This window comes from Micrococcus sp. EWR3.9.1, assembly GCF_052615555.1.
The window spans coordinates 1-56,437 of the sequence record NZ_JBQXFD010000014.1; the positions used below are offsets into that span (position 1 = coordinate 1).

Annotated in this window: 50 protein-coding genes and 1 tRNA gene (1 of these 51 cut by a window edge); 25 read left to right on the forward strand and 26 right to left on the reverse strand. The window is 73.6% G+C overall.

The genetic code is table 11. The features are described 5' to 3' along the window. The first annotated feature begins 180 nt into the window (after positions 1 to 180). On the forward strand, positions 181 to 1,359 hold the full coding sequence (locus tag ACUJ8O_RS08980; protein ID WP_122054846.1) for a diacylglycerol/lipid kinase family protein: 1,179 nt from the start codon (positions 181 to 183) through the stop codon (positions 1,357 to 1,359). A 217-nt stretch (positions 1,360 to 1,576) separates the two neighbouring features. Here the strand turns inward: ACUJ8O_RS08980 and pheA are convergent, their stop codons facing one another. Both pheA and ACUJ8O_RS08990 read right to left on the reverse strand, forming a co-directional pair. Continuing rightward, the gene (gene pheA, locus ACUJ8O_RS08985) at positions 1,577 to 2,527 is read right to left on the reverse strand and encodes a prephenate dehydratase (protein WP_010079683.1); all 951 of its coding nucleotides are present in this window, start codon (positions 2,525 to 2,527) and stop codon (positions 1,577 to 1,579) included. Beyond that, the gene (locus ACUJ8O_RS08990; RefSeq protein ID WP_002858251.1) at positions 2,524 to 2,850 is read right to left on the reverse strand and encodes a rhodanese-like domain-containing protein; all 327 of its coding nucleotides are present in this window, start codon (positions 2,848 to 2,850) and stop codon (positions 2,524 to 2,526) included. Before ACUJ8O_RS08990 ends, pheA begins: the two co-directional genes overlap by 4 nt. An 83-nt stretch (positions 2,851 to 2,933) precedes the next feature. Here ACUJ8O_RS08990 and ACUJ8O_RS08995 point away from each other — a divergent pair, with 83 nt between their 5' ends. Next, the gene (locus ACUJ8O_RS08995) at positions 2,934 to 4,442 is read left to right on the forward strand and encodes an amidase (RefSeq protein WP_095347444.1); all 1,509 of its coding nucleotides are present in this window, start codon (positions 2,934 to 2,936) and stop codon (positions 4,440 to 4,442) included. A 9-nt stretch (positions 4,443 to 4,451) separates the two neighbouring features. On the opposite strand, the gene ACUJ8O_RS09000 is transcribed toward ACUJ8O_RS08995, so the two are convergent. The 3 genes from ACUJ8O_RS09000 to ACUJ8O_RS09010 form a co-directional block, all read right to left on the reverse strand. Beyond that, positions 4,452 to 5,021: a DUF4190 domain-containing protein gene (locus ACUJ8O_RS09000; RefSeq protein ID WP_095347443.1), complete on the reverse strand. Its 570-nt coding sequence runs from the start codon at positions 5,019 to 5,021 to the stop codon at positions 4,452 to 4,454. Positions 5,022 to 5,119: 98 nt separating this feature from the next. Then, on the reverse strand, positions 5,120 to 7,243 hold the full coding sequence (locus tag ACUJ8O_RS09005) for a PIG-L family deacetylase (protein ID WP_095347446.1): 2,124 nt from the start codon (positions 7,241 to 7,243) through the stop codon (positions 5,120 to 5,122). Next, complete coding sequence (locus tag ACUJ8O_RS09010; RefSeq protein WP_336643945.1) at positions 7,240 to 8,358, reverse strand: acyl-CoA hydrolase; 1,119 nt, start codon at positions 8,356 to 8,358, stop codon at positions 7,240 to 7,242. Before ACUJ8O_RS09010 ends, ACUJ8O_RS09005 begins: the two co-directional genes overlap by 4 nt. Before the next feature lie 161 nt (positions 8,359 to 8,519). On the opposite strand from ACUJ8O_RS09010, the gene ACUJ8O_RS09015 reads away from it, so the two are divergent. The 3 genes from ACUJ8O_RS09015 to ACUJ8O_RS09025 all read left to right on the forward strand — a co-directional run bounded on the left by ACUJ8O_RS09015 (position 8,520) and on the right by ACUJ8O_RS09025 (position 12,444). Then, on the forward strand, positions 8,520 to 8,948 hold the full coding sequence (locus tag ACUJ8O_RS09015) for a Fur family transcriptional regulator (RefSeq protein WP_061867217.1): 429 nt from the start codon (positions 8,520 to 8,522) through the stop codon (positions 8,946 to 8,948). Positions 8,949 to 9,015: 67 nt separating this feature from the next. Beyond that, the gene (gene pgm, locus ACUJ8O_RS09020; protein ID WP_445373323.1) at positions 9,016 to 10,734 is read left to right on the forward strand and encodes a phosphoglucomutase (alpha-D-glucose-1,6-bisphosphate-dependent); all 1,719 of its coding nucleotides are present in this window, start codon (positions 9,016 to 9,018) and stop codon (positions 10,732 to 10,734) included. Positions 10,735 to 10,938: 204 nt separating this feature from the next. Further along, on the forward strand, positions 10,939 to 12,444 hold the full coding sequence (locus tag ACUJ8O_RS09025; RefSeq protein WP_445373324.1) for an aldehyde dehydrogenase family protein: 1,506 nt from the start codon (positions 10,939 to 10,941) through the stop codon (positions 12,442 to 12,444). A gap of 135 nt (positions 12,445 to 12,579) precedes the next feature. Here the strand turns inward: ACUJ8O_RS09025 and ACUJ8O_RS09030 are convergent, their stop codons facing one another. Together ACUJ8O_RS09030 and ACUJ8O_RS09035 are read right to left on the reverse strand one after the other, a co-directional pair. Beyond that, positions 12,580 to 13,419 carry a glycerophosphodiester phosphodiesterase gene (locus ACUJ8O_RS09030; RefSeq protein ID WP_095347440.1) on the reverse strand — a complete coding sequence of 280 codons (840 nt, stop codon included), beginning with the start codon at positions 13,417 to 13,419 and terminating at the stop codon, positions 12,580 to 12,582. Positions 13,420 to 13,550: 131 nt separating this feature from the next. Next, positions 13,551 to 14,009 carry an Lrp/AsnC family transcriptional regulator gene (locus ACUJ8O_RS09035; RefSeq protein ID WP_044659859.1) on the reverse strand — a complete coding sequence of 153 codons (459 nt, stop codon included), beginning with the start codon at positions 14,007 to 14,009 and terminating at the stop codon, positions 13,551 to 13,553. Positions 14,010 to 14,132: 123 nt separating this feature from the next. On the opposite strand from ACUJ8O_RS09035, the gene ACUJ8O_RS09040 reads away from it, so the two are divergent. The 6 genes from ACUJ8O_RS09040 (at position 14,133) to ACUJ8O_RS09065 (ending at position 20,618) form a co-directional block, all read left to right on the forward strand. Next, on the forward strand, positions 14,133 to 15,563 hold the full coding sequence (locus ACUJ8O_RS09040; protein WP_095347439.1) for a DUF6421 family protein: 1,431 nt from the start codon (positions 14,133 to 14,135) through the stop codon (positions 15,561 to 15,563). A gap of 3 nt (positions 15,564 to 15,566) precedes the next feature. Then, entirely contained in the window at positions 15,567 to 16,241 is a 675-nt protein-coding gene (locus ACUJ8O_RS09045) for an SDR family NAD(P)-dependent oxidoreductase (RefSeq protein ID WP_036337160.1), read from the forward strand. Between the two features lie 5 nt (positions 16,242 to 16,246). Continuing rightward, positions 16,247 to 17,320, forward strand: coding sequence for a threonine aldolase family protein (locus ACUJ8O_RS09050; RefSeq protein ID WP_036337158.1), 1,074 nt, complete (start codon positions 16,247 to 16,249; stop codon positions 17,318 to 17,320). 100 nt (positions 17,321 to 17,420) lie between these two features. Further along, entirely contained in the window at positions 17,421 to 18,923 is a 1,503-nt protein-coding gene (locus ACUJ8O_RS09055) for an amino acid permease (protein WP_036337157.1), read from the forward strand. A gap of 21 nt (positions 18,924 to 18,944) precedes the next feature. After that, positions 18,945 to 20,036 carry a hypothetical protein gene (locus ACUJ8O_RS09060; RefSeq protein WP_095347438.1) on the forward strand — a complete coding sequence of 364 codons (1,092 nt, stop codon included), beginning with the start codon at positions 18,945 to 18,947 and terminating at the stop codon, positions 20,034 to 20,036. A gap of 33 nt (positions 20,037 to 20,069) precedes the next feature. Continuing rightward, positions 20,070 to 20,618, forward strand: coding sequence for an NYN domain-containing protein (locus ACUJ8O_RS09065; RefSeq protein WP_371506824.1), 549 nt, complete (start codon positions 20,070 to 20,072; stop codon positions 20,616 to 20,618). Positions 20,619 to 20,640: 22 nt separating this feature from the next. On the opposite strand, the gene ACUJ8O_RS09070 is transcribed toward ACUJ8O_RS09065, so the two are convergent. Next, entirely contained in the window at positions 20,641 to 21,489 is an 849-nt protein-coding gene (locus ACUJ8O_RS09070; protein WP_371506826.1) for an HAD-IIB family hydrolase, read from the reverse strand. 73 nt (positions 21,490 to 21,562) lie between these two features. On the opposite strand from ACUJ8O_RS09070, the gene ACUJ8O_RS09075 reads away from it, so the two are divergent. Beyond that, positions 21,563 to 22,639 (forward strand): malate dehydrogenase, encoded by a 1,077-nt coding sequence (locus ACUJ8O_RS09075; RefSeq protein ID WP_445373325.1) that lies wholly within the window; start codon positions 21,563 to 21,565, stop codon positions 22,637 to 22,639. A gap of 103 nt (positions 22,640 to 22,742) precedes the next feature. Here ACUJ8O_RS09075 and ACUJ8O_RS09080 read toward each other — a convergent pair whose 3' ends face one another. Beyond that, the gene (locus ACUJ8O_RS09080; RefSeq protein WP_010079702.1) at positions 22,743 to 23,663 is read right to left on the reverse strand and encodes a carbohydrate kinase family protein; all 921 of its coding nucleotides are present in this window, start codon (positions 23,661 to 23,663) and stop codon (positions 22,743 to 22,745) included. A 126-nt stretch (positions 23,664 to 23,789) separates the two neighbouring features. On the opposite strand from ACUJ8O_RS09080, the gene ACUJ8O_RS09085 reads away from it, so the two are divergent. Continuing rightward, positions 23,790 to 25,127, forward strand: a complete 1,338-nt coding sequence (locus tag ACUJ8O_RS09085; protein WP_445373326.1) for a uracil-xanthine permease family protein — start codon at positions 23,790 to 23,792, stop codon at positions 25,125 to 25,127. 138 nt (positions 25,128 to 25,265) lie between these two features. Here ACUJ8O_RS09085 and ACUJ8O_RS09090 read toward each other — a convergent pair whose 3' ends face one another. The 5 genes from ACUJ8O_RS09090 to ACUJ8O_RS09110 form a co-directional block, all read right to left on the reverse strand. After that, entirely contained in the window at positions 25,266 to 26,657 is a 1,392-nt protein-coding gene (locus ACUJ8O_RS09090) for an aspartate aminotransferase family protein (RefSeq protein WP_445373327.1), read from the reverse strand. Between the two features lie 121 nt (positions 26,658 to 26,778). After that, positions 26,779 to 27,684 (reverse strand): hypothetical protein, encoded by a 906-nt coding sequence (locus ACUJ8O_RS09095; protein WP_095347433.1) that lies wholly within the window; start codon positions 27,682 to 27,684, stop codon positions 26,779 to 26,781. Positions 27,685 to 27,767: 83 nt separating this feature from the next. Continuing rightward, on the reverse strand, positions 27,768 to 28,493 hold the full coding sequence (locus tag ACUJ8O_RS09100; protein WP_036316518.1) for a dienelactone hydrolase family protein: 726 nt from the start codon (positions 28,491 to 28,493) through the stop codon (positions 27,768 to 27,770). Positions 28,494 to 28,565: 72 nt separating this feature from the next. Then, positions 28,566 to 29,117, reverse strand: coding sequence for a YceI family protein (locus ACUJ8O_RS09105; protein ID WP_010079707.1), 552 nt, complete (start codon positions 29,115 to 29,117; stop codon positions 28,566 to 28,568). A 295-nt stretch (positions 29,118 to 29,412) separates the two neighbouring features. After that, positions 29,413 to 30,693, reverse strand: a complete 1,281-nt coding sequence (locus ACUJ8O_RS09110) for a Glu/Leu/Phe/Val family dehydrogenase (RefSeq protein ID WP_010079708.1) — start codon at positions 30,691 to 30,693, stop codon at positions 29,413 to 29,415. Positions 30,694 to 31,037: 344 nt separating this feature from the next. Between ACUJ8O_RS09110 and ACUJ8O_RS09115 the strand changes: the two genes are divergently transcribed. Continuing rightward, a complete protein-coding gene (locus tag ACUJ8O_RS09115) occupies positions 31,038 to 32,003 on the forward strand; it encodes an HpcH/HpaI aldolase/citrate lyase family protein (protein WP_095347431.1) in 966 nt (321 codons plus the stop codon). A gap of 111 nt (positions 32,004 to 32,114) precedes the next feature. Here the strand turns inward: ACUJ8O_RS09115 and tctA are convergent, their stop codons facing one another. The 3 genes from tctA to ACUJ8O_RS09130 are packed head-to-tail and all read right to left on the reverse strand — an operon-like array spanning position 32,115 to position 35,186. Continuing rightward, on the reverse strand, positions 32,115 to 33,620 hold the full coding sequence (gene tctA, locus ACUJ8O_RS09120) for a tripartite tricarboxylate transporter permease TctA (protein ID WP_158184116.1): 1,506 nt from the start codon (positions 33,618 to 33,620) through the stop codon (positions 32,115 to 32,117). Position 33,621: 1 nt separating this feature from the next. Then, complete coding sequence (locus ACUJ8O_RS09125; RefSeq protein WP_044659842.1) at positions 33,622 to 34,182, reverse strand: tripartite tricarboxylate transporter TctB family protein; 561 nt, start codon at positions 34,180 to 34,182, stop codon at positions 33,622 to 33,624. Further along, a complete protein-coding gene (locus ACUJ8O_RS09130) occupies positions 34,179 to 35,186 on the reverse strand; it encodes a tripartite tricarboxylate transporter substrate binding protein (RefSeq protein WP_095347429.1) in 1,008 nt (335 codons plus the stop codon). Before ACUJ8O_RS09130 ends, ACUJ8O_RS09125 begins: the two co-directional genes overlap by 4 nt. Positions 35,187 to 35,362: 176 nt before the next feature. On the opposite strand from ACUJ8O_RS09130, the gene ACUJ8O_RS09135 reads away from it, so the two are divergent. Next, the gene (locus ACUJ8O_RS09135; protein ID WP_017489351.1) at positions 35,363 to 35,713 is read left to right on the forward strand and encodes a universal stress protein; all 351 of its coding nucleotides are present in this window, start codon (positions 35,363 to 35,365) and stop codon (positions 35,711 to 35,713) included. A 174-nt stretch (positions 35,714 to 35,887) separates the two neighbouring features. On the opposite strand, the gene ACUJ8O_RS09140 is transcribed toward ACUJ8O_RS09135, so the two are convergent. After that, positions 35,888 to 35,971 (reverse strand) — tRNA-Leu (locus tag ACUJ8O_RS09140). Positions 35,972 to 36,221: 250 nt separating this feature from the next. Here ACUJ8O_RS09140 and ACUJ8O_RS09145 point away from each other — a divergent pair. Genes ACUJ8O_RS09145 through pknB form a run of 7 tightly spaced genes read left to right on the forward strand, consistent with a single transcriptional unit; the run spans position 36,222 to position 46,617 of the window. Further along, positions 36,222 to 37,139 (forward strand): FhaA domain-containing protein, encoded by a 918-nt coding sequence (locus ACUJ8O_RS09145; RefSeq protein ID WP_078026171.1) that lies wholly within the window; start codon positions 36,222 to 36,224, stop codon positions 37,137 to 37,139. Further along, a complete protein-coding gene (locus ACUJ8O_RS09150) occupies positions 37,136 to 37,696 on the forward strand; it encodes an FHA domain-containing protein FhaB/FipA (RefSeq protein WP_010079714.1) in 561 nt (186 codons plus the stop codon). Before ACUJ8O_RS09145 ends, ACUJ8O_RS09150 begins: the two co-directional genes overlap by 4 nt. 3 nt (positions 37,697 to 37,699) lie before the next feature. Then, positions 37,700 to 39,415, forward strand: a complete 1,716-nt coding sequence (locus ACUJ8O_RS09155; protein WP_012750687.1) for a PP2C family protein-serine/threonine phosphatase — start codon at positions 37,700 to 37,702, stop codon at positions 39,413 to 39,415. Further along, a complete protein-coding gene (locus ACUJ8O_RS09160; protein WP_012750686.1) occupies positions 39,412 to 40,836 on the forward strand; it encodes an FtsW/RodA/SpoVE family cell cycle protein in 1,425 nt (474 codons plus the stop codon). Before ACUJ8O_RS09155 ends, ACUJ8O_RS09160 begins: the two co-directional genes overlap by 4 nt. Further along, entirely contained in the window at positions 40,833 to 42,278 is a 1,446-nt protein-coding gene (locus ACUJ8O_RS09165; protein ID WP_095347428.1) for a peptidoglycan D,D-transpeptidase FtsI family protein, read from the forward strand. Before ACUJ8O_RS09160 ends, ACUJ8O_RS09165 begins: the two co-directional genes overlap by 4 nt. Beyond that, positions 42,275 to 44,317, forward strand: coding sequence for a protein kinase domain-containing protein (locus ACUJ8O_RS09170; protein WP_371506797.1), 2,043 nt, complete (start codon positions 42,275 to 42,277; stop codon positions 44,315 to 44,317). Before ACUJ8O_RS09165 ends, ACUJ8O_RS09170 begins: the two co-directional genes overlap by 4 nt. Before the next feature lie 32 nt (positions 44,318 to 44,349). Beyond that, positions 44,350 to 46,617 carry a Stk1 family PASTA domain-containing Ser/Thr kinase gene (gene pknB, locus ACUJ8O_RS09175; protein ID WP_445373328.1) on the forward strand — a complete coding sequence of 756 codons (2,268 nt, stop codon included), beginning with the start codon at positions 44,350 to 44,352 and terminating at the stop codon, positions 46,615 to 46,617. Between the two features lie 45 nt (positions 46,618 to 46,662). On the opposite strand, the gene ACUJ8O_RS09180 is transcribed toward pknB, so the two are convergent. Next, positions 46,663 to 47,316: a glutamine amidotransferase-related protein gene (locus tag ACUJ8O_RS09180; protein WP_170747707.1), complete on the reverse strand. Its 654-nt coding sequence runs from the start codon at positions 47,314 to 47,316 to the stop codon at positions 46,663 to 46,665. Between the two features lie 156 nt (positions 47,317 to 47,472). Between ACUJ8O_RS09180 and ACUJ8O_RS09185 the strand changes: the two genes are divergently transcribed. Beyond that, entirely contained in the window at positions 47,473 to 47,778 is a 306-nt protein-coding gene (locus ACUJ8O_RS09185; RefSeq protein ID WP_020624438.1) for a cell division protein CrgA, read from the forward strand. Between the two features lie 167 nt (positions 47,779 to 47,945). Here ACUJ8O_RS09185 and ACUJ8O_RS09190 read toward each other — a convergent pair whose 3' ends face one another. Together ACUJ8O_RS09190 and ACUJ8O_RS09195 are read right to left on the reverse strand one after the other, a co-directional pair. After that, entirely contained in the window at positions 47,946 to 48,890 is a 945-nt protein-coding gene (locus ACUJ8O_RS09190) for a rhomboid family intramembrane serine protease (RefSeq protein ID WP_233263230.1), read from the reverse strand. A gap of 11 nt (positions 48,891 to 48,901) precedes the next feature. Continuing rightward, positions 48,902 to 49,432, reverse strand: a complete 531-nt coding sequence (locus ACUJ8O_RS09195) for a peptidylprolyl isomerase (RefSeq protein WP_049161430.1) — start codon at positions 49,430 to 49,432, stop codon at positions 48,902 to 48,904. Between the two features lie 185 nt (positions 49,433 to 49,617). On the opposite strand from ACUJ8O_RS09195, the gene ACUJ8O_RS09200 reads away from it, so the two are divergent. Together ACUJ8O_RS09200 and ACUJ8O_RS09205 are read left to right on the forward strand one after the other, a co-directional pair. After that, on the forward strand, positions 49,618 to 50,853 hold the full coding sequence (locus tag ACUJ8O_RS09200; protein WP_095347625.1) for a hypothetical protein: 1,236 nt from the start codon (positions 49,618 to 49,620) through the stop codon (positions 50,851 to 50,853). Between the two features lie 152 nt (positions 50,854 to 51,005). After that, the gene (locus ACUJ8O_RS09205; protein ID WP_036337286.1) at positions 51,006 to 51,653 is read left to right on the forward strand and encodes an MBL fold metallo-hydrolase; all 648 of its coding nucleotides are present in this window, start codon (positions 51,006 to 51,008) and stop codon (positions 51,651 to 51,653) included. A gap of 36 nt (positions 51,654 to 51,689) precedes the next feature. Here the strand turns inward: ACUJ8O_RS09205 and ACUJ8O_RS09210 are convergent, their stop codons facing one another. From ACUJ8O_RS09210 to ACUJ8O_RS09230, 5 genes are all read right to left on the reverse strand, one after another. Then, positions 51,690 to 51,917 carry an amphi-Trp domain-containing protein gene (locus ACUJ8O_RS09210; protein WP_049161426.1) on the reverse strand — a complete coding sequence of 76 codons (228 nt, stop codon included), beginning with the start codon at positions 51,915 to 51,917 and terminating at the stop codon, positions 51,690 to 51,692. 77 nt (positions 51,918 to 51,994) lie between these two features. Beyond that, positions 51,995 to 52,783: a queuosine precursor transporter gene (locus ACUJ8O_RS09215; protein ID WP_036337288.1), complete on the reverse strand. Its 789-nt coding sequence runs from the start codon at positions 52,781 to 52,783 to the stop codon at positions 51,995 to 51,997. Between the two features lie 269 nt (positions 52,784 to 53,052). Further along, a complete protein-coding gene (locus ACUJ8O_RS09220; protein WP_095347626.1) occupies positions 53,053 to 53,580 on the reverse strand; it encodes a general stress protein in 528 nt (175 codons plus the stop codon). Positions 53,581 to 54,136: 556 nt separating this feature from the next. Beyond that, positions 54,137 to 55,021 (reverse strand): alpha/beta fold hydrolase, encoded by an 885-nt coding sequence (locus tag ACUJ8O_RS09225; RefSeq protein ID WP_095347627.1) that lies wholly within the window; start codon positions 55,019 to 55,021, stop codon positions 54,137 to 54,139. Between the two features lie 76 nt (positions 55,022 to 55,097). Further along, positions 55,098 to 56,437 carry the 3' portion of an FAD-dependent oxidoreductase gene (locus ACUJ8O_RS09230; RefSeq protein WP_445373329.1) on the reverse strand. The gene runs 373 nt beyond the window's last position, so 1,340 of the gene's 1,713 nt are visible here — the last part of the coding sequence; its start codon lies off the right edge, out of view; the stop codon is at positions 55,098 to 55,100.

Here is a 56,437-nt window from a genome sequence, read left to right on the forward strand (position 1 = left end):
GGTGGGAGTCAGGGATGCATTAGCGTGGATCATGAGCGGGTCTCTTCTGGCAGGTGGGTTGTTGAGGAACTTCCATCCTGCCGGGCGGGGCCCGCTCGTCTCATCTCAGCCCGTACCCCGTGGCAAGAACCTCATGACCCACAACACCTAGCGGGCGGGGCCGACGCCTAGACTCGGGGCATGACTCCCGAGTGGTGGATGGCGCTGGCCGCCCTGGTGCTCCTGGCCCTGCTGGTCGTCGTCGTGGTGGTGCTGGCGGCGCGCCAGGTCCGCCTCGGCGTGCAGCACAAGCGGATGCGTCTCCGGGTGGACGCCCTCGACGCGCGGGTGGGCGGCGTGCAGCGCCGGCTGGAGAAGGTGCCCGGGATCGGCACGGGCCGCCACGAGGTCGCGCTGGTGCTGAACCCCATCAAGACGAACGCGGGCCAGGTGCGGCGCGAGCTCGAGCGGCTCGCGGAGGCGGAGGGCCTCGGCGAGGTGCTCGTGCTCGAGACCCAGGAGGACGATCCCGGCACCGCGATGGCGCGGCAGGCCCTCGGCGCCGGCGCCCGGCTCGTGATCGCCGCGGGCGGCGACGGCACGGTCCGCACCGTGGCCGAGCAGCTGGCCGGCACCGACGTCGCCCTCGGCGTGGTGCCGCTGGGCACCGGGAACCTGCTGGCCCGGAACCTGGACCTGCCGATCAACGACGTCGAGCAATGCCTGCGGATCGCCGTGGGGGGCCGGCAGCGACGCATCGACACCGTGGACGTCCGCTTCACGCACGAGGACGGGCGCGTCACCCGGCAGACCTTCACCGTGATCGGTGGCGCCGGCTACGACGCGGACATCATGGGCGACACCAAGGATGAGCTGAAGGATCTGGCCGGCTGGCTGGCCTACAGCGAGGCCGGCATACGGCACCTGCGCGGCAAGCGGCACGAGGTGACCGTGGCCCTCGACGGCGGTCAGCCCCGCCGGTTCAAGGTGCGCACCGTGATGGTGGCCAACTGCGGGATGCTCACGGGCGGCGTCGAGCTGCTGCCCCAGGCCAAGCTCGACGACGGCCTCCTCGACGTCATGGTCCTCTCGCCCCGGCACGCGCTCGACTGGGCGCGGATCGCCGTGAAGACCGTGACCCGGCACCGCAGCTCCGTCCCCGCGATGCACACGGAGCAGGCCCAGCGCGTGAAGGTCGAGTTCGCCGAGCCGATGCCCTCCCAGCTCGACGGCGACGCCACGGGGGTCATCACCGCCCTCGACGCCCGGGTGCGGCCGGACTCGCTCGTCGTGATGCTCGTGGCCGAGGACGACGCCTCCGTCCGCGACGACGGCGTCTCCGCCGCCGCCCCCGTCCCGGAACCGGCCCCGCACATCTGACCCCCCGTCCCCGCTTTCGTTCGGGAAACGGCGGCTTCCCCAGCGCTTTCGTTCGGGAAACGGCGGCTTCCCCACCACTTTCGTTCGGGAAACGGGCGCCGGGGCGACGCGCGGACGGGAAGCGCGACGACGGCCCGTCGTCGCGGTGATCGTCCCGTTTCGTCAACGAAAGTCTCTCGAGGCCGCCGTTTCCCGAACGAAAGTGGCCCCCCGGGCCTCAGCGGGAGCGGAGGGACTCCACCCAGGCGCGGCCGGAGCGATACGCGGCGTCCGTGAACTCGGCCGGCACCCTCGTGGGCACGGGCTCGGCCTGCGCGTACGAGCCCAGGAACCGCAGGTCGGGGTACTCCCGGTACAGGGCCGCGAGCGCATCACCCACGCGGGCCTCCGCCAGGTGCCCCTCGAGGTCGAGGGAGAAGAAGTACCGCCCGATGCCCTCGCCGGTCGGCCGGGACTCGATGCGGGAGAGGTTCACCCCGCGCGTGGTGAACTCGGCCAGGATCTGCCCGAGGGCGCCGGGCCGGTCCTCCGGCAGCGGCACCACCAGCGTGGTCTTGTCCGCTCCCGTGGGCGCGGGCAGGGCCGTCGGCCGGGAGAGCAGCACGAAGCGCGTCACGGCGCCCGGCACGTCCTCGATCCGCTCGGCGAGCACCGGCAACCCGGTCTGCTCGGCCACGAGCGGGGCGCACACGGCGGCGTCGAAGTCGCCCTGGGCCACGAGGCCGGCCCCGGCCGCCGTCGACGGGGCGGGCGTGAAATCCACACCCGGCAGCGCCGTCTCGGCCCAGCCGCGCACCTGCGCCCAGGCGTGGGGGTGCGTGGTCACGCGCCGCACGTCCTCGATCGCAACGCCGGGCCGGCCCACGAGCACGAAGCTGATGGGCACGTGCACCTCCGCGAGGATCTGCAGCGTCTCCCCGAGGGCGATCTCGTCCACGGTGGCGGAGACGCCGCCCTCCACCGAGTTCTCGATGGGCACGACGGCGCGGTCCACCTCCCCCCTGCGCAGCGCCGCCACGGCGCTCAGCACGGAACCCGCCGACACGAACTCGGCCTCGGCCGGGTCCGCCACCTTCCGCAGGGCGGCCTCGGTGAAGGTGCCGGCCGGGCCGAGGAAGGCGTAGCGCAGGCGCGACGGCGTCGCGTCAGCGGAGCCCGTCCCCGTCACTTGACGGTGGGCTCGGCGTCGCCGTCGGCCTCCATCGGCTTGCCGGCCTCGAGCCACGCGCCGGAGCCGCCGGCCACGTTGATGGCCGAGTAGCCGCGGCCGGTCATGAACTCGGCGGCGCGGGCGGAGCGGCCGCCGGTGCGGCAGATCAGGTAGTAGTCCGTGTCCGGGTCCAGCTCCTCGAGCCGGTCCGGCAGCTGGCCCAGCGGGATGTGCTGGGCGCCGGCGGCGCGGCCCAGGGCCCACTCGTCGTCCTCGCGGACGTCCAGGATGGTTGCATCGGCGGGGATCTCGTTCACATCGACGGTCTCGAAGGCGCTCATGGCTTCAGCGTAGCCACCCGCCCGGACGTCCCAGGAAGGCCCCGCCGTCCATGACCCGGGCCACGCCCGTTAGGCTCGGCCGCATGCAGACCTCCGACGCCGCACCCGCCGCCGACGACGACCGCACCCCCTCCGCCCCCGGCCCGGCCCGGCTCCTGGGCCGCTCGGCCGTGCGCCTGCGGGAGGACCTCGCCGCCGGGGAGCTGAGCGCCCGGGAGGTCACGGAGGCCGCCCTCGCCGCGGCCCAGGCCCACGCGGACCTCGGCGCCTTCGCCCTCCTCGACGCCGAGGGCGCCCGGACCCGTGCCGCCGAGCTGGACGCGGCCCACCCGCGCGTCGGGCCCCGGGCCGTGCCCGGTCCGCACACCTCCCCCGCCCCGGACGACGACGGCGCCCCCGCCTCCCTGCACGGCCTTCCGCTGGCGTACAAGGACCTGATCGACGTGCGCGGGATGCCCACGCGGTTCGGCTCCGCCCTGCTGGCCGACGCGCCGCCGGCCGCGCAGGACGACCCGCTCGCGCTCCGCCTGCGCGGGGCCGGCACCGTCACCCTCGGCAAGACGACCGTGCCCGAGTTCGGCCTGGACTCCTACTCAGAGAACCTCGTCACGGCGCCGGCCCGCAACCCCCTGGACCCCACCCGCACCGCGGGAGGCTCCTCGGGCGGGGCCGCGGCCGCCGTCGCCGCGGGGATCCTGCCGTTCGCCCCGGGCTCGGACGGGGGCGGGTCCATCCGGATCCCCGCCGCCGCGTGCGGGCTCGTGGGCCTCAAGCCCGGCCGCGGGGAGCTGCCGATGGACGAGCACGCGGACACGGTCCGCAACCTCACGGTGTCGGGCCCGCTGGCCCACACGGTCGAGGACGCCGCCCTGCTCTACGACGTGCTGCTCTCCCCCGAGGGCCTGCCCGGCCGGGTGCTGCCGGACCTGCGCCGCACCGTGGAGACCGCCCGGGCCGGGGGCGCCGTCGACGCCCGCCGGATCGGCGTCACCACGGCCTCGCCCTTCGCCTCCGACCTCGAGATCTCCCTGGCCCGGCCCGCCGTCACCGCCCTGACGAAGGCCGCCGCCGCCCTGGACGCGGGCGGCCACGCGGTCGAGGACCTCTCCCCCTACTACGGCGAGGACTATCACCGGGACTTCCGCACGGTGTGGACCGCAGGACTGCTCCGGGCGCCGCTGCCGGAGGACGCCGAGGCCCACGTGGGCGCGGTGGCCGCGCACTTCCTGCGCACGGCCCGGGCCGCAGGGCGCGCCGAGCTCGACGACGCCGCCCACCGGCTCGAGGAGTGGGCGCGCGGGGTGCGGGCGCAGTTCGCCGCCGTCGACGTGGTGATGACCCCGGTGCTGGCCACCGCGCCCCCGCCGGTCGGCCACTTCCTGGCGATGGAGCCCGAGGCCAACTACGAGGCGCAGTGCGCGTTCACGCCCTACACCTCGATGGTCAACGTGCTCGGCCTGCCCGCGGTCGCGGTGCCCGTGCTCCGGGACGAGCGGGGCCTGAACTGGTCCGTCCAGCTCATCGGCCGGCCCGGCACGTCCGCGCCCCTGCTCGCCCTGGCCGCGCATCTCGAACTGCTGCTGGCCGGCTGAGCCGGCCGGTCAGGTCGAGGTGTAGTCGCCCAGGGAGATCCCGGCGATCACCAGGATCACGAGGAACACGACGGCGAGCAGCAGCAGGGCGAGGGACACGTAGTTCATCACGAGGCCGGCGATCGCCATGCCGCGGCCGTGGGGCTCCCGCTTGAGGCCCAGGTGACCGAGGACCACGCCCACGATCGGCGGGAGGAGGAACGTGAACCCGCCCACCACGGAGATGATGCCGAGGATCATGGACGCCGCCGAGCGGCCGACGCCCTCGGTCTGGCCGGGCTGCAGCGGGGCTCCGAAGCCGTGGCCGGGCGTGCCCTGCCCGTAGCCGTAGGCGGGGACGGTGTTCGCGTCCTGGCCGTAGCCGTACGGCTGCCCGTAGGCGGGGCGGGTCTGCTCCTCCTGCTCGGCGTACGAGGGGGCCCGGTCCCAGGCGGCGCGGTCGGCGTCGCCGGCCGGGGCGTCGGGCCAGCCGGCGGCGGAGGAGCCGGTGCCGGAGGAGCCCGCACCGGCCTCGGACCCGTACCAGCTCGGCCGGGCGGCCTCACGGCGCGGGTCGTGGGAGGCGTGGGGGTCGGTCATGACGGTCCTTCCGGTTCGGGGCGTCGCGGTCCGGTGCCGAGTCTAGGCGGTGCCCCCCGGACCCGGCCCGGCCCCGCGCCCCTGCTCCCCGGCCGTCCTCACCCGGGCCGGCCCACCGCCTTGAGGTACCCGGAGAACCCGCCGGGGGTCCGCCCCTCCAGGCGAGATGAGGTGAGCACGCGGGTGGTGTCCGTGGCGATCACGCGCACCCGGCGGCCGTCACCGCCGTCCCGCTCCCCCGCCAGGGCCCGCACGGCCTCGGCCAGGCCGACGTCCTCGTGCTCGGCCACCGGCGGGAACCCGCCCACGGCCTCGTACAGCGACCACGGCAGCCCCAGGTTCGCCCCGTGCACGTGCGCGTGCCCCTCCTCGTGCCGGTAGCCGCGGAGCCAGGCCTGCCGCAGCGGCCCCTGGCGCACGTCCACCGTGCCCAGCACGAGCGCCTCGTCGCGGCCGGCGGCCACGGTCTGCGCCAGCAGCCAGTCGGCGGGGACGCGGCTGTCCGCGTCGGTGGAGGCGAGCCAGAGGCGCTCGGCGGGCACGTCGGGGAACAGCGCGCGGGCCCGGCGGGCGCCCTCGAGGCGGGCCCGCCCGACGCCGGCCTGCCCGGCGGTCGGCTCCCCCAGTTCGAGGACGTGGATGCGCGGGTCGGCGGCGCGGGCCTCGAGGGCGGCGGCCACCGTGGCGTCGTCGCAGCGGTCCGCGGCGACCACGACCGCGGCCGTGCCCTGCGCGTGGTGCTCCTCCCAGCGGTCCAGGGCGGCGGTGAGGGCCGCGAGCGCGGCCGGCAGCCGCTCCTGCTCGTCCTTGGCGGGCACCACGACGACGGCGTGGGTCGCGGCGGCGGCCCGCACGTGGAGGCTGAGCCGGAAGTCGTCCTCCACGAGCTCGGTGCGCAGCCGCCAGCGCGGGTCGGCGGCGACGCGCGCGTGCACGGCGTCCCCGTCCAGCGGCCAGCCCTCGATGGGGTGGCGCCAGTGGCACAGCAGCAGCTCGCCGCCGGGGGCGAGCGCGGCGTCGGCGTCGTCGATCAGCGCGTCGAGCTCCTCGGGCTGCAGGAAGTAGCCGATCTCGGAGGCGATCACGAGGTCCGCGCCGGCGACGTCGGCCGGCCAGTCCGCGGGCAGCACGGCTCGGCGCACCTCGGCGTGCGGCGCGCCGGCCAGCCGGGCGGCGGCGCGCTCGACGGCGGTGGATGACGCCTCGAGGCCGACCACGCGGTCCGCGCGCGCGGCCACGTCCGCGGTGAGCACGCCGATGGACGCGCCCGCCTCGACCACGGTCCCGTAGCGGGGCCGGGGCAGGGCGGCGAGGGTGAGCGCCCGCTTGCGGGCCTCGTACGACGAGCTGAGGTAGCGCCACGGGTCCTCCTGGGCCCGGTAGAGCCGGTCGAAGACGGCGGCGGCCCGGTGGGCGTCGGCGTCGTCGGGGCCGGAGACGCGGTGGGCCTCGAACGGGCGCTCGTGGTGGGCGAGCACGGCGGGGCCCAGGATCGCCTCGTCGCCGGGCGCGGCGGAGAGGGGCCGGACCTGGGAGGCGTGCGCGTCGAGGGCGGCACGGCGGGCGGCACGGTCGTCGTCGGTGAGCGGGAGCCGTCGGTAGCGGCGGGCGGGCAGGTCGGCCGGGTCGGCCCAGTGCCAGAACCAGATGGGGAAGGCGTAGAGCGGCAGGTCGCACTCGCCCGCGACCGAGCCGACGGCCCGGCCCACGGCCTCGTGGTCCGCGTGGCCGTCGCCCGGGTCGTGGGAGGCGAGCACGGCGGGGCCGGGGTGGGCGTCGAGGGCCGCGGCGACGGCGTCGCGCACGGCGTCCTCGTGCTCGGCCACGCCGGAGTCGGGCAGGGCCAGGGATGCCCAGGTCAGCCGGTCCCGCGCCGGGGAGCCGGGGCCTGCGGAGGCGGGCAGGCCGGCGGCGAGGGCGTCGAGGGCGTGCTCCATCTCGTCCCGGCGCAGCCGGACCAGGTCCGCGGGCGTGTGCGTGGGCGAGTGCGGGTGGGAGGCCTCGCCGGCGGTGGCGACCAGCACGTGCACGCGTGCCCCGTCGCGCAGGGCGGAGCGGATCAGGCCGGTGGCGGCGAGGGTCTCGTCGTCCGGGTGCGCCACGGCCACGAGCAGCAGCGTCTGCGCGTCCCAGACGGGCAGGCGCAGCTCCGGCAGCTCACCGACGCCGCCCTCGGCCCAGGCCGCCTCGGACGTGCCGTCGTCGGTGTGGGAGAAGCTCACCACGTCCAGCCGCCGTCGGTCTCGCCGGTCAGGAGCGCGGCGCCCAGCCGGGCGTCGTCGCGGTGTCCGTGGTGCTGGCGCAGGTAGACCTGCAGGTCGGCCACGGCGCGGGCGTGCGCGGCGCTGCCGGTGAGCGGGCCGGGGCCGGTGGCCTGCCCGACGACGTCCATCACCTCGGTGCACAGCTGCGCCACGGTGCCGCGGATCCGGTCGGCCTCGACCATGCCGCGGCCGTGGTCCAGGCGGCCGGCGTCCACGTCGTCGGCGGCACGGGCGAGCAGGGCGGCCATCGCATGGAGCAGCCGGTCGACGCGGCCGAGCGCGGCCTGGCCGATCTGGTCCGGGCCCGGTCCGCGGCCCTCGGCCTCGGCGGCCGCGCGGGCGGCGGTGGCGTTCCGCAGGGTGCGGGCGATGCCGACGGCGCCGCCGAACCACACCGCCGCCACGCCGATGCCGCCCCACGCGAAGCCGGGCCGGCGCAGGTACCACTCGGCGCCGCCGACGGCGTTGCCGGGGACGGCGTCGAAGGCCAGGCCCACCGTGCGGATCGGGGCGAGGCCGAGCGCGGGCCAGGCCGAGTCGGTCTCGGCCACGCCGGGGTGGGACAGGTCCACGAGCACGGCACGGCGGGTGCCGTCCGCCTCCCGGCCGGTGACGACGGCGGCCGCGCACCGGTCTGCGAGCGAGCACCACGGCTTCTCGCCGTCGAGCAGCCAGGCGGTGTCGGGGCCGTCCGGGGCGGGGCGGAGGGCCGGGGTGCGGCCGCCGGACTCGGAGGCGTAGACGCCGAGCAACCCGGCCGGGGCGGGGACGCCGGCCTGGGACAGGATTGAGAGCGCGTCCAGATGGGGCTCGAGCACGCGGGCGGCCGAGAGGTCCTGCGCGGCGACGGAGGCGAGCAGCTCCCACTGCTCCCGGGTGCGCCCCGCGCCGGTCAGCGGCAGGTCGAGCGGGGCGGCGTCGTCGTCGGACGCGGCGCCGGACGCCGCACGGAGCAGCTCGACCATCGCGTCGACGTCGCCGCCGCAGGCCGCGGCGGCCGCGAGGAGGGCCTGCTCGGCCGGGCGGTCCACGGCTCCACCCGGGACGAGACGGACGGGCTCGGGCTGGGCCATGGGTGGGGACCTCCTCGTCGACGGCGCCCGGGCCGGTGCGCCCCGGGGTCGAGGATTCACCGTAGTCAGCACGGGGACGGCGGGGAATGGCCGGTGCGCCGGGGGCGAAGCGGCCCGCTCTTTCTTGACATGTTCCAGAGAACCGGATGGGATCGACTGGCATGGAGACCACGACGCGGGACGAGGACGAGCGCACGCTGCTGCGCGGCGTCGGCCTGCGCGTGACCCGGCCCCGCCTCGCGGTGCTGACCGCCCTCGCCGACCACCCCCACGCGGACGCGTCCACCGTGCTGGCCGCCGTCCGTCGGGCCCTGCCCGGCACCTCGCACCAGGCCGTCTACGACTGCCTCCACGCGCTCACCGAGGCCGGGCTCGTGCGCTCCCTGCAGCCCGCCGGCTCCCCGGCCCGCTACGAGATCTGCACGGGCGACAACCACCACCACCTCGTGTGCCGCGGCTGCGGCACGGTCGTGGACGTGCCGTGCCGCACCGGCTCCGCACCGTGCCTCGACGCCCCCGAGGACCACGGCTTCGCGGTCGACGAGGCCGAGGTCTACTACTGGGGGCTGTGCGCCGGCTGCCGAGGGTGACCGCCGGCGTCGTCCCGCTGGGCCGCGCGTCTTCCCCCGTCCGCCCGCCCGTGCCAAGGTGTGGCACATGACCGAGAACACCGCCGCCCTGCCCCCCTCCGAGCGTCCCGGCACCCCCGCCCTGCCGCAGGACCTGATCGACGTCGACGCCCTCCTGGAGGCGTACCGCACCGGTCACCCGGACGTGACGGACCCGGCGCAGAAGGTCGTGTTCGGCACCTCCGGCCACCGCGGCTCCGCGTTCACGACCTCGTTCAACGACGACCACATCGCCGCCATCACGCAGGCCGTGGTCGAGTATCGCGCGCACCACGGGATCACGGGGCCGGTCCTCGTCGGCAAGGACACGCACGCCCTGTCCGGGCCCGCGCAGGACACCGCCGTCGAGGTGCTGCTCGGCAACGACGTCGAGGTGCTCGTCGACTCCCGCGGCGGCTACACGCCCACCCCCGCCGTGTCCCACGCGATCCTGCACCTGAACGCCGGGCGCGAGCTGTCGCCGTCGGGCTTCGCGGTGGACGGGGACAACGCCGGCCTCGTGGACGGCCTCGTGATCACCCCCTCGCACAACCCGCCCGCGGACGGCGGCTTCAAGTACAACCCGCCCCACGGCGGCCCCGCGGACACCGAGGCGACCACGTGGATCGCCGACCGCGCCAACGAGCTGCTCGCCGCCGGGCAGGCGGGCGTGCACCGGGTGGCGAGCGCCGACGTCGCCGGCCACGCGAAGCTGGGCGGCTTCGACTTCCTGGACCGGTACGTGTCCGATCTGCCGCAGGTGATCGACGTGGAGGCGATCCGCAAGGCGGGCGTGCGCATCGGTGCCGACCCCATGGGCGGGGCGTCCGTGGCGTACTGGGGCGAGATCGCCGACCGCCACGGGCTGGATCTGACCGTGGTGAACCCGGAGGTGGACCCGCGGTTCGGGTTCATGACGCTGGACTGGGACGGCAAGATCCGCATGGACTGCTCGTCGCCGAACGCGATGGCCTCGCTGATCGAGCGGATGACCCCGGACGCGGACGGGCACGCGCCCTTCGACGTCGCCACCGGCAACGACGCCGACGCGGACCGGCACGGGATCGTCACCCCCGACGGCGGGCTGATGAACCCGAACCACTACCTCGCCGTGGCCATCGACTACCTGTACCGCCACCGCCAGCAGTGGCCCCAGAGCGCGGGCGTGGGCAAGACCCTGGTGAGCTCGTCGATGATCGACCGCGTGGCCGGGGACCTGGGCCGCGAGCTCGTGGAGGTGCCGGTGGGCTTCAAGTGGTTCGTGCCGGGCCTGCTGACGGGCACCGGCGTGTTCGGCGGCGAGGAGTCCGCGGGCGCGTCCTTCGTGCAGTTCGACGGCAGCCCGTGGTCCACGGACAAGGACGGGCTGCTGCTGTGCCTGCTGGCCGCGGAGATCATCGCCGTGACGGGCCAGTCCCCGTCCGAGCGGTACCGCGACCTCGTCGCCCTGCACGGCGACCCGGCGTACGCGCGCATCGACGCCCCCGCGACCGCCGAGCAGAAGGCGAAGCTGAAGACCCTCTCCCCCGACGACGTCCCCGTGACCGAGCTGGCCGGCGAGACCATCCTCGCGACGCTGACCAACGCCCCGGGCAACGACGCCCCGATCGGCGGGCTCAAGGTGGTCACGCAGCACGCGTGGTTCGCGGCGCGGCCCTCCGGCACCGAGGACGTCTACAAGATCTACGCGGAGTCCTTCCGTGGCCCCGAGCACCTGACGCAGGTGCAGGCGGAGGCCCAGAAGCTGGTGGACGCGGTCATCGGCTGACACCCGCCCCCGTCCGCTTTCGTTCGGGAAACGGCGGCGTGTCGCACCGCTTTCGTTCGGGAAACGGCCGGGCGCGCGCGCCGTTTCCCGAACGAAAAGACCCTGGGGGCGCCCTCTTCCGAACGAAAGTGCGCGGGTCGCGCGGGGGACGACGACGGCGCCCCGCCCTGCCGTCGCACAGGGCGGCTCGGTAGCGTGGCCGACATGAGCACGCAGCCCCCCGGTCTGACCACCGACGCCCCCGACACCCCCGACGACGATCCGGTTCGCGAGCCGTTGCCCACCGAGGCCCTGCCGATCGCGCCGGCCGGGCCCCGACCCGAGGAGCCGCGGGCCGCCGTCGAGCGGCTGCGCGCCGCCGCCCGCTCCCGCGCCGCCCACCCGCGCGCGGTGCGGGTGCGCCAGCTCAAGGGCCTGAAGCGGATGCTGACCGAGCACGCGGACCGGTTCGTCGCGGCGCTCGGCACGGACCTGGGCAAGCCGGCCACCGAGGCCCTGATCACGGAGATCGTCTCGGTGCGCTCCGAGGTGGACCACGCGCTGCTGCACCTGACCGACTGGATGGAGCCGCGGCCCGTGAAGCTGCCGCTGGCCCTGCGGCCCGCGAGCGCGGAGGTCCGGCCGCGGCCCAAGGGTCTCGTGCTGGTCATCGGCGCGTGGAACTACCCGGTGCAGCTCGCGCTCGCCCCGGTCGTGGGTGCGCTGGCGGCCGGCAACACGGTGGTGCTCAGCCCGTCGGAGAAGGCCCCGGCCACGGCGGCGGCGCTGCGGGAGCTGGTGCCGCAGTACCTGGACTCCGCGCTGGTCTCCGTGGTGGCGGGCGGCAAGGAGTGCAACACCGCGCTGCTGGCGGAGCCGTGGGACCACATCCTCTACACCGGCGGGGAGCGCGTGGGCCGGATCGTCTACGAGGCGGCGGCGAAGACCCTCTCCCCCGTGACGCTCGAGCTGGGAGGCAAGTCGCCGGCGGTGGTGACGCCGTCGCGGAACACGGGCGCGATGGCCCGCCGCATCGCATGGGCGAAGTTCACCAACGCGGGCCAGACGTGCGTGGCCCCGGACTACGTGCTGGCCGTCGGCGAGGCCGCGCTGCGCCAGGTGACCGCCGAGATCCCCGCCGCCCTGCGCGAGTTCTACGGCGACGACCCCCGCGCGTCGAAGGACTACGGCCGGCTCATCTCCGCCGAGCACGCGGAGCGGCTGCGGGAGATGCTCCAGACGGACCTCGACGCCGGCGCCGAGCTGCTCGTCGGCGGCGACGTGGATGTGGCAGGACGGTACATGGCGCCGACCGTGGTGACGGGCGTGCGGCCCGACGGCGCGCTCATGCAGGAGGAGCTGTTCGGCCCGATCCTGCCCGTGCTGACCGTGGACACCTTCCAGGACGCCCTGGACTTCATCGCGGAGCGCCCGCACCCGCTGGCCGCCTACCTCTTCACGGACCGGCCGAGCTACCACCGCGCGTTCGACGACCAGGTGCAGGCCGGCGGCCTCGGCTACGACGTCGGCCTGCTGCACGCCGGCATCGCGACGCTGCCGTTCGGCGGGATCGGCGCGTCCGGGATGGGCGCGTACCACGGCATCCACGGGTTCGAGACGTTCTCCCACCTGCGCCCGTCCATCACGAAGTCGGACCAAGTGGACACGCTCAAGACCGCGTACCCGCCGTACGGGCGGATGAAGCGGGCGCTGCTGCCGAAGATGCTCTGAGGGGTGGTGCCGGTGCCCGGCTGGGCCCCGCTGCACCCCGCGCTTTCGAACGTGAGATGGGGCCTATCTCACGTTCGAAAGCGCCCATAGCCCCGATGTCACGTTCGAAAGTCGGCCGCGGGCCGCGGGCGGGGGTCAGCGCTGCGGCCAGAGTCCGCGGCGGGCGTAGACCTCGGCGAGGACGTCGGCGCGGTCGGTCATGATCCCGTCGACACCGAGGTCGAGCAGGCGCTCGATCTCCGCGGGCTCGTCCACGACCCACACGTGCACCGGCAGGCCCGCCGCGTGGCACCGCCGCACGAAGTCGGCGGTGGCCACGGGCACGCGGCCGTGCCGGACGGGCACCTGCACGCAGTCGACGTCGAGGGCGCACCGGCGCAGCCAGCGGGTCAGTCCCAGCGGGCCCAGCGTCACGAGCGCCGCGATGGCGGCCGCCCCGCCCGACGTCGCCACCCGCTCCGGCCCGTACGCCCGCTCGGGGTGGCCGAGGCGGGCGAGGGCGCGCCGGAAGAGGCGGCGCCGCGAGTCGTGGAACGAGGCGACGAGCACGCGGTCCCACGCGCCGTGCTCGGCGAGGATGCGGGCCAGGGCCGGGGCCGACGCGCGGTCCTTGAGGTCCACGTTGAGGCGCGCCTCGGGGAGCGCCGTGAGCAGTTCGGTGAAGCGCAGCAGCGGCTCCCCGCCGACCGTGACGTCCGCCAGCCGCTCCCACGTGTGGTCGTGCAGCCGGCCGCGGCCGGTGCTGACGCGGTCCAGGGTGTCGTCGTGGAAGACGACGAGCTCGCCGTCCGCCGTGGTGCGCACGTCCAGCTCGAGGTAGGTGAACCCGGCGGCGTGGGCGTCCACGAACGCGGCCAGGGAGTTCTCCCGGTCGACGGCGGCGCCCCGGTGCGCGAACCCCAGCGGGTGGCCGCGACGGGCGGGGACGGAGTCGGTGAGGTAGGCGGGGGCGGGACGGGGCGAGGTCGGACGCACGGGATCACCGTAGCGGGGACGGACGGCCGAGTGCCCGCTGCCGCAGCCGGGAACGCGAGAGGTCGGAATGAGCGTCAGATCCGCCCTCATTCCGACCTCTCGCGCGACAGGAGGGGCCGAAGCGCCCGCCCTCAGTCCTCCGCCGGCAGCTCCAGCATGGGGCGGTGCTCGTAGAAGGTCTGCAGCACCACGGTGGTCCGGGTGGACACGGACGCCGTCTGGCGGATCTCCGTCACGAGGGCCTCGAGTTCGCGCGGCGAGCCCACGCGCACGAAGAGCATGTACGCGGCGTCGCCGGCCACGGAATGGCACGCCTCGATCGCCGCGATGGACTCGAGGAGCTCGGGGGCGTCGTCGGGCTGACGCGGGTCCAGCGGGCTGATCTCGATGAAGGCGGAGAGCGGCTTGCCCACGGCCTCGGGGTCGAGCAACGCGCGGTAGCCCGTGATCACGCCCGTGCTCTCGAGCCGGCGCAGGCGCGCCTGCACCGCGGACGTCGACAGGCCGACCCGCTCGGAGAGCTGGGCGAGCGTGGCGCGCGGGTCATGGGAGACGGCGGCCGCGAGCCGCGTGTCGACAGGGTCGTCCATGCGCCGCACGCTATCAGCCGGCCCCGGCCGCCGGGTTGACAGCCCCGTGCCCTCATGGAACCCTTCCGGCAAGTGATCTGCGTCACCGGATATTTTCCGGCGATTCGACCCCAGGAGGGTTCCATGTCCACCACTCTGCAGCCCGCCCGGACCGACGTCGTCGTCCCGGAGACCCCGGCTGACGCGCGCACCGTCGAGACCCACCCGGCCTGGCTCCGCCTCAAGGCCGCCGCCACCGCCCTGCAGCCCCTGCAGGTCAAGGACGGCTCCATCCCGGACCCGGCGGACCACGCCGCCGCGCGTGAGCACGTGGAGACCATCGTCGCCGCCGTCGAGGAGCTCGCCCCGCTCTTCCCGCACGACGCCGCCTACCTCACCGCCCTGCCCCGCGACTTCGCCCGCTGGGCCGACGGCGGCTTCGCCGAGCCCGACTTCCTGGACTCCCTCGTCGCCTTCCAGCCGCAGGACCACCGTGTCGACGGCGTCCGGCACCTCGTGGTCTTCCCGATGTACACGCAGAACGGCTCCCCCGACCGGCACGTGGAGGCCCTCGTCGTCGAGACCATCTGGCCCGAGTTCATCGCCGCACTGGAAGCCGGCGACTACGGCAACCGCCTCTTCCTCTCCCTGCGCCTGATCGACTTCACCCCCGGCTACGACACGAACTCCGCCGTGCTCTTCCCCGAGACCGTGGCCATGCGCGAGATCCCCACCTTCACGTGGGGCGCCATCTTCCAGGACCGCGAGGCCGCCCGCTTCCGCCGGGTCGTCACCGCCGCCGCCGAGATCACCCAGCTCGAGCTCCCGGCCGAGCTCGCCGAACTGCTCTCCAGCCAGGAGCTCGCCGAGGGCACCTTCGTGATGTGGGATCTCATCCACGACCGCACGCACATGCGTGGCGACCTGCCCTTCGACCCGTTCATGATCAAGCAGCGCATGCCCTTCTTCCTCTACACGCTCGAGGAGATGCGCTGCGACATGACCGCCTTCCGCGAGTGCGTGGCGATCGAGCGCCGCCTCACGGCGCGCGCCGCCGCCGGCGAGCAGCTCACCGGGCTCGAGGAGCAGACCCGCCGCCACGCCGGGCTCGTCCAGCACGCGGTCCTGTTCGACCGGGTCTTCCGCTTCGCCCTCACGGGCTCCCGCGTCCGCAACTACGACGGCCTCGGCGGCCAGCTGCTCTTCGCCTGGCTGCACCGCAAGGACGTGATCCAGTGGCGCGACGTCGAGCTCAGCGTGGACTGGGACCGGCTCGCCGACGCCGTCGTCGAGCTGGGCGACGCCATCGACACGCTCTACTGGGAGTCCATCGACCGCCCCAAGACCGTGCACTGGCTCAAGGCCTACGAGCTCGTCGCCTCCGTGGTCACCCCGCACCCCGCCTCCGTGTGGGCGCAGGGCCTGCCCCGTGAGGTCCTCGCCGGCCCGCCCAAGGGCTACACCGACCTCGTGCTCGACGACGAGTTCCCGCTGTCCATGTTCTTCGAGGCCCTCGAGAAGAAGATGCGCGGCGTCATCGAGTCCACCGCCGGGATCCGCGGCACGGACGCCTGACCCGTGGCCGCCCTGACCGACCGCGCCGTCCTGATCGCGGGCGCCACGAGCGACTCGGGCCGGGCCGCCGCCCGCACGCTCCTCGACGCCGGCGCGCACGTCGTCGCGACCGGGCGCGACGCCGCGAAGCTCGCCCCCCTCGCCGGCCTCGGCGCCGAGACCGCGACCCTGGACCTCACGGACGAGACCGCCGTCCGCGGCCTCGTGGAGGACCTGCACGCCCGCGGCACCCGGATCGACGGCCTGCTCCACCTGGTGGGCGGCTGGCGCGGCGGCGGGGGCCTCGCCGGTCAGACCGAGGCGGACTACCGCGCCCTGGAGGCCTCGTTCACGGCGCTGCGGCACGTGAGCCGGGCCCTCGACGACGACCTGCGGGACTCGTCCGCCGGTCGCCTCGCGATCGCCTCGTCCACGGCGGTGGCCCGGCCGCTCGCCGGCGGCGCGAACTACGCCGCGGTGAAGGCGGCAAGCGAGGCATGGACCCGCGCGGTGGCGCAGGGCTGGGCCAAGGCCGCCCGGGACGCAGAGACCCCGCTGCGCTCGGCGGCCGTCGTGTTCCGTCTGAAGTCCCTCGCCGGGCTCGAGGAACGGCTGGCCGAGGAGTACGCGCGACTGTGGGAGGCTGAGGCGGGCGCGCTGAACGACGCCGTCCTCACGCTCCAGGAGAAGGGAACGTAACTGACATGCAGAGGATCCACGATCCGCAGGAGCGGGGCTTCGCCTCGGACAACTACTCCGGCGTCCACCCGGAGGTGCTCGCGGCGATCGCCGAGGCCAACGGGGGCCACCAGGTCGCCTACGGCGAGGACGTGTACACGGCCCGCCTCCAGGAGGTCGTGGCCCAGCACTTCGGCGAGGACGCCACCGTGTGGCCGATGTTCAACGGCACCGGGGCGAACGTCGTCGGGCTCCAGGCCATGCTGCCCCGCTGGGGCGCGGTGATCTGCGCGGACACCGCGCACATCCATGTGGACGAGGGCGGCGCGCCGGAGAAGTCCGCCGGCATCAAGCTGCTGCCCGTGGCCACCGACGACGGCAAGCTCACGCCCGAGCTGATCGCCGCCGAGGCCTGGGGCTGGGGCGACGAGCACCGCGCCCAGCCCCTGGTCGTGTACCTCACCCAGTCCACCGAGCTCGGCACGGTCTACACCCCGGACGAGGTCAAGGCCATCACGGACTACGCCCACGAGCACGGGATGCGCGTCTACATGGACGGGGCCCGCATCGCCAACGCCGCGGCCTCCCTGGGCCTGCCGCTGCGCGCCTTCACCACCGACGTCGGCGTGGACGTGCTCTCCCTCGGCGGCACCAAGAACGGGGCGCTGCTGGCCGAGGCCGTCGTCGTGCTCGACCCGGACGCCGCGGACGGCCTCGTGTACCTGCGCAAGAACCAGATGCAGCTGGCCTCGAAGATGCGCTTCGTCTCGGCGCAGCTGCTCGCGCTGTTCGACGGCGACCTGTACCTGCGCTCCGCCCGCCACGCCAACGCCATGGCCGCCCGGCTGCGCGCCGGCATCGAGGCGGGGGTCGCCGACGGCTCGCTGGCCGGCGTCGAGTTCACGCAGGCCACGGACGCCAACGCCGTGTTCGCCGTGCTGCCCGAGGGCGTGGCCGACCGGCTGCGCACCCGCTTCCGGTTCTACGACTGGGACGTGGCGCGCCGCGAGGTGCGCTGGGTGTGCGGCTTCGATACGACCGAGGAGGACGTGGACGCGTTCACGGCGGCGCTGCGCGCCGAACTCGTCCCCGCCGTCTGACGGACGCGCCCGGCCGGGATACCCTTCTACCACCGTGCAGCAGGGTGGGACGCCGCGGCCTTCGACGCGCGTCCGACCGCTCCTCCACCGAAAGGCCACCGTGGACACCAGCGCACCCCGGACGTCCCCGTCGACGCCGCCCGCCTCCGCCGCCCACGCCACCCCCGAGGGCGGCTCCCTGCGGCGCACCCTCAAATCCCGGCACCTGACGATGATCGCGATGGGCGGCGCCATCGGCACGGGCCTGTTCGTGGCCTCGGGCAACACCATCGCGACCGCCGGCCCCGGCGGCGCCCTCGTGGCCTACGTGGCCATCGGCTTCATGGTGTTCCTGCTGATGCAGTCGCTCGGCGAGATGTCCACGTACCTGCCGGTCTCCGGCGCGTTCGAGGAGTACTCGACCCGCTTCGTGAGCCCCTCGTTCGGCTTCGCCATCGGCTGGAACTACTGGTACAACTGGGCGATCACGGTGGCCGCCGAGCTCGTCGCGGCGGCCCTGATCATGCGGTACTGGCTCCCGGACGTGCCCTCGTGGATCTGGTCCGCGATCTTCCTCGCGCTGCTCTTCGGCCTCAACGCCCTCTCCACGCGCGCCTACGGCGAGAGCGAGTTCTGGTTCTCGCTCATCAAGGTCGCCACGGTGGTGATCTTCCTGGTGCTCGGCGTCCTGATGATCGTCGGCATCCTCGGCGGCTCCTCCCCCGGCTTCCACAACTGGACGGACGGCGAGGCCCCCTTCGTGGGCGGCGGCGCCGGCATCCTGGCGATCTTCATGGTGGCCGGCTTCTCCTTCCAGGGCACCGAGCTGGTCGGCGTGGCCGCGGGCGAGGCCGAGGACCCGGAGAAGAACGTGCCCAAGGCGATCCGCACCGTGTTCGTGCGCATCCTGCTCTTCTACGTCGGCGCAATCACCGTCGTCGGCTTCCTCATCCCCTACACCAGCCCCCACCTGCTGGGCAGCGACGTCGAGGACATCTCGATCTCCCCGTTCACGCTCGTCTTCGAGAACGCGGGCGTGCTCGCCGCCGCCTCCGTGATGAACGCCGTGATCCTCACGGCCATCCTCTCCGCGGGCAACTCGGGCCTGTACGCCTCCACCCGCATGCTCTGGGCCCTGGCCGACTCCGGCAAGGCCCCGCGCTTCCTGGCGAAGGTGAACCGGCGCGGCGTGCCCATGAACGCCCTCTACGCCACCACCGCGGTGGGCGCGGCGTGCTTCCTGACCACGTTCATCGGGGACGGCGCCGCCTACGTGTGGCTCGTCTCCGCCTCGGGCCTGGCCGGGTTCATCGTGTGGATGGGCATCGCCTGGAGCCACTACCGGTTCCGGCGGGCCTACGTCGCGCAGGGCCACGACCCGAAGGACCTGCCCTACCGCGCCTTCCTGTTCCCCCTGGGCCCGATCGTCGCGCTGGTCATGTGCGCCGTCGTGATCCTCGGCCAGAACTACCAGGCGTTCATGGGCGACGTGGACCTCGTGGCCGTGGCCAGCGCGTACATCGGCCTGCCCCTGTTCCTCGCGCTGTGGCTCGGCCACAAGCTCGTCACCGGCTCGAAGCCGGTCCGCTACGAGGACGCCGACCTGACCCGCGTCCTGGACTGAGTCCCCCACCCGGAGGTCGCCGTGTCCGCCCGTTCGTCCCACGCTCCCGCCGTCACCCCCACCGCCCGGGGCCGCCTGGTCTGGGTGGACGTCGCGCGCGGTCTGGCCCTGGTCTCGATGATGGTCGCCCACACGGCGCCCACCGGCGGCCCGGGCGGGGTGCTCCACCTCTCCGAGCACCTCACGGCGCCCCTGTTCGCGGCGCTCGTGGGCGTGGGCGCGCGCCTCGAGGCGGAGTGGCTGGGCCGTGGCCGGGCCGTGCCCCGCGCGCTCGTGCGGGCGGCCGCCCTGTTCGGGGCGGTGTGGCTGACCGGGCACTTCGGGGCGGCCGTCGTGAACGTGCTGGTGCACCTGGCTGTGCTCACGGTGCTCATGGCACTGCTGGCCGCCCTCCCGCTCGGCGCGCACCTCGTGCTGGCCCTCCTCAGCGGCGGGGGCGGCCTCCTGCTCGCCGCCACGCCGACGGCCGACGTCGTCGACCGGCTCGTCCCCGCCGCGCAGGCGCTCGGGCTGAGCCGCGCGACGCTGACCCCGTGGGTCTCCGCGTTCCTCACGGACGGCCCGTACCGCCTCCCCCTGTTCCTCGCGTGGGCGCTGCTGGGGGCGGTGCTGGTCGCCACCGTCCACGGCACGACGACGGCGGCCCCGGCCCGGAGCGCACGGCTCACGGGACTCGCCTGGGCGGCCGGGGGGATCGCGCTGGCCGGCGTCGTGCTCGCCCTGTCCCGGACGCGGACCGGCGCCGCCCCCGTGCCCTACACGGCGACCCCGGCGGAGGCCCTGCTGGACACGGGCCTCGTGCTGACCGTGCTCGGCGCGTGCGCGGCCCTCATGCCGCGGCGGTGCGCGCTGCTGGCCGTGCCCGGCGCGATGACGCTGTCCGTGTACGTGGCGCACCTGTGGTACCTCGGGTGGGTGCTGCGGCTGGGTCCCGGCCCGTGGCGCAGCGCCACGGGCACGGACGACACCTGGTTCAACGTGACGGTGCTGATCGCCGGCGCGCTGCTGCTGCCGCTGCTGTGGCGGGCTATCGTGCAGCTCGGGCCGTTCCGTGCGGGGCCGCTCGAGGGGCTCGTCCGCCTGCTGACGGCCCCGTTCGGCCGCGGGCGCTGACCGACGTCCACCCCAGCGGGTAGCCTCGAGAGCGTGAGCGAGCGAACCACCTACCTGCTGATCGACGGCGAGAACATCGACGCCACCCTCGGCACGTCCATCCTGCAGCGGCGCCCCCAGCCCGACGAGCGGCCACGCTGGAAGCGCCTGCTCGGCTACCTCGAGGACCGCTGGGACCAGCCGGTCAAGGGCCTGTTCTTCCTCGCCATCGACGGCGAGATCCCCATCCCGTTCGTCCAGGCGCTCACCGCCCTCGGCTTCCAGCCGATCATGCTGCGCGGTGAGGGCAAGGTCGTGGACATCGGCATCCAGCGCACCGCGGAGGCGCTGCTGGACCGGGAGGACGACGTCGTCCTCGTCAGCCACGACTCCGACTTCGCCCCCCAGCTCACCGACCTCGCGGCCACGCCGGGCCGACGCACCGGGATCATGGGCTTCGAGGAGTTCCTCTCCCACGAGCTGCGCCGCATCCCCGGGGTCGAGTTCTTCGACCTGGAGCACGCGGTGGGCGCGTTCGACTCGGCCCTGCCGCGCCTGCGCGTGATCGACGTCGAGGCGTTCGACCCGTACGAGTTCCTCTGACCCGCCCGGGGCGGCCCGCGGCTCAGCCCGCGGGCAGCTCCAGCAGGCGTTCGACGGTGGCGGCCACCCCGTCGTCGTCGCACGCCCCGACCACGCCGTCCGCCGCGGCCAGCAGCGACGGGTGCCCCGAGGCCACGGCCAGACCGAGACCGGCCCACTGGAGCATCTCCAGGTCGTTGGGCATGTCCCCGAACGCGACGACGTCGGCCGGCGCGACCCCCCGGCTCGCGGCGAACTCGGCGAGGGTGGCGGCCTTGTGCACGCCCGGCGCGGACATCTCCACGAGCGCGATGCCGGGCGCGGAGTGCGTGGCGCTCACGAGCTCGTCCAGCTCGGCGCGGGCCGCGGCGAGGAAGGCGTCCGGAGACAGGGTGTCCGAGCGGGCCAGCAGCTTCACCACGCCCAGCCGACCCGGCAGCGCGGCCTCGAGCGTGGCCGCCGCGTGGACCTCGGCCCGGAACTCGGCGCGCTCGGAGAACGCGTGCTCCCAGAAGAAGCCCTCGAGGGTCTCGGCGCCGAAGGACACGGTGCGGTCCAGGGCGCGCAGCCGGTCCGTGGCGGTCCACACGGCCTCGACGGGCATGGCGTGGGCGATCAGGACGTCGTCCGTGGCGGTGTCCACGACGACGGCGCCGTTGGAGCAGATCACCGGGCCGACGGGACCGAGCTGCGCGCTCAGCGGGCCGAGCCAGCGGAGGGGACGGCCGGTCACGAACACCACCTCGACGCCGGCGTCGTGGGCGTCCCGCAGCGCCGTGATGGTGCGCGGGCTCAGGCGTCCCGACCGCGTGTGCCGGTACCCGATGATGGTGCCGTCCAGGTCCGTCGCGATCATCCGCGGACGGCGCGAGGGCAGGGACAGGGCGGGCATGCGCCCAGTCTAGGCCGGGGCCGTGCGGCGGGCCGGGGTGTCCTCCGCGGGCGAGCGGGGGCACGATGGGGGCGTGGACACCGCACAGCAGACCACCGCACAGGACACCGCCCCGGACCCCGCGTCGACGACGCCCCGCACGGTCACCGTCACCGGCGCCGCCGGCAACATCGGCTACGCGCTGCTCTTCCGCATCGCCGCCGGCGGGATGCTCGGCCCGGACACCCCGGTCCGGCTGCGCCTGCTCGAGATCCCGGCCGCCCTGGGCGCCGCGGAGGGCACCGCCATGGAGCTCGCCGACGCGGCCTTCCCGCTGCTGGCCGACGTGGAGGTCACGGACGACCCGGCCCGCGCCTTCGACGGGGTCCAGCACGCGCTGCTCGTCGGCGCGCGGCCGCGCACGAAGGGCATGGAGCGCGGCGACCTGCTCGAGGCGAACGGCGGGATCTTCGGGCCGCAGGGCCGGGCGATCAACGACCACGCGGCGCAGGACGTGCGGGTCGTCGTCGTCGGGAACCCGGCCAACACCAACGCGCTGATCGCCGCCGCCCACGCCCCGGACGTGCCGGCCGCGCGCTTCACGGCGCTGACCCGGCTGGACCACAACCGGGCCGTGGCGCAGTTGGCCGCGCGGGCCGGCGTCGCGGTGACGGACGTGTCCGGCGTGACGATCTGGGGCAACCACTCCGCCACCCAGTTCCCGGACCTCACCCACGCCCGCGTGCGGGTGGACGGGACGTGGCGGCCGGCGCTCGAGGTGGTGGACCCGGTGTGGGCGGGCGAGGAGTTCGTGCCGCGCGTGGCGAAGCGGGGAGCGGAGATCATCGAGGTGCGCGGGGCGAGCTCGGCGGCCTCGGCGGCGTCCGCGGCGATCGACCACATGCGCGACTGGACCCTCGGCACCGGTGCGGACGCGGACGGTGCGCCGCGCCGGACGTCGGCCGCGGTGGTCTCGGACGGCTCCTACGGGGTGCCGGAGGGGCTGATCAGCTCGTTCCCCGTGACCTCCGACGGCGGCACCGCGTGGCGGATCGTGCCGGGGCTGGAGCCGGACGAGTCCGTGCTGCCGGGTGAGGGCGGGCGGCTGGCCGCGACCGTCGCCGAGCTGGAGGCCGAGCGCGACGCCGTGCGAGGGCTGGGCCTGCTCTGAGGCGGCCGGGATCGGCTGCGTGACTGACCCTTCTGGGGGCGTCCCCGCCCGCCGGAAGGGTCGGATGCGCAACAGATTCGTGCGGGGACGGGCGGGCGTGGGATCAGTCCGCCAGCTCGGCCCGCGTGGGCGGGTCCGCCCCCGGGCGGGAGGCCGTGATCGCCGACGCGCGGGAGGCGTAGATCAGCACCGACTCGACGTCGGCCGGGTCCATCGCGTGCAGGCGGCCGCGGTTCGCGGCGCCGAGCAGGGAGCGGTCGTCGAGGGCGGCGAGCAGGGCGGCGGTGAACGAGTCGCCGGCGCCCACGGTGTCCGCGACGTCCACGGGCACGATCGGGCGTTCCACCACGCCGTGCGCGGTGACGGCCACGATGTCCTCGGCGCCGCGGGTCATCACCACGAACGCCGGGCCCATCTGCTGCCACGCCTGCAGCGACTCGCGCAGCGGGCGGTCCGGGTACAGCCACGCGATGTCCTCGTCCGAGGCGTGCACCACGTCCGCCAGCCGCACGGACTCCTCCGCGCGGGCGCGGGCGAACGCCCGGTCCGGCACGATCGTGGGCCGCACGTTGGGGTCGTAGCTGATGGTCGTGACCGCGGAGATCCGCTCGAGCAGGGCCATCACCTCGGCGTCGCCGGGGGCGAGCATGGTGGCGATGGAGCCGGCATGCATGTGGTGCAGCGGGCCGCCGGCGGCGTCGTCGAAGTCCCGGGCGAGCGCGGCGGCGGGCGGCAGCGTCCAGTCCAGCTCGAACTCATAGCTGGCGGCGCCCGTGGGGTCCAGGCGGGCGGTGGCCACGGAGGTGGCGGCGGCATCCGGCTCGAGCAGGCAGCGCACGCCGTTCTCCCGCAGATGCGAGGCGATCATGTCCCCGTGCGCATCGCGGCCGAGGCGGCCGGCGAACAGGACGGGCCGCTCCAGCCGGCTCAGGCCCACGGCCACGTTCAGGGGGCTGCCCCCGACGTGCACGCGGGGGGTCGCGGTGTCCGAGACCACGACGTCGACGAGCGCCTCTCCGATCACACCACAGTACTGAGCCACGCGCCCCACGGTACCCTAATCACCGGCGCGGAACCGGGGCTGTGCGCAGGCTTCCAGGCCCCCGAGAAACGCCCGACACCCCCATCCTCGACCCCTCGGCAGGCGGCCATGTCCCCCACCCCCACCCGGCCCTCGCGCGGCCCCGGCTGGCGCCTCCACGGCGACGGCCGCACCATCACCCCGGGCACCGTCGTCGCCCCGGACGAGCGGCTGAGCTGGCCCCGGACCGTGGGCATCGGCGTGCAGCACGTGATGGCCATGTTCGGTGCCACCGTGCTCGTGCCCGCCCTGACCGGCATGCCCGCGACGACGGCGCTGCTCTTCTCCGGCCTCGGCACCCTGCTCTTCCTGGTCATCACGGGCAACCGCCTGCCCTCGTACCTGGGCAGCTCGTTCGCGTTCATCGCACCGCTGACGGCCGCCGCCACGATCGGCGGCACGGGGGCCGCGCTCGGCGGCATCCTCGTGACGGGCCTGCTGCTCACGGTGATCGGCGTGATCGTGCACCGCGCCGGCACCGGCTGGATCCACGCGCTCATGCCGCCGGCGGTGATGGGCACGATCGTGGCCCTGATCGGCCTCAACCTCGCCGGCGCCACGACGACGGCCATACAGGAGGTGCCCGTCACCACGTTCGGCACGGCCCTGGCGGTGGTGCTCACGTCCGTGACGTTCCGGGGACTCCTGGGCCGCCTGTCCATCCTCGTGGGCATCGTGGTGGGCTACGTGCTGGCCCTCGCGCAGGGCCAGGTGGACTTCGCCGCCGTCGGGGAGGCCGCCTGGATCGGGCTGCCGCCCTTCCACGGCCCGGAGCTGCGCTGGGACCTGCTGCCCCTGTTCCTGCCCGTCGTGCTCGTGCTGGTCGCGGAGAACATCGGCCATGTCAGGACCGTCGGGCTGATGACCAGGCGCGACCTGGACCCGCTCACCGGCCGTGCCCTGATCGCGGACGGCCTGTCCACCATGCTCTCCGGCGCGGGCGGCGGCGTCGGCACCACCACGTATGCGGAGAACATCGGCGTGATGGCCAGCTCGCGGGTCTACTCGACAGCGGCGTACTGGGTAGCCGGCCTCACCGCGATCGCCCTCGCGTTCCTGCCGAAGTTCGGGGCCGCCGTCGCCACCATCCCGGCCGGGGTGGCCGGCGGCGCGGGCATCATCCTCTACGGGATGATCGGCATGATGGGCGTGCGCATCTGGGTGCAGAACCGTGTGGACTTCTCCAACACCGTGAACCTCATGGCGGCGGGTGCGGGGCTGATCATCGCGATCGCCGACCCCCAGCTCGTGGTGGGCGGGCTCGTGTTCGGTGGCATCACGCTCGGCACGGTCGCCGCCCTGGTGGTGTACCACCTCATGACGGCGATCGCCCGCGCCCGCGGCACCGAGCCGGTGCCCGAGGACGAGGAGCAGTTCGAGGCCTCGGAGGCCGGCCGGCTCGGCTGACCCCGACCCCGCCTCGCGCCCTTTCGGTCGTGAGATAGGGCCAATCCCACGACCGAAAGCGCTCAGAACCCCCCTTTCACGTTCGAAAACGCGGGGGGTCGGCTGCGCGGGGCGGGGCGGGGCTGGGGGCAGTGCCCGTCAGCCGGCCGCGACCTCCTCGTCGGCGAGGGTGAGGACCTGGTCGAGTACGTCGAGGCCGAAGCGCAGGTCCTCGTCCGAGATGTTCAGCGGCGGGCACAGGTGGAACCGGTTCTCAGCCATGAACAGCAGCAGCCCGCGGTCCTTGGCCTCGGCCATCATCCGCCCCATGACGGGCGCGACCTGACCGAGCGGGGCCAGCCGCTCCCGGGTCTGCCGGTCCTTCACCAGCTCGACGGCCCAGAACGCGCCGGCGCCGCGCACATCGCCCACGCTCGGATGGGCCGCGGCGATCTCGGCCAGCCGCGGCCCGATGATCTCCTCGCCGATGCGCTTCGCGTGGGCCACCATGCCCTCCTCCTCCATCGCGGTGATCGCGGCGACGGCGGCCGCGCACGCGAGGGGGTGGCCCGAGTAGGTCAGGCCGCCGGGGTAGGGCGTGGTCGCGAAGCTCTCGTAGACGTCGTCGCTCATGGCGACGCCGCCCAGCGGCACGTACCCGGAGTTGACCCCCTTGGCGAACGTGACGATGTCCGGGGTGACGCCCGTGAGCTGGTGGCCGAACCACTCGCCCACGCGGCCGAAGCCGACCATGACCTCGTCGATGATCAGCAGGATCCCGTGCTCGCGGCACAGCTCCTTGACGCCGGCCATGTAACCGGGCGGCGGCATGAAGATGCCCGCGGTGCCGGGGACGGCCTCGAGGACCACGGCGGCCACGGTGGAGGGGCCCTCGAGCTCGATCACGTCGCGCAGGTGGGCCAGCGCGCGCTCGGCCTCCTGCTCATCGTTCTCCGAGCCGAACGCGGAGCGGTACGTGTACGCGGGCTGGAAGTGCACGACGCCGTCGGAGGCCGAGTCCGAGCCCACGCGCCGCAGGGAGCCGGTCAGGTTCGCCGTCAGGCGCGTGGCGCCGTGGTACGAGAGGTATGCGGAGAGCACCTTGTGCCGGCCCGTGTGCAGGCGCGCCATCCGCACCGCGTGATCGTTGGCCTCCGCGCCCGCGTTCGTGAAGAACACGTGGTTGATGGACTCCGGCAGCCACTCGGTGATCAGCCGGGCCGCCTCGGACCGGGCGTCGTTGACGTGCTGCGGGGCCACGGTGGCCAGCGTCTCGGCCTGTTCGCGGATCGCGGCCACGATCTTCGGGTGGCGGTGGCCGACGTTCGTGAAGACGAGCTGCCCGCTGAAGTCGACCATGGGCCGACCCTCGCCGTCCCACACCCACGACCCCTCGGCGTCGAGGATGGTCATCGGATTCAGATCGCGCTGCGCGCTCCACGAGTGGAACACGTGCGCGCGGTCGAGCTCGTGGGCGCGGCGGCCCCGCTCGATGGCCTCGTCGCTGATCCGGGGGTCCCGGCGACCGACGTGCTGCTGATGCTCGGACATGCGCCCTCCTTGGTGTGATGCGGGTCATTCCGAGCATAGGCAGGCCCGCCGGGGCGCGTCCCGGCGCGTCCGGCTGATGACCTCGCCCCCGATCCGTGCCCCGACGTCCGGGCGCCCGCCCTCAGCGCGAGCTGGCGCCCCGCCGCCCGCGCGCCACCCCCACGAACGCCTGCACGAGCTCCGAGTCGGCCGCCTTGAGCCAGGCCAGGGCGACGTCCCAGCCGGGGTGCCGGGCCTCGTCGTCGCCGTGGCGCGCGGGATCCGGCCCGTCGACGACGGCGGCGCCCGCCTCCGCCTCGGCCCGCGCCTGCTCGTCCGCGAGCGCGGCCCGCGTGGCGGCGGCCTCGCGGTCGGCGCGGGACAGGCCCACGGTGTCGTCGAGGGTGGAGGCCAGCGGCAGCACGATCACGTCCTTGCGGCCGAACATGCGGGCCACGGACATCGGCAGCACGACGTGGCCGGCGCCGGACGCGGCGATCTCCAGCGCCATCCGCTCGCCCGCGCCGGGCAGCTCGGCGGCGTCCATCGGCTCCGGGCTGGGGGCCGGGGCGAAGCGGGCGGGTTCCAGCTCCTCGTCCGGGTCGAGCTCGGCGGGCGGCACCGGGCCGTCCGCGTCCACGTCCCACGCGGCGAGCAGGTGGTCCCTGCCCACGCACACCACCGGCAGCTCGGAGTACACGCCCACGAGGTGCACGTGCCACGGGTCGATGTCGCCGGCGCGCAGGAACTCCTCGGCGGACACGTCGCGCCGGCGCCGCACGTAGCCCAGCTGCGGCAGGAAGTGGCGGGGCTGACCGGCGTCGTCGTGGGCGAGGTGGGCCAGCTGGGCCGCGTCGTCGTGGTTGACGAGCTGCACCGTGCGCTGGCGCGTGGTGAACCGCTCCACCCACGTGGACGGCGTGGCCCCGGGGATGGTGGCCAGGAAGAGGGTCTCGGGCGGGACGGGCAGGTCCGCCGGCGGGGCGGGCGCGGGACGACGCCGGCCCTCGCCCCCGGCACGGCCCGCGGGCTTCACGCCCTTGGCCACGCCACGCCCGCCGGAGCGGGTGGACCGGGCGGGGCCGCCCCTGCTCGCGCGGGACTTCCCGCCCCGGCCGCCACGGGAGCCGCTCAGCGGACCTTCTCCTTCAGGAAGGAGACCGCGCGGTCCCAGGCGAGGGCGGCGGCCTCGGGCCGGTAGTTGCCCTGGGGGTTCTCGTCGTTGTGGAAGGCGTGCGGGGCGTCGTAGTAGAAGTACTCGACGTCGGCCCCGGACTCCTCGCGGATCTGCTGCTCCTGCCTCCGCGCGTCCTCGACGGGGAAGGAGTCGTCCTGCTCGGCGTAGTGGCCCTGGACGGCGGCGGTGACGCCGGAGAAGTCACCGGGCACGCCCTGGCCCACGCCGTAGAAGGGCACGGCGGCGGAGACCTTGTCCCCCTGCTGGGCCGCGAGGGCGAGCACGAAGCCGCCGCCCATGCAGAAGCCGATCGCGCCCACGGTCTGCGAGGTCACCTCGTCCCGGGCCAGGAGCCAGTCGACGGCACCGGCGAGCTGGCGGGCGCCCTCCTCGGCGGGCAGGTTCTGCATCATCTCGCCGGCCTCGTCGCCGTCGTGGGCGATCCAGCCTCCGTAGAGGTCGGGGGCGAGCGCGACGAAGCCGAGGTCGGCGAGGCGGTCGCACACATCCTTGATGTGGTCCACCAGGCCCCACCACTCCTGGATCACGATCACGCCGGGGCCCTTCCCGGAGGCGGGCAGCGCGAGGTAGCCGTGGCCCGTCCGGTCGCCGTCCTGGCCGGCGTCCTTGGTGGGCAGGTCGAACGTGACGTTCTGGTGCGGGGTCTTCGAAGCCATCATGGGCCCCACCCTACGAGCAGACCGGGCCCCTCATCGAGGGACCCGGTCTCGACGCGCGAGGTCGACTCAGGCTCAGGCCTGGGCGTCGGCCTCGGGCAGCACGAAGGCGGCGCCGATCTCGAGCTTCACCTTGTCCGAGACCAGGAGGCCACCGGCCTCGGTGGCCGCGTTCCAGGTCAGGCCGAAGTCCTTGCGGGAGATCTCGCCCGTGGCCTCGAAGCCCACGCGGGTCACGCCGAAGGGATCCTTGTCCTGGCCGCCGAACTCGGCCTCGAGCTCCACGGTCTGGGTGACGCCGTGCAGCGTCAGCTCGCCGACCAGGGTGAACTCCTCGGGCTCGCCGCGGACCTCGGTGGAGCGGAAGGTCATGGTGGGGAACTGCTCCACGTCGAAGAAATCGGCGGAGCGCAGGTGGGCGTCGCGGCCCTCGTTCTTGGTGCTGATGGAGGCGACGTCGACGGTCACTTCGACGGAGGACTGGGTGAACTCCTCGGCGATGACGAGCTGGCCCTCCACGGCGTGGAAGGTGCCGCGGACCTTGGAGATGCCGGCGTGGCGGACGACGAAGTCGACGTCCGAGTGCGCGGGGTCCAGGTTCCAGGTTCCGGGGGTGATGGCGTGCATGGGGTGCTCCTTTTCAGCGGGTCTGTCTGGTGTGTCCGGGGTGGGCCGCCACGGCGGGCGGCGCCTCGGCCTCCGATCTTGTTTCAAATTCAAACATCATCCGGGCGGTCCGTCCACGCTCGATCGTCAAAATTCGAAATAGAGACGGACGTCACGGGCCGGGGGCACATCAGGGACGAGTCCGCCCACGACGACGGCCCGGAACCTCCGGGGGTTCCGGGCCGCCGGCCCGCGGTCGGGCAGCGGGGCCGCGCTCGGGCGGCCGGACGGGGTCAGGCGGCGGGGCCGCCCCCCGTCACGGGTAGAGGCCGCGGGTGCGGTGGGCCTCGGCCACGCGCTGGACAGCGGTCAGGGTGGCGGCCTCCCGCAGGCTCACGCGGCGACTCTCGGAGGTGGCCAGCACGGCCTGCCACGCAGCGACCATGCGCCGCTTCAGGCGCTCGTCCACCTCCTCGCGGCTCCACCAGTAGGCCTGGTTCGCCTGGACCCACTCGAAGTAGGAGACGATCACGCCGCCGGCGTTGGCCAGGATGTCCGGGACGACCAGGACGCCCTTCTCGGAGAGGATGCGGTCGGCCTCGCCCGTGGTGGGGCCATTGGCGCCCTCCACCACCAGCCGGGCGCGCACGCGCGGGGCGTTCTCCTCGGTCAGCACGGACTGCACGGCGGCCGGGACCACGAGGTCCACGTCCATCTCGAGCAGCTCGTCCGCGTCCATGGACGCGGTGCCGGGGGTGTCCTTCACGGAGCCGGTGTCCCAGAGCTGCCTCTGCAGGGCGTCGTAGTGCAGGCCCTCGTCGTCGCGCACGGCGCCGTACTGGTCCGACACGGCCACGACCTTCACGCCGGCCGCCTCGAGCAGCTCGACCGTGCCGGCGCCGACCTTGCCGAAGCCCTGGACCGCCGCCGTCGCCTGCGACGGCTCGATGCCGAGGTGCTCGAGCGCGGCGAGCGCCACGTGGACCACGCCCGCCGAGGTGGCGGAGGCGCGGCCCAGCGAGCCGCCGAGCGAGACGGGCTTGCCGGTGACCACGCCGAGCGTGGTGTGGCCGACGTTCACCGAGTAGGTGTCCATCATCCAGGCCATGGTCTGCTCGTCCGTGCCCACGTCCGGGGCGGGGATGTCCACCTCGGGGCCGATGATCGGCTGGATCTCGGAGGTGTAGCGGCGGGTGACGCGCTCGAGCTCGGCCTTCGAGTACTGGCGGGGGTCGATGGCCACCCCGCCCTTGGCGCCGCCATAGGGCACGTCCAGCAGGGCGCACTTCCAGGTCATCCACATGGCCAGCGCGCGGACCTCGTCCAGGTCCACGTCCTGACTGAAGCGCACGCCGCCCTTGGCCGGGCCGCGGGAGAAGTTGTGCTGCACGCGGTAGCCGCGGAGCACCTCGGTGGAGCCGTCGTCGCGGCGCAGGGGGATGGAGACGGCCATCTCGCGGCGGGGGGCGGCGAGCATCTGGTGCAGGCCCTCGTCGTAGCCGAGCGTCTTCACGGCGGCGGAGAGCTGGGCCAGGGCGTTGTCGAGCGGGGAGGACGGCGCCGTCACGGCCTCGTCCTCGGCGGGGATCCTCGTCATTGAGCGTCCTCGTGGTCCGGTGGGCAGGGGTGTGTCGCGGCCCGACCGACGCGCGGAGGGCCGCGCCCCATTGCGCGGCCGACGTCGTCCGGACCCCGATGAACGCTACGCGCTCCCCCCGCACCCGTCACCCCTTCTGAGCCGAGATCCACGCCCACCCGGGTGACGTCGGACACAGCGGCGTGTACTGTGCTGTGGACGCGCCGCACACCCGCGGCGCCCTTCGGCGTCGAACCGACGCCGCTCGCTCAGGGCCCACCTGGTCCGTCCCCCGGCCGTCCGCCGCGCAAGGCACCCCGCCCGCGACCTCGGCCCGACGCCCCAGCCCCGTGAAGGAGCCCCTCATGACCGTGACCCTGCCCGCCGCGATCACCCCCTCCCCCGCGTTCCAGCCCGTGCCCGGCCAGCGCATCGACCCGGAGCTCGCCCGCTCCTGGCTGCTGGTCAACGCCGCCCAGCCCGAACGGTTCCAGCCCGCCGAGGACTCGGCCGCGGACATCGTCATCCTCGACATCGAGGACGCCGTGGCCCCCAAGGACAAGGACCAGGCCCGCGCGGACGCCGTCGCCTGGCTGACCTCCGGGCACACCGGCTGGGTGCGGCTCAACGGCTACGGCTCACGGTGGTGGGAGCAGGACGTCGAGGCGCTCGCCGCGGCCCTGCCCGCGCACCTGGGCGGGCCGGTCTCCGAGGGCGGCCTGGCCGGCGTCGTGCTGGCGATGGTGGAGTCCACGGACCACGTGAACGAGACCGCCCGACGGCTGCCCGGGGTGCCCGTCGTGGCGCTCGTGGAGACGGCGCGCGGGCTGCAGCGGATCGACTCGATCGCCGCCGCAAAGGGCACGTTCCGGCTGGCCTTCGGGATCGGCGACTTCCGCCGCGACACCGGCCTGGGCGAGTCGCCGCAGGCGCTGGCGTACACGCGGTCCCAGTTCACGATCGCGGCGCGGGCCACGGGGCTGCCGGGCGCGATCGACGGGCCGACCGTGGGCTCCACCGGCGTGAAGCTCGCCGAGGCGACGGCGGTGACCGCGGAGTTCGGCATGACCGGCAAGCTGTGCCTCGCGCCGGAGCAGTGCGCGGCCGTGAACGAGGGGCTCAGCCCGTCCCAGGAGGAGCTGGCGTGGGCCCACGAGTTCCTCGCGGACTTCGAGGCCGACGGCGGCGAGATCCGCAACGGCTCCGACCTGCCCCGCAAGGCGCGCGCGGAGAAGATCCTCGGGCTGGCCACCGCGTTCGGCGTGCACTCCACGCGGTACCCGGACCAGGACAACGCGATCACGGCGCCGTCGGACACGTACCACTACTGAGCGGGGCCGCCGCCCACCAGAAACGCGGGTTGAGTTGTCACGGGTGCGGAGGCCGCACACCGGTGACAACTCAACCCGCGTTGCCTCGGGGGGCGCGGATCCCGCCTCCGCTCACACGTCCTGGCGCGTCCGGCGCACGACGGCGGCCCGCACCGAGAACGCCAGCACGATCGCCAGGATCCCGTAGATCACCCACGTGATGGGGGTGGAGACGAGCACGGCCGGGTCGCCCACCGAGCTGAGCAGGGCGTCGCGCAGGCTGGTCTCCGCGAGCGGGCCGAGCACCATGCCGATCATCAGCGGCGCCAGCGGGTAGCCGTACCGCCGCATCAGGAAGCCCAGCACGCCGATCCCCAGGAGCATCAGCAGGTCGAACACCGCGCCCGTGGTGGCGTAGATGCCCAGCCCGCAGAACAGCGTGATCCCCGCGTAGAGGTAGTGCTTCGGGATGAGCAGGAGCTTGGCCCACAGCTGCGCGAACGGCAGGTTGATCGCCAGCAGCACGATCATCGCGATGAAGAAGCTCGCCAGCAGCGCCCACACGAGGTCCGGGCTGCGGTCGAACAGCAGCGGGCCGGGCTGCAGCCCGTACTGGCGGAACGCCGCCAGCATGATGGCCGCCGTCGCGGAGACGGGCAGGCCGAGCGTGAGCAGGGCGCCCATCGCCATGCCGGTGGTCGAGTTGCCCGCCGCCTCGGGGGCCGCCAGCCCGCGGATCGCGCCGCGGCCGAACTGCGGATGCGCTCGGCGTCGGTCCAGGCGCCGCTCGACCGAGTACGCCAGGAACGTCGGCACCTCGGAGCCGCCCACCGGCACGATGCCGAACGGCAGGCCGATCGCCGTGCCGCGCAGCCACGCCGGGGCGGCCTCGCGGAACTCGGCGCCCGAGAGCCACGGCCGGCCGGTGCGGCGGATGCGCAGGTCCTCGTGCTCGCGGCGCACCCGGGAGGCCACGTGGAACACCTCGCCGAGCGCGAGGATCGCCACCGTGACGGTCACCAGCGGGATGCCGTCGAACAGCTGCGGCGAGCCCATCGTGAAGCGCTCGGTGCCGGTCACCGCATCGATCCCGACGACGGCGATGCCCAGTCCCAGCACCAGAGAGGCCAGGCCGCGCAGCACCGAGTCGGCGACCACCGAGGAGGTGGCCACGAACGCGAAGAGCGCGAGCGCGAAGTACTCCGCGGGGCCGAATCTCGTGGAGAACTCCGCCAGCACGGGGGAGAGGAACACGACGCACACCGAGGCCACCATGCCGCCGATGAAGGCGCCGAGCGCCGCCGTCGCCAGGGCCTGGGCCGCCCGGCCGTTCTGGGCCATGCGGTGGCCCTCGAACGTGGAGGCGATGGCCGAGGCCTGGCCGGGGGTGTTCATGAGGATGGCCATGGTGGAGTCGCCGAAGAGGCCGCCGAAGTACACGCCGGAGAACATGATGAACGCGGCGGTGGGCTCGAGGGCGAAGGTCATGGGCAGCAGCAGGGCCACGGCCATCGAGGAGCCCAGTCCGGGCATCACGCCGACCGCGGTGCCGAGCAGACAGCCCAGCACCACCCAGAGCAGGTTCATGGGGGTGAGGGCTCCGGCGAAGCCCTCCATGAGGAGTCCGAGGGTCTCCATGTCAGAAGCCACCTCCCAGGATGCCCGAGGGCAGGGTCAGGCCCAGGGCCACCGCGAAGCCGAGGTAGGCCAGCGAGGAGACGAACAGGGCGACGAGGATGTCGAACACGGGGTGCGGGGCACCGAACGCGCGCGTGATGCACCAGAACAGCAGCGCCCCGGCGAGGATCCACCCCAGCCAGGGCAGCAGGACGGCGAACGCGAGGAAGCCGAGGAAGCACCAGGCCAGCGCGCCGAAGTCCGAGTGGAACAGGGTCAGCGGGCCGGCCGCCTGGCCGACCTCGCCGTCCGCGTCGGCCTGACCCTCGGGGGCCTGGCGCACGCGCACGACCTCCACCGCGAGCGCGGCGGCGATCACGAGGCCCGCGACCGAGAGGATCAGCGGGAAGAAGTCCGGGCCGGGGAAGTCGGCGCCGTCGGTGTCCATGGTCAGGGACCCCAGCAGCAGGTAGAGGCTGAACGCGGCCAGCACGGCCGGCATGACGAGTCCGGAGAGCCCGGCGGCGCGTCCCCAGCGGGAGGGGGCGTCGGCGGCGGGGGGGACGGTGGATGCGTGGCTCACTTGATCTCCTCCGTCAGCGTGCCGATGCGCTCCTTCTCGGCGGCGATGAACTCCTCGAGTTCGGTGCCGGAGAGGGGCACGGGGTTCCAGTAGTTGCGCTGCACCGCCTCCTTCCACTCGGGGGTGTCGACCGCCTCGGCGATGAGGGTCTCGAGCTCGGTGCGCTCCTCCGCGGAGACGCCCGGCGGCACGAACAGGGCGCGCCAGTTGGTGAGCGTGACGTCGTAGCCCTGGGAGCGCAGGGTCGGGATCTCCTCGACGCCGGCCAGCGGCTCGGCCGCCACCACGCCGAGGGCGCGCAGTCGGCCGGCCTCGACCTGCGGGTAGATGTCCGCGAAGCCGCCGGCGGAGGCCTGGGCGGTGCCGTTGAGCAGGGCCTGGATGGCCTCGCCGCCGCCGTCGGACGGGATGTAGGTGGTGTCCGCGACCGGCACGCCGGCCGTGCGGGCGATGTCCGCCATGACGAGCTGGTCGAAGGAGCCGCCGCCGGTCCACGCCACGTGGGCGGGGTCGGCGCGCCAGGCGGTCACCAGGTCGTCCATGCTCTGGTACGGCGAGTCCGCCGGGACCACCACGAGGCTGTACTCCTCGACGACGCGGCTGACCGCGGTGACCTGGGAGAGCTCGGGGCCGGTGCCACGGGCCGCGTGGGCGGCGATCTGGCCGGTGCCGCCCACCATGAGGTTGTTCGCGTCCTCGAGCGTGGTCAGCTGACCGAGGGCGATGGTGCCACCGGCACCGGGGATGTTGACCACCTGGACGTTGTTCACCAGCCCGTTGACGCGCATGGTCTGCTGCAGCTCGCGCTGGAACGAGTCCCATCCGCCGCCGGCGGCCGCGGGGGCGATGAGGGTCAGGTTGGTGCGGATGTCGTTGCCTCCCGAGGCCGAGCGGATGGAGAAGGCGGAGGCCGCGAGCACGGTGAGCACCGCGATCACGCTGAAGACGATCCGGCCGATCCCCGTGCGCCGGCGCGGAGGGCCGTCGGGGGAGGTGGAGGGCATAACGGTTCCTAACAGAGACACCCCGCCGCCAGGGAGTGGCGCCGGGGACAGGTGCGAGTGGTGGGGGTCACGGTAACAGCGCGGCGGGGCCGCGTGCGCTCCGCGTCCGCAGAGTGACCGACGACAACCGGTCCGGGTGGTGACGGGGGCCGCGCCCATGACGCACAGTGGTCCCCATGACGATCATCAGCACCGGAACCAGCACCCCCGAGAGCGCCGCGGCCTGGCGGGCCGCTCTGGCCGAGGCGGCCCTGCGCGGAGAGGACGTGGTCTGGTTCTCCCTCGACGGGACCGAGCCGGACGAGGCGGAGGCGCGCGAGGCCGGCGTCGCCGTGTCCGTGGCGCACGCCCAGGAGCGCGGCCGGGACGCCGTCGGCGACCTGCTCGAGCATGCCGAGCGCGTGGGCGCGAGCCGGATCGTGGTGGGCGTGAAGCACCGCTCCCCCGTGGGCAAGCTGCTGCTGGGATCGGCCGCGCAGCAGATCATCCTCGAGGCGCGCGTCCCGGTGGTGTGCGTCAAGCCGTGAGGGCCGACGTCGGGCGGGCGGCCCCGCGCCCGGCCCACCCCGCGGCGTTTGGGGGCGGTTTCGGGCGGTATTCGGCGTGGATACCGCCCGAAACCGCCCCCAACGGGTGAGTGGGACCAGCCTGGGAACGCCGAAGGCCCCGGAACCGTGTGGTTCCGGGGCCTTCGTCCTCGGTGCGCGAGGGGGGACTTGAACCCCCACGTTCTTGCGAACACTGGCACCTGAAGCCAGCGCGTCTACCAATTCCGCCACTCGCGCGAGCGGCTTCCTGATCTCGGCTCCGGACATCCGGCGACCGTCACAGGCAGCGAGGAACACTCTAACCCCCGGCCGCCCGGGCGTGCAAATCGACCCCGACGCCCACCCCCGCGTCCCCGCCACGCCCGTGGCTCGCCCCCTCCGGCACCTCTCCCACCCGCGCTCCACCCCGCAGAATCCCGCTGTTCTCGGCGGTCTCCCAGCCCGGCCCGTAGTATCGGGACGGACAACTGTGGAAAGGGGCCCCGTCGTGGGACTTCTGGACAACCTCGAACGCGGCCTGGAGCGGGCCGTGCGCTCGGCCTTCTCGGCCGGCGGTCCGCGGGCGGTCAAGCCGGTGGAGATCGCCTCGGCCCTGCGACAGGCGATGGACGACGAGTCGATCGCGCTGTCCGAGGGCCACACGGTCGCGCCCAACAGCTACGTGGTCCACTTCTCCCCCGCCGACTTCGAGCGCGCCCGCTCGTGGGGGTCCACCCTCGCCAGCGAGCTGTGCGATGAGGTCATCCGCCACGCCGACTCCCAGGGCTATGCACTGCCCGGCACGGTCCGGGTCGCCTTCCACCCGGACGCGGACGTGCGCGGCGGGGACCTGCGCGTCGTCACCCGCCTGGACGACGGCTCGCTCACCGCCCCGGCCCCCCACGACGACGGCGCCTCGCCCGCCACCGCCCACGGCCCGGGAGCCACCGCCCCGGCGCCGGACCGACTGGTCGAGGACCCGCCGGCGGCCGCGCCCCGCGAGCCCTCCCCCGCCCCGCGCGTCGGGCCCCGTCCGGCGCCCCGCCGGGCCGCCGCCCCGGCCGCGCCCGCCGCCCCCTCCCACGCCGACCAGCCGACCGTCGTGATGGGCCGCCCCGTGACCGAGCCCGCCGGCCCGGCACTCGAGCTGGACGGCCGCATGCTCCCCCTGGACGGGGACGACCTGATCCTCGGCCGCTCGGCCGAGCGTGCCGACCTCGTGATCCCGGACTCCTCGGTGTCCCGCGAGCACCTGCGCCTGCTCACCGTCGGCTCCACGGTCACGCTCCTGGACCTGGGCAGCCGCAACGGCGTGCTCGTCAACGGCCGCCGCGTGGACGGCTCCGTCACCCTGCGCGACGGGGACGTGGTGACCGTCGGCCAGACCGAGCTGCTGTTCTTCGGCGGGACGGGGGGCCGCGCATGAGCGAGCTCGCCGTCGCCGTGCTCCGCATGGGCCTGCTGCTGGCCCTGTGGGTGCTGATCATCTCCATCGTCATGGCGCAGGGCCGCGACCTCGTGGTCGGCCGGCGGAACAAGACGCGCCTCCAGCAGGCCCAGCGCGACGCCGGCCTGGTCACCGCGGTGCCCGCGGCCGGGGCCGCCGGGGCGGGCTCGTCCGCGGTCGACCGCCCCGCGCCCGCGTCGACGCCGTCCCCCGCCGCGTCCGCGCCGACGACGCCGGCCCCGCGGCTGTCCCGGACTCTGCGGGTGGTCGAGGGCCCGAAGGCCGGGCAGACCATCGCCCTGGAGGGCCGTCCCCTGCTGATGGGCCGCGCCCAGGACGCCGACCTGGTGCTCGTGGACGACTACGCCTCCGGCCGCCACGCCCGGCTGTTCCCCCAGGGCACCCGCTGGTTCCTCGAGGACCTCGGCTCCACGAACGGCACCTACGTCAACGGCGCCCCCGTCACCCGCGCGGTGCCCGTGGGCCCCGGCACGGCCATCCGCATCGGCAAGACCGTCATGGAGCTCGAGGCCTGACCCATGACCCTCGTCCTCCGCTACGCCGCCCGCTCCGACGTCGGCCGCGTCCGTGCCAAGAACGACGACTCCGCCTACGTGGGCCGTCATCTGGTCGTGCTCGCGGACGGCATGGGCGGGCACGTGGGCGGCGACGTGGCAAGCGCGTCCACGGTGCTGGACCTGGCCCCGCTGGATGCGGTGGGCTACGAGGACCCGGCCACGGTGCTGCCGGACGAGATCCAGAACGCCAACCTGATCCTCAACGAGCTGGTGCACGCCAACCCCAAGCTCGCCGGCATGGGCACCACGTGCACCGCCGCCCTGCTCGCGGGGACCACGCTGCACATCGCGCACATCGGCGACTCCCGTGCCTACCGGCTCGCGAACGGCGAGTTCTCCCAGGTCACCACGGACCACACGTTCGTGCAGAAGCTCGTGGACGAGGGGCGTCTCGAGGCCGGGGAGGCCCCGTTCCATCCGAACAAGAACGTGCTCATGCGCGTGCTCGGCGACGTGGACGCCTCCCCCGAGCTGGACGTGTTCGAGGTGCCCGTCGCCCCCGGAGAGCGCTGGCTGTTCTGCTCGGACGGCCTCACGGACGTGGTCTCCCCCGAGAAGATCCACGAGGTGCTGCGGGACTCGGAGGCTCTCAACCAGGCCGTCGACACCCTCGTGGACCTGACCCTCAAGGGCGGCGCCCCGGACAACGTCACCGTGGTGGCGTTCGAGATCGCGGAGGGCACGGCGGAGGAGCTGGCCCCCGTCCCGGACGTCCACCTGTCCGAGCAGGCCCTCGCCGCGGCCCACCCGCCCGAGGTCGGCCCGGTCTCCGGCCTGCTGCTGCGCGAGGACCTGGACGCACGACCCCACCTGCTCGTCGGCGCGGCCTCCAACGCTGTGAGGACCGATCGCATCCCCGTGGTCACCCGCAGCTCCACGCGCCGCCGCGCCGCTGCCCTGCTCGGCGAGACGCCCGTGCCGGAGAACCGTCCCCGGCGCACCGCGGCCGTCCTCACGGACGGGCCGGATCCCGACGTCGCCGCGCGCCCGGACCCGTCCGCCCCGCCCGCCGCGCCGCGCGGCACCGCGGCCGCCGTCGGCTCCTCCTCCGCCGCCACACCGGCCGCCACCGCTGCCGACCAGCCGTCCGACGAGGCCGCCGAGGCGTCGGCCACGGCCCCCACCCCGGCCCCGGCGACCTCCGGGCCCGCCGGCGGCTCCGAGGCCAGGGCCGCGCGTCGGCGGCGTGGGAAGGACGACCGCCCGGTGCAGTACCGTCGCGGCTGGTTCATCCCCGTATTCACCACGCTGCTCGCCCTCACCCTCGCGGCCGTGGCCGTGTGGGGCTACCTGTGGACCCAGACGCAGTACTACGTGGGGGCCAACGACGGCCGGATCGCCGTGTTCAAGGGCGTCTCCCAGCGGCTGGGCCCGCTCGAGCTGTCCCACGTGGACCGCCAGACCGACCTCCCGGTGGACGCGCTGCCCGCGTACGCACGCGACCGCGTGAACGCCGGCATGGCCGCCCGGGACGTGGACCACGCGGAGCAGATCGTCGCCGAGCTGCGCGACTCGCTGCACCCGAACGCCCCCGCCCCCGCCGGTGAGCCCTCCGAGCGGGCCCGGCCGAGCGCGACGCCGTCGTCGTCCTCCGCCCGCCCCTCGGACGCGTCCGGCTCCGCCGCGCCGACGAGCCCGGCATCGTCCCCGAGCGCGACGGGAGGTGAGGCCCCGTGACCGAGGTGATCTCCCCCGCACGCCCGCGCCGGAACATCGAACTGGTCCTACTGCTGGCCGCCCTGGCCATCGCCCTGGGGGCGGACCTGCTGGGCATGATCGGCACGGACGCCCCGCTGGACTCCACCGCCTGGGTGCCGCTGGGCATCTTCGGCGCGGCCACCCTCGTGCTGCACGTGGTCCTGCGGCTGCGGGCCCCCTACGCGGACCCGTTCATGCTGCCGATCACCGCCCTGCTCAACGGGCTGGGCCTGGCCATGATCCACCGGCTGAGCCAGGACGCCGCGATGGCCAACCCCACCTCGCAGCTCGTGTGGTCCGTCCTGGCCGTCCTGGTGGCCTCCGCCCTGGTGTTCCTGGTGCGCGACCACCGGGTGCTGCGGCGCTGGCCGTACCTGTTCCTCGCCGCGTCCGGCGTGCTGCTGCTCCTGCCGCTCGTGCCCGGGCTGGGCCTGAGCATGTACGGGGCGCGGATCTGGATCGACGTCGGCTTCGGCACCTTCCAGCCCGGCGAGATCGCCAAGATCACGCTGGCCATCTTCTTCGCCGGCTACCTCTCCGCGAACCGCGACCTGATCCTGCTGGCCGGCCGCCGCGTGGGCCCGGTGACCTTCCCCCGAGCCCGGGACCTCGGCCCGTTGCTGGCCGGCTGGCTCCTGGCGCTCGGCGTGCTCGTGTTCCAGCGCGACCTGGGCTCGGCCCTGCTGTTCTTCGGCATGTTCATGGCGATGCTCTACATCGCCACGTCCCGCGCCTCCTGGATCCTCCTCGGCCTGGGCCTGATCGCCTTCGGCGCGGCGCTGGCGTTCCTGTTCATGCCGCACGTGACCGCCCGGTTCGAGATCTGGCTGAGGGCCTTCGACCCCGAGATCTACCATCGCGACTTCGGCGGCTCCTACCAGGTCGTCCAGGGCCTGTTCGCGATGGCCTCGGGCGGGCTGATGGGCACCGGCCTGGGCGCGGGCAACCCCACCCAGGTGCCGCTGTCCTTCTCGGACATGATCCTCACGGCCATCGGCGAGGAGCTCGGCTTCGTGGGCCTGGCCGCCGTGCTCGTCCTGTACTTCCTGCTCGTCACCCGCATGATGCGCGCCGCCCTCGGCGTGCGCGACGCGTTCGGCAAGGTGCTCGCCTCCGGCCTGGCCTTCACCATGGCGTGGCAGGTGTTCGTGGTGATGGGCGGTGTGACCCTCGTGCTGCCGCTCACCGGCCTCACGACGCCGTTCCTCGCCGCCGGCGGCTCGTCGCTGCTGGCCAACTGGATCATCGTGGGGCTCGTGCTGCGCATCTCGAACGCCGCCCGCCGTCCCGCGGTCGTGGACGGGATGGTCAACGCGTCCGGGCCCGGCGCCGGCCACCTCGACCCCGGCACGGCGCTCCCGGCGGCCGCTGTGCCCCCGGGAGGAGGTGAGGAGCGGTGAACGAGGCGATCCGACGCACGTGGACCGTCATGGCGGCCATGATCCTGGTGCTCGCGCTGGCTGCGTCCGTCATCCAGGTGCTGGCCGCGGACCAGCTCAAGACGCACGCCCTGAACTCGCGGCAGATGTTCCTGGAGTTCGGCGCCCCGCGCGGGCCGATCCTCGTGGACGGCGAGCCGATCGCCGAGTCCGTCCCCTCCGACGACGCGTACCACTACCAGCGCGTCTACCACGAGCCCGAGCTGTACGCCCCGCTCACGGGCTTCTATTCGCTCACCTACGGCACCGCCGGGCTGGAGGCGGCCATGAACGAGCAGCTCTCCGGCACCCCCACGTCCCAGTTCGTGGACCGCGCCATGGAGATCATCACGGGTGCCACGCCCGAGGGCGACCAGGTGGAGCTGACGATCGACCCCGAGCTGCAGCGTCTGGCGTACGACGCGCTCCCGGACGGCGTGCGCGCCTCCGCCGTGGTCACGGACCCGACGACGGGCGAGATCCTGGCCATGGTGTCGAGGCCGAGCTTCGACCCCAACGCGCTCTCCTCGCACAACCCGGCCGAGGCGCAGGCGGCGATGGCCGCGATCGATCAGATCCCCGGTGCCAGCGCGTACCGCAACCGCGCCTCGGAGCAGCTCGTGTCCCCCGGCTCCACGTTCAAGCTCATCGACGCGGTGGCCATGCTCGAGTCCGGTGACTACACCCCGGACGGGACGGTGGACATCCCCGCCGCGTGGACGCTGCCCGGCACGACCACGGAGCTGCCCAACTACGACGGCTCACCGTGCAACACCGTGGGGCGTCAGACCCTCACATGGGCGCTGGCACAGTCCTGCAACACCCCGTTCGCCATGGCCGCCGTCGAGCTGGGCCAGGACCGGATCCGGGAGGCCGCCGAGCGGTTCGGCTTCAACGACTCCTTCGAATACCCGCTGCCCGTGACCGCCTCCGTGTTCCCCTCCGACCTGGACGACGCCGCGCTGGCGCAGTCCTCGATCGGCCAGCGGGACGTGCAGGCCACCGCGCTGCAGATGGCCATGGTGGCCGCCGGCATCGCGAACGACGGCGTGGTCATGGAGCCGCAGCTGATCAAGGCGGTCCGCCGTTCGGACCTCACCACGGTGCAGGAGTTCAGCCCCCGTGAGCGCGGCCGGGCCACGACCCCCGAGGTGGCCGGGCAGGTCTCGGACATGATGGTCTCGGCGGTGGAGGACGGCATCCTGGGATCCGTGCAGTCGGACACGGTGCGGATCGCGGCGAAGTCGGGCACGGCCGAGGTCGGGGACACGGGCAACGTGCACTCCTGGATCACCGGCTTCGACGCGAGCGAGAACCCCCGGGCGGCCGTGACGATCGTGGTGGAGGACGAGCCGCCGGGGGTTGGACATCAGACAGTCGTCAGTGGCATGAAGGCAATCATGGAAGCGGTGGTCACGGAATGAGGCCGACATCGGGCATCACCCTCGGCGGCAGGTACCAGTTGACCGATCGCATCGCGATCGGCGGCATGGGCGAGGTGTGGAAGGCGCGGGACAAGGTCCTGGGCCGGATCACCGCCGTGAAGATCCTCAAGGAGGAGTACACGGGTGACCCCAACTTCCTGCGCCGCTTCCGGGCGGAGGCCCAGCACACCGCGCTGCTGAACCACCCCGGCGTCGCCAACGTCTACGACTACGGCGAGGAGAAGGGCTCCGCCTACCTCGTCATGGAGCTCGTGCCCGGCCAGCCGCTGTCCTCCATCCTCGAGAAGGAGAAGGTGCTCTCCCCCGAGCGGACCCTGGGGATCATCGCGCAGACGGCGGCCGCGCTCTCGGCGGCCCACGCCCAGGGGCTCGTGCATCGCGACGTCAAGCCCGGCAACCTCATGATCACGCCCACCGGCCGGGTGAAGGTGACGGACTTCGGCATCGCGCGCCTGGCGGACCAGGTCCCGCTCACGGCCACCGGCCAGGTGATGGGCACCGCCCAGTACCTCGCGCCCGAGCAGGCCACGGGGCAGCAGGCCACCGGCTCCTCCGACCTCTACTCGCTGGGCATCATCGGCTACGAGGCCCTCGCCGGGCATCGCCCGTTCACGGGCGAGTCCCAGATCGCGATCGCCCTCGCCCAGGTCAACGACACCCCGCCGCCCCTGCCGGACACCGTCCCGGCCCCGGTGCGCGCCCTGATCATGTGCATGCTCTCGAAGGACCCCAAGGAGCGGCCCTCGGACGCGACCGCGCTCTCGGAGGCCGCCGACGCGCTGCGTCGCAAGGACACCCGCGGCGCTGTGGAGGCCGTGCCCGGCCTGGCCGCCTTCCTCGAGGAGCAGGGCGTGGCCGACCCCTCGGGCGCCGAGACCGCCCCCCTGGACTACGACGGCATGCGCACCACCCATCCCCGCGCCGAGGGCACCCGGACGGACGGCTTCCCCGCCACCGCGGCGCTGCCGGTGACCGCGGCCCAGCCCCGCACCGACGACGCCGCCCGCGGCCCCGGCGCCGCCGGTGCGGCGGCCGGTGCGGCCGGCGCCGCCGCGAGCGCGAGCACGCGCGACCACGAGATCGCCGCCGTGCGCGACCAGCAGACCCGCCCGGGCGACGTCGTGGACCCGGGCCCGCCCGCCGGGGGCGGCTCCGCACCCGCCCGCCGGCGACGCGCCAACCGCTGGCCGCTGTGGGCGCTGCTCGGGCTCGTGGTGTTCGCCCTGCTGGGGGCCCTGCTGTGGCCGCTGCTCACGGGTGGCCGCGGCGTCGGCGGCTCGGCGCCGGCGACCTCGCAGGAGGAGTCGTCCGTGCGCGTCGACCCGGAGGCGTACAGGGGTCGCCCCGTGAGCGAGGTGCGCACCGAGCTCGAGGGCCTCGGCCTGGCGGTGCGCGAGGAGGACCGCGACGCGCAGAGCCCGCAGGGCACCGTCGAGGAGATCAACCCCGTGGGGGCGCTGCGGCGCGGTGAGACCGTCACGCTGGCCGTCTCCACCGGGGAGGGCGTCATCCCGGAGGGCCTCGTGGGCCAGCCCGTGGAGAGCGCGATCCAGACGCTGCGCGACCGCGGCTTCACCGTGGACCGGGTGGACGACCCGTCCGCCGACGGCGCCGACGGCGAGGTGGTGCGCGTGGTGCCCGGCGAGGGCGAGCGACACCGCTACGACACGCACGTGCAGCTGATCGTGGCCACCGGCGGGTCCGACGCCGCGCCGACCCGCGAGGCGTCCCAGCCCGCCTCGGAGCCGGAGCCCAGCGCGTCGGAGGAGCCGAGCACCGGGCCGAGCCCGTCGGCCTCGGACGAGCCCAGCCCGTCCCCCACCGCCGAATCCCCGACGGCCACCGCCGGCCCGGAGCCCACGCGGGAGCCGTCCGAGGAGCCGACGACGCCCACGGGGGATCCGACGACGGAGTCCTCCGGGGAGTCCACGGCACCGACGGGCGAGCCCACCACCGACCCGTCCGCTGACGCGCGTGGTGCGGAGGCCTCGTCCGCCGACGCCACGCCCTCCGCTTGAGCGGCGGGCGGGACGGGCACGCGGACGTGTCTGTGGATGAGCAGAGAATCCTGAACGGGCGGTACCGGATCGGTGAGCTGATCGGGCGCGGCGGCATGGCGGACGTCTTCCGCGGCGAGGACCTGCGGCTGCACCGCCCGGTGGCGGTCAAGCTGATGCGCCGGGACCTGGCGCGCGATCCGCACTTCCAGGCACGCTTCCGCAAGGAGGCACGCTCGGCGGCCTCCCTGAACCACCCCTCGATCGTCTCCGTGTACGACACGGGCGAGGTCTCTCTCGAGGACGGCCTCCATCCGGTGGACTGCCCGTTCCTGGTGATGGAGCTCGTCTCCGGCCGGACGCTGCGGGAGATCCTGCACGCCGAGGGCGCCGTGGGCACGGACCGTGCCGTGGCCTGGACCCGGGGCGCGCTGGAAGCGCTCGAGCACGCGCACGAGGAGGGCATCGTCCACCGCGACGTGAAGCCCGCGAACGTCATGGTCACGGAGACGGGCGCCGTGAAGGTGATGGACTTCGGGATCGCCCATGCGCTGGCCGACACCTCCGCCACCACGTCGCAGACCCAGGCCGTGGTGGGCACGGCCCTCTACCTGGCCCCGGAGCAGGCGACGGGCCGCACCGTGGACGGCCGCGCCGACCTCTACGCGGCCGGCTGCCTGCTGTTCGAGCTGCTCACGGGCCGACCCCCCTTCACGGGTGACACGCCGCTGGCCGTGGCCTATCAACACGTGCGCGAGGAGCCGCCGGCGCCCTCCGACGTCGACCCCGACCTGCCGCCCGCGTTCGACCCCGTGGTGCTGCGCGCCCTGCGCAAGGATCCGGAGGACCGGTTCCCCACGGGCACCGCGTTCCTCGCGGCCCTCGAGGAGGCCGCGGCGGATCCGCACGCCGGCCCCGGCCGTCACACCCCGCCGCTCGATGCCTTCCCTCCCGCCCTCGTCGGCGCGGTGCTGGGCGCCGCGGCCGCGGAGCACGGGGCCGATGTGCCGACGGCCGCGGTCCCGCTGACCCGGCCGACGCCCTCCGTCCCGGCCGAGCCGGACGCCGCACAGCCCCAGGCGGCGAACCATGCCGTGGCGGGTGCGGGACTGCTCGGCGCCGCCTCCGCCGCGCAGCTTGCCGCCGCCGCCGCCATGGACGGCCCCCGCCCGGTGACGGTCGGCCAGCCGGTGATGCCCGGTGCGGTCGCGACGCCCCGGCCCGAACCGCAAGGGGACACGCCGGCGCCAGCGACGGCCACGCACCGTCGTGTCCGCCGGCGCCTCCGCCGGCGCACGCTCCTGGCGGCCGGCGCGGTCCTGGTGGCGCTGGCCCTGGTCCTGGCGCCGTGGCTCGCGGCGGCTCTGCCCACCACCGCGGAGGTGCCCGCGGTGGTGGGGCTGCAGCAGGACGAGGCGGTCGCGGCGCTCGAGGACGCAGGTCTGGTGGCCGTCGTCTCGTCCGCGTACATGGCCGACGCCCCGGACGGGACCGTCACCCAGAGCGACCCGCCGACGGGCACGGAGGTGCCCCGCGGGGCCGAGGTGCGGATCCGGGTGTCCCGCGGCGAGGAGGGCATCGCGCTGTCCGACTCCCTGCACGGGCTGTCCGAGGACGCGGCCCGCCGCGAGCTGGAACGGCTGGGCCTGCGTGTCTCCTCCGTGCAGTACCAGGACGACGGCCGACTCGAACGCGGGCTGCTCGCCCGCACCGACCCCGCGATGGGCACGCACGTGCCGCCCGGCTCCTCCGTGGTGCTGCACCTGTCCAGCGGCATGGTCGACGTGCCGGATGTGGTGGGGATGAGCGCTCCGGACGCGCGGCGTCAGCTGGCGCTGAGCGCCCCCGAGCTGCGCGTGCGGATCCAGGACGAGGACGGCGCGACCACGGACACCGGAACGGTCGTGGCCCAGGATCCGCCCGCCGGCGTCCGCGTGGACAACCGTTCCTCCCTGACCCTGACGGCGTCCTCGTGGATCGCGCCCACGGCCGAGCCCTCCGAGCCGGCGCCGCCGTCCAGCGAGGCGCCCGAGCCCACGCCGTCGGCGTCCGCGTCACCGAGCCCCCCGCCGTCGGAGAGCCCCGAGCCCTCCGCGAGCGCGGAACCCTCGCCCTCGCCGTCCGCCTCGGCCACGCCCAGCCCCGAGCCGACGACGACCGCGACGCCGTCACCGACGCAGAGCCCGGCGCCGACGTCGGCGGCCCCGTCGGAGCCGACCGGGCAGCCGCCGAGCACGTCGCCCACCGCGACGCCGGTGGACCCGCTGCCGACGCTGACGCCGGACCCCGAGCCCTCGATCGATCCGCCGCCGTCCACCTGAGCGGACGGGGCGCCGTCGGGCCCGCGAACCGGGCCCCGGGACCGGTCAGTCCTGGCGGACGAGGGGAGAGAGCCGGCCGCCGCGCTCGGCGGCCCCGGAGAGCCCCACGGACTCGAGCCAGTTGCCGAGCATCCGGTAGCCGCCCTCGGTGAGCACGGACTCGGGGTGGAACTGCACACCCCACAGGGGCGCGGTGCGGTGGGCCAGTCCCATCACGACGCCGTCCTCGGTCTCGGCGGTGATCTCCAGGACCGCCTCGTCCACGGTGGGCCGCACGGCGGCCAGCGAGTGGTAGCGGGTGGCGGTGAACGGCGAGGGGACGCCCTCGAACATGGGGTGCCCGCCGTGGCGGACCAGGGACGTCTTGCCGTGCATGAGGGACTCCGCGTGCGTCACGGTGGCGCCGAACACCTCCGCGATGGCCTGGTGCCCCAGGCACACCCCGAAGAGCGGGCGGCCGCCGTCGGCTGCGGAGCGGATGAGGTCGAGGGAGACACCGGCGTCGGCGGGCGCGCCCGGCCCGGGCGAGATGAGCACCGCCGTGTGCTCGGCCGCGAGCTCGAGGGCGCGGGCGGGGGTGACCCCGTCGTTGCGGATCACGGTGGTGCGGGCCCCGAGCTGCTCGAGGTAGCCCACCAGGGTGTAGACGAAGCTGTCGTAGTTGTCGACGACGAGGACGGAGACCTGGGGGCTCTGCACGGGGGCGCTCTTTCCTCCCCGCCGCGTGGGAGCGGGGTGCATAGACTGGCCGGGCACGTCGCTGACCCCGGTCCTGGGCAGGTCAGCAGGATACCGTCCCCGCCCCGGTCTCCGCCGGTGGGGGCGCCCACCACCCCCCACCCGAGGAGAAGACCCGTGGCAGCACCCGCCGGCAAGCGCAAGGACTCGGCCCGTCGGAAGCGCGAGGAGCTCGAGGCCGCGCGCCGCAGCCGCTCCGCCGTGCGGACGGACCTCGGGGACGTGGACCCGGGTCCGAAGCCCCTCTCCCCCGTGTACAAGGCCGTGATGTTCGGCCTGCTGATCCTCGGCCTGCTCTGGATCATCGTCTACTACCTGACCCAGGGTCTCTTCCCGATCGTGCAGATCGGCGGCTGGAACATCCTCGTGGGCTTCGGCCTCGCGCTGGTCGGGTTCCTGATGATGTCCCGCTGGAGCGAATGACACGCGTGTAGTTCTCCACAGCGGTGGACAACCCTGTGGATGAGGGATCCGCACGATCCGGCCCGTATACGAGTTGTCCCCGGAGTTGTCCACAGGTGTGGACACCCCTGTGGGAAGAAGTGCACACCCGCCTGTGGGGAACTCCGGGGACGGTCGGAGACGGCGGCCTAGCCGAGCAGGCCGGCCACCGTGACCCGTGCGGCGCCGAGCACCGTGAGCGCCGCCAGCGCCGCCGCCACGACCACGAGGCCGGCCACCTGGGCGCCCACGGACGGCAGGCGCGCGCGGCCGGGGCGCAGCCCGCCGGCCAGGGAGAACACGACGGCGACGACGGCCCCCGTCAGCAGCCCGCCCACGTGCACCTGCCAGGCCACCCCGGGCAGCAGGAACGAGAACACGAGGTTCAGGCCGATCAGCACGGCGATCGAGCGCACCTGGCCGCCCCGCACCCGGGTGAGCAGGAACAGGGCCGCGAACATGCCGTACACGGCGCCGGACGCCCCGACGACGGGCTGCAGCGGGTCCGAGACCCACAGCGCGAACACCGCACCGCCCACGGCGGAGAGCACGTAGAGGGCGAGGAACCGCCACCAGCCCAGCGCGGGCTCGAGCACGCGCCCGATCACCCACAGCGCGAGCATGTTCAGCAGCAGGTGCGTGGGACCGGAGACGTCGTGCACGAGCGCGTAGGAGGCCATCCGCCACGGCTCCATGCCGTACGGGGACGTGTAGAGCCCGGCGTACCAGAGCGCCTCGGTCACACCGGACGCCTGATCCCGGGTCAGCCACTGCGCCGCGTAGACCAGCGTCGTGACCGCCAGCAGGATCCAGGTGACGGGCGAGGCGGCGAAGCCCGTCCGCCGTCGGGCCGGGACCGTCGCGGCGGCGCCGGCGGCGGGGGACGACGTCGGAGCGGGGCCGGCCACGACGCCGGACGCACAGTCCACGCAGACCGGTCCGGCCGCGGAGCCGGGACGCTGGCAGTCGAGGCACGCGGGGCGCCGGCAGACGGCGCAGCGCACATGCGCCGCACGGCCCGGGTGCCGCGGGCACACCGGGGGTGTGCCGTCCGCGGAGTCCGGGCCGTGCGGGTCGGAGGGGGTGGTGCTCACCGAGGGGCTGCTCAGGCCTCGTCGATGTCGATGGACTCGATGACGACGTCCTCGAGCGGGCGGTCACGGGGATCGGTGGCGACGGCGTTGAGCTCGTCCACGACCTTCTGGGAGGCCTCGTCCTTCACCTCGCCGAAGATGGTGTGCTTGCCGTTGAGCCAGCCGGTGGGCACGGAGGTGATGAAGAACTGCGAGCCGTTGGTGCCGGGGCCCGCGTTGGCCATGGCCAGCAGGTAGGGGCGGTCGAACTGCAGCTCGGGGTGGATCTCGTCGCCGAACTGGTAGCCGGGGCCGCCGATGCCCATGCCGAGCGGGTCGCCGCCCTGGATCATGAAGTCCTTGATGATGCGGTGGAACACGGTGCCGGAGTACAGCGGGGCGCCGTTGTTCTTCTCACCGGTCTGCGGGTGGGTCCACTCCTGCTCGCCGGTGGCGAGGCCCACGAAGTTCTTCACGGTCTTCGGGGCGTGGTTGCCGAACAGCTCGACGACGATGTCGCCGTGGTTCGTGTGGATGGTCGCGGTGTGCGTGTTGTTCGCCATGCGCCCCATTGTTCCATCCGCGGCGGCGGGCCGTCCGGATCCCGCCGTCCGGGGGCGGGTCTTCCGCGATCGGCGTACGCACTCCCGGCGTGCCGGGACCCGTGCCACGGCGGGGGTCGGCCACTAGGCTGGGCCTCGAGGACCACCGCGTTCAACGACCATCCAGAACCCACGGGAGGCATCACATGGCTCGCACGACCCTGCACGACGAGATCCAGCACGACGGCGGCGCGAACGCGTTCGTCGCACGCCAGGCGGAGAACCTGCGCCACTGGGCCGCCCCGAAGGTGGAGTCCACCCGCGCCTGGGGCGAGGTGGCCGCGGCCTACGGGCTGATCGGCGGCTCCGCCGCGGCCGAGGAGGGCCGCCGCAAGGCCCAGGACGCCAAGAAGGAGTACGGCCCCGTGGTCGAGCGCGGGGCGCGGAAGGCCGGCGAGGCCGTCGCGCACCAGTACGGGCTGCTGGCCCCCGCCGTCGCCAAGGGCGTGGACACCGTCCAGGACTTCCTCGAGCACCTGCAGGCCCAGGCGCAGGACGCCGGCCACGAGGTGCAGCAGCAGTTCGCCGCGGCGCGCAAGGACGCTGAGAAGGCCGCGAAGAAGGGCCGCCGTCGTGGGGGCCGCAAGGCCAAGCAGCTGCGCCGGGACGGCCGCCAGGCCGCCCAGGGCCTGCGCAAGGACGCGAAGAAGGCCGCCAAGGGCGCCCGCAAGGACGGGCAGCGGTCCGCCGCCCTGTTCAGCGACCGTGCCGGTCAGGCCAAGGACGCCGCCGCGGCGGGCGGCGTGACCCTCGCCGGTCTCCTCGCCGCGGGCCTGTCCGCGCTGCAGGAGCAGGGCGGGAAGGTGGCCCCGCAGGTGCAGGCCCGCCTGGCCGACGCCGGCGACTACGCCCAGCGCCGCAAGGAGGAGGTCCTCCCCGTGGCGGCCGCCCGCCTGGCCGACGGCGCCGCGCACGCCCGCAAGACCGCCCACGACGTCGAGGTCCCGGACGCCCTGGAGCAGGCGCTGATCAAGCTCACCGGGGACAAGGCGATCGTGAAGCGCCTGCGCAAGGGTGCCGAGCAGTACGCCGGCGCGGCCGAGAAGGACCTGAACCGTGCCGCCGGTCGCCGGGCCTCCCGCTCGGGTGGCCGCGCCTGGATCGTCGCGGGCATGGCGGCCGCCGCCGCCGGCGCCGGCTACGCCCTGTGGCGCCTGACCAAGCCGGTGCAGGATCCGTGGACCGCCCCGGTCCCGGGCCCGATCACCGCGAACATCCCGGTGGTGGAGGCGAACAACCCCTACGCCCAGCAGCAGAAGGTCGTGGCCGAGGCCGGCTCGGCCGCGGCGGGCCAGGGCGTGCGGGTGGACACCGCCGCCCCGGACCCGGTGGCCGCCGCCAACGCGAAGGTGCTGGGCGTCCAGCCCGGGCAGCAGCGCTGACCCGCTTCCCCGCGCCCTGAGCGCGCAGCGGACGGAGCCCGGCCCGCGCATCCTCGGCAGAACCGAGGGTGCGCGGGCCTTGTCCGCCGCCGGGAGCGCGCGGGAGGCTGGGACTGCCCGGGATCCCGACGCCGGGCGGAGGAGTGATCCGCATGAGCACGACCCTGACCCTCTTCGGCCACTCGGCCGTCCGCCTCGAGAAGGCCGGCCGGCGCCTCGCGTTCGACCCCGGCGCGTTCAGCGATGCGGCGGTCCTGGACGGCGCGGACGCCGTCCTCGTGACGCACGGCCACCCGGACCACGTGGTCCCCGAGCAGCTGGCCAGGGCTGTGGCCGGCACGGAGGCGCACGTGTGGGCGCCACGGGACCTCACGGGGCCGCTGGGGGAGGCGGGGCTCGACGCCGGGCGAGTGCACACGGCCGTGCCCGGGGAGACGTTCGAGGCCGCCGGCTTCCGGGTGGAGGTGCTCGGCGGGGAGCACGCGGTGATCCACGCCGAGGTCCCGCGCCCGGTCAACGTGTCCTACCTCGTGGACGGGGCCGTGCTGCACCCCGGCGACTCGTTCACGGTGCCGGACGCCGACGTCGAGGTGCTCCTGCTGCCCGCCGCGGCACCGTGGCTGCGCATCGCGGACGTGGTGGACCAGATGCGGGCCATCGCGGCGACGCACACCCGCCCCATCCACGACGGCATCCTCAGCGAGGACGGCAAGGGCGTGGTGGACGGGGTGCTCTCGGGGCTCGCCGAGGGCGTGACCGACTACCGTCGTCTGGCCCCCGGGGAGCCCTGGACGTTCTGAGGCACGGGGAGGCGACGGCGGCCGGCCCGGGGCCGGTCACCAGCTGAGGGTGATCTCCAGCTCGGCGTCGCCGCCGTCCTCGACCTCGAGCTCCACCTCGAGTCCCACGCGGTCCGGGACGGTGACGACGACATCGCGGCCGCCGTGCTCGATCCGCACCTCGTTCTGCCGGGAGAGCTGGTCGGCGAGGTCGCGCAGGCGTGCGGCGGCCTGCTCGCGGCTGAGGGTCTGCTGCTGCTCGTGCTCGAAGAGGTCCTTGCCCATGGCACCGACGGTAGTCGGTGGGCGGGGTGCGCGCGACGGACGGGCCCCGGCGCGGCCGACGCCGGGGCCCGTGCGGGTCAGCGGGACGTGGCCGGGGCGAGGGCGGGATCGTCGTCGCGGTGGATCTCGAAGCCGGGTGCCCGGTAGGTGGGCTCCCGGCGCTTGAGGGCGCGGATGACGAGCAGGGTCACCGGCACGATGAGGATCTCCACAAGCGTCTTGTAGCCGAAGCCGGTCACCGTGTAGTTCGCCAGTTCCAGCAGCGAGATGGTGCCGGCGTAGGCGATGGTGCAGAAGATCAGGGTGTCGAAGAACTGGCCGACCACGGTGGAGAGGATGAGCCGGAACGCCACGTGCCGTTCCTTCATGCGCTCCTTGAGGCGGACCACGATGGACGCGTTGAGCAGGGAGCCCACGAGGAACGCGACGACGCCGGCCACGGTGATCCGCAGCATCGGGGCGAGGGCCTGGTCCCAGACCTCGAAGCCCTCGACGGGCGTGGTCCAGGAGACCACCGTGTAGGTGAGGGCGGCGAGCACGAGCATCGCGAAGCCGAGGACAATGGCGCGGCGGGCCCGGCGCCAGCCGTACACCTCGGCGAGGATGTCGCCGACGATGTACGCGAACGGGAACAGGAAGGCGCCGCCGTCGAAGATGAGGGGGCCGCCGTCGTAGAAGAGGTCCGAGATGACCGGGACGGTGGGGCCGTAGAAGAGCTTGGCCGCGGTGACGCCGGAGAGGATGAGGAGGGCGATGAAGACGCCCACGAAGATGTCGTAGTAGCTCGCGGGCACCCGGGCGTAGGCCGGAGTGCCCTGCCCAGAGGCGGGTCGGTCGGGGGACGGGGCGTGGGTGGTGGTGTTCACCGGACCATCCAACACCACGCACGACGGCGACGGGCGCGGTGGGCGCAGACGGACCCACCTTGGGCATACAACAGGGCCCGGGAGTCTCACGACTCCCGGGCCCTTCTTCGATGGACCTTCGTAGGGAGTTTGAGAACCCCTGCCCGCACCTGAAAACTCTGTCTTTGCGCAGGTCACGCGGCTTCTACAACCACGACCAGCGCTGCTCCGAGGCTACCGTGACTGAAGCGCCCTGAGTCTCCACCAGACTCAGGGCGCTTCACGCCTTTTCAGTCTCCGGGGTGGGCGGTCTGGTCCGCGAGGAGACGAGCGGCCTCCGCAGCGTATGGTGCTTCCACTTGGACCTCGTAGTGGCCCGCCTCAAGGGTCTGCAGTGAGTCGAAGTCCCGTCGGCCGCCCGTAGCCAGGTGTCCAAGGAAGGAAAGCAAAGCGCCCCACACTGCGCCAGAGGCGACCGAGATGATCATGATGGCCAGCCAACCGAATCCGGGGGCGAACAGCCCGAACAGCAGGCCTAGCAGAACACCGAACCATGCTCCAGCGGCTGCGCCCCGTAGCGCAGCTTTTCCTCTTGTCAAGCGACCGAGTACGTGCTCGACTACACGAACGTCGAACCCCACGATCGCCACTCTTTCCACGGGGAAGCCGGCGTCGGAAAGACGGTCAACCGCTGCCTGCGCACTGGCGTAGTCAGAGAACCGCGCGATCGTTTGTTTCCAGCGGGGGTCATTGGTGAACGAGAGCTCACTAGCGTCCTGTTCCGGAGGGGTGTTGCGAGGGGCCTCGGGGCTGGTCATGGGAGTACTCCTTGAGTGAAAAGTGGATGAACCACCGTGCTAAGACCAGAAGGCTGGGTGCACGCCCCTCTTCCGGTCTTGCAAGAACGGATGGTGCGCCGTTCGGCATCAGGGAAAGGTCGCCCTTGTTTGCGTTCGGCGCGTGCCGCGAACGAGAAGCATCGAGTTGGTTTGTTCCGTGCCCTACATCCGCGGCAGGTTCTCTGTCGGTGTGAGTCCTGTCGTCTGGCTAACTTTGGCTCGTCGATGGGTCTCCGGCCGGGCGTTACTCCTGAGTCGAGTGCTGACTCAGAACATGAATCTTGCGGGGTTTCACCTTTTCGCTTTCGACCCCGGGCAGGTCGGCGGTGAGAATGTCACGGTCAGCTTCCCGGTACAAGTCGACCGGCATCAGCCGCGGTCCTGGACGAGCGTGCAGAAGGCTCGATGCGAGGCGGTCAAGTTCGCCGAAAGATCGGAGGACGTTGTCATAGCGAATCGATTCCTTCCCGATATGGTGGCGTCGGATGTCCCCGACGGTACTCATGTTAGCGCGGTTCACCCATGGGTGCTACTACTACTTCTTTGTTTTTCCACCTTCATATCGGCACGGGAGTGGCACCCGTTCCATTACTCTGTGGTCACTTTCGTAACGCCGATTTGGGCGAGGCGCTTGCCGATGAGGTGGTTCGTTGCCCGCACACGCCGGACGGCGCCCCCCCTCATCCGCTCCACGATGCGCAGCACGGCTTCGGAGCGGAACTCGTCGAGGTCGCCCATAATGACGTCGATGGGGGCTTTGGCATGGGCGATGTCGCTGAGTGAGCGCGGTCTGTGACTCGATGGAGTGCCGCAACGACTTGATGAACGGCTCCCAGTTGCGTTCAGTAGTATCGACAGCTTTGGGGATGAGCAGTAGCCGCTGTACCAGCGCAGCATGCCGGAGGGTGAACTTCCGGTTCGTGCGGAGGTACTCGAAGAGCCGCAGGTAGAAGTCCATCCGGGCCCGCTCGATGACGTCCCCGATCTCATGGGGTGCCAGATAGATAGGTGGGCTGACCATCACGTGCTTCGCGACTCGCTTTCGCCGCCGGGCGGCGTACCGGGCGGCGCCGATGAGGGCGCCCATAGAATGCCCGACCACAGTGAACGGCTCCCGCAGCCGCAACGAGGCGACCATCCGCTCGATAGCGGCGACATGGTCGGCCAGGGTGTAATCGGCCCACTCCGGGGCCGGCGACTCGCCGAAGCCAAGCAGGTCGATGGCGATGCACCGGTGGGTGCGCTCGAGCAACGGGATCACGTGGTGAAACGTCACCGACGAGGACGCAATACCGTGCAGCAGCAGCACCGTCGGGCCCTCGCCGCGTTCCTCGGCAATATGCCGCACCGGGATGCGGCGAAACCACCTCATCCGACGCACCGTCGAGCGGATCCCGCCCGCAACGCCCGCATGGGCCACCGGAGGATCCGCGGGTTCTCCCACGGCTGCCGGTTCGGGGCGGCGTGCGGCGTCACGTGTCGCTGGATGTCGGAGCTCATGCGCGCACCCGACTGTGACGACCCTCGTTCAGGTACTCGAAGATCTGCTGGACCACACTGGCGCCCTCACCCACAGCCGAGGTCATTCGCTTCACAGACCCGTGCCGCACATCGCCGATAGCGAAGACCCCGGGGATAGTGGTCTCCAAAGAGAAGCGGGGGCTTCCTTCCGTCCGCGCGCCGGCCAGCTCCGCCTCCGCGCCGGTGAGGATGTACCCGTCGGGATCGCGTGCCACATCGACCTTCAACCCCGTCGTCGCCGGAGCGGCGCCGATGAAGACGAACACGTGCCCCACGCGGAGCTTCTTGAGCACGTCACCGTGACGGACTGTGACCGCTTCCAAGCGGTTGCCGCCGTGTGCTTCCACGACCTCCGAGGACAGCAGCACGTTGATGCGGGGGTGATGTTGGATCTGGTCCACCAGGTATCTGGACATTCCCGCTCCCAGGTCCGCGGCGCGCACCACAAGGTGCACACGGGGGGACGTGCGGGCAAGGAACAGCGCGGCCTGGCCGGCGGAGTTGCCGCCGCCGACAACAGCGACAGGTGTGTCTACGCACATCCGCGCTTCCTGCGCTGTTGCCGCGTAGAACACGTTCGAGGCCCGGAACCGGTCCAGCCCCGCGGCGGGAAGCGAGCGGTACCGCACCCCGTTGGCAAGGACCACCACATCTGAGGTGACCTCCCTGCCATCTTTGAAGATCACCCGGAAGCGGTCCTCATCCTCCACGACCTCCTGGACCATGGCCGGGATGTCCAACGTGGCACCGAACTTGCGCACCTGCAGGAGGCTGCGGTCGGCGAGCTCAAAGCCGGAGATCCCGGCAGGAAACCCCAGATAGTTCTCGATCTTCGCAGACGTTCCCGCCTGCCCGCCGCTGGCGACCGCGTCGCACAGGTAGACCGACAACCCATCGGAGGCTGCATACACCGCCGCGGCAAGACCAGCCGGCCCAGCGCCGACGACCAGCACATCGCAGGTGGGCGGCGGGGCGGGCGGGCGCATCCCCAACTCTTCGGCAAGCCGTGCCGGGGTGGCACCCAGGACGGTGCGTGAGCCGCCGAGGATCACCAGCGGGAAGTCGGCGGCGGTGGCGCCGAGCTGGCGGACCAGCCGCTCCGCTTTCTCGTCCTCATCCAGGTCCACCAGCCGGTGGGGCAGCCGGTTTCGTGCGACGAAGTCCAGCAGATCCCGGGTCTGCGGGGAGAAGCAGGAGCCGACGATCCGCAGGCCCGCTCCCGCCCCGATGGCCAGGGAGCGGCGGATGAGGTAGGCCCGCAGGATGATCTCACCCAACAGCGGGTCCGAGGTGACGATGGCCTCCAGCTCATCGA

Bases quoted from the DNA above. Each gene is read 5' to 3' on its own strand.
- ACUJ8O_RS09110 (WP_010079708.1), bottom strand. From the start codon at position 30,693: ATGACGAGGATCCCCGCCGAGGACGAGGCCGTGACGGCGCCGTCCTCC.
- ACUJ8O_RS09015 (WP_061867217.1), top strand. From the start codon at position 8,520: ATGGAGACCACGACGCGGGACGAGGACGAGCGCACGCTGCTGCGCGGC.
- tctA (WP_158184116.1), bottom strand. From the start codon at position 33,620: ATGGAGACCCTCGGACTCCTCATGGAGGGCTTCGCCGGAGCCCTCACC.
- ACUJ8O_RS09135 (WP_017489351.1), top strand. From the start codon at position 35,363: ATGACGATCATCAGCACCGGAACCAGCACCCCCGAGAGCGCCGCGGCC.
- ACUJ8O_RS08995 (WP_095347444.1), top strand. From the start codon at position 2,934: ATGCAGACCTCCGACGCCGCACCCGCCGCCGACGACGACCGCACCCCC.
- ACUJ8O_RS09115 (WP_095347431.1), top strand. From the start codon at position 31,038: ATGACCGTGACCCTGCCCGCCGCGATCACCCCCTCCCCCGCGTTCCAG.
- ACUJ8O_RS08990 (WP_002858251.1), bottom strand. From the start codon at position 2,850: ATGAGCGCCTTCGAGACCGTCGATGTGAACGAGATCCCCGCCGATGCA.
- ACUJ8O_RS09040 (WP_095347439.1), top strand. From the start codon at position 14,133: ATGTCCACCACTCTGCAGCCCGCCCGGACCGACGTCGTCGTCCCGGAG.
- ACUJ8O_RS09050 (WP_036337158.1), top strand. From the start codon at position 16,247: ATGCAGAGGATCCACGATCCGCAGGAGCGGGGCTTCGCCTCGGACAAC.
- ACUJ8O_RS09200 (WP_095347625.1), top strand. From the start codon at position 49,618: ATGGCTCGCACGACCCTGCACGACGAGATCCAGCACGACGGCGGCGCG.
- ACUJ8O_RS09210 (WP_049161426.1), bottom strand. From the start codon at position 51,917: ATGGGCAAGGACCTCTTCGAGCACGAGCAGCAGCAGACCCTCAGCCGC.
- ACUJ8O_RS08980 (WP_122054846.1), top strand. From the start codon at position 181: ATGACTCCCGAGTGGTGGATGGCGCTGGCCGCCCTGGTGCTCCTGGCC.
- ACUJ8O_RS09070 (WP_371506826.1), bottom strand. From the start codon at position 21,489: ATGCCCGCCCTGTCCCTGCCCTCGCGCCGTCCGCGGATGATCGCGACG.
- ACUJ8O_RS09150 (WP_010079714.1), top strand. From the start codon at position 37,136: ATGAGCGAGCTCGCCGTCGCCGTGCTCCGCATGGGCCTGCTGCTGGCC.
- ACUJ8O_RS09195 (WP_049161430.1), bottom strand. From the start codon at position 49,432: ATGGCGAACAACACGCACACCGCGACCATCCACACGAACCACGGCGAC.
- ACUJ8O_RS09100 (WP_036316518.1), bottom strand. From the start codon at position 28,493: ATGATGGCTTCGAAGACCCCGCACCAGAACGTCACGTTCGACCTGCCC.
- ACUJ8O_RS09010 (WP_336643945.1), bottom strand. From the start codon at position 8,358: ATGGCCCAGCCCGAGCCCGTCCGTCTCGTCCCGGGTGGAGCCGTGGAC.
- ACUJ8O_RS09035 (WP_044659859.1), bottom strand. From the start codon at position 14,009: ATGGACGACCCTGTCGACACGCGGCTCGCGGCCGCCGTCTCCCATGAC.
- ACUJ8O_RS09025 (WP_445373324.1), top strand. From the start codon at position 10,939: ATGAGCACGCAGCCCCCCGGTCTGACCACCGACGCCCCCGACACCCCC.
- ACUJ8O_RS09170 (WP_371506797.1), top strand. From the start codon at position 42,275: ATGAGGCCGACATCGGGCATCACCCTCGGCGGCAGGTACCAGTTGACC.
- pgm (WP_445373323.1), top strand. From the start codon at position 9,016: ATGACCGAGAACACCGCCGCCCTGCCCCCCTCCGAGCGTCCCGGCACC.
- ACUJ8O_RS09130 (WP_095347429.1), bottom strand. From the start codon at position 35,186: ATGCCCTCCACCTCCCCCGACGGCCCTCCGCGCCGGCGCACGGGGATC.
- ACUJ8O_RS09205 (WP_036337286.1), top strand. From the start codon at position 51,006: ATGAGCACGACCCTGACCCTCTTCGGCCACTCGGCCGTCCGCCTCGAG.
- ACUJ8O_RS09105 (WP_010079707.1), bottom strand. From the start codon at position 29,117: ATGCACGCCATCACCCCCGGAACCTGGAACCTGGACCCCGCGCACTCG.
- ACUJ8O_RS09220 (WP_095347626.1), bottom strand. From the start codon at position 53,580: ATGACCAGCCCCGAGGCCCCTCGCAACACCCCTCCGGAACAGGACGCT.
- ACUJ8O_RS09000 (WP_095347443.1), bottom strand. From the start codon at position 5,021: ATGACCGACCCCCACGCCTCCCACGACCCGCGCCGTGAGGCCGCCCGG.
- ACUJ8O_RS09085 (WP_445373326.1), top strand. From the start codon at position 23,790: ATGTCCCCCACCCCCACCCGGCCCTCGCGCGGCCCCGGCTGGCGCCTC.
- ACUJ8O_RS09090 (WP_445373327.1), bottom strand. From the start codon at position 26,657: ATGTCCGAGCATCAGCAGCACGTCGGTCGCCGGGACCCCCGGATCAGC.
- ACUJ8O_RS09155 (WP_012750687.1), top strand. From the start codon at position 37,700: ATGACCCTCGTCCTCCGCTACGCCGCCCGCTCCGACGTCGGCCGCGTC.